This is a genomic window from Pseudomonas brassicacearum subsp. brassicacearum, assembly GCF_008801605.1.
Classification (GTDB): Bacteria; Pseudomonadota; Gammaproteobacteria; order Pseudomonadales; family Pseudomonadaceae; genus Aquipseudomonas; species Aquipseudomonas brassicacearum.
Map to the genome: position 1 here is coordinate 224610 of NZ_VZPJ01000008.1, position 55383 is coordinate 279992.

Annotated in this window: 59 protein-coding genes (2 of these 59 running past the window's edge); 40 read left to right on the top strand and 19 right to left on the bottom strand. The window is 61.3% G+C overall.

The genetic code is table 11. The features are described 5' to 3' along the window. Window positions 1-181 carry the 3' portion of a TetR/AcrR family transcriptional regulator gene (locus F7R20_RS19555; RefSeq protein WP_003204456.1) on the top strand. It extends 425 nt beyond the left edge of the window, so the window shows 181 of its 606 coding nt (coding positions 426-606); the start codon falls outside the window, past its left edge; its stop codon occupies window positions 179-181. Window positions 182-283: 102 nt separating this feature from the next. Here the strand turns inward: F7R20_RS19555 and F7R20_RS19560 are convergent, their stop codons facing one another. Both F7R20_RS19560 and F7R20_RS19565 read right to left on the bottom strand, forming a co-directional pair. Continuing rightward, window positions 284-742: an REP-associated tyrosine transposase gene (locus tag F7R20_RS19560; RefSeq protein WP_003204457.1), complete on the bottom strand. Its 459-nt coding sequence runs from the start codon at window positions 740-742 to the stop codon at window positions 284-286. A gap of 212 nt (window positions 743-954) precedes the next feature. Further along, entirely contained in the window at window positions 955-1395 is a 441-nt protein-coding gene (locus F7R20_RS19565; protein ID WP_003204460.1) for a GlcG/HbpS family heme-binding protein, read from the bottom strand. Window positions 1396-1663: 268 nt separating this feature from the next. Between F7R20_RS19565 and gcl the strand changes: the two genes are divergently transcribed. The 9 genes from gcl to F7R20_RS19620 all read left to right on the top strand — a co-directional run bounded on the left by gcl (window position 1664) and on the right by F7R20_RS19620 (window position 12654). Then, complete coding sequence (gene gcl, locus F7R20_RS19570) at window positions 1664-3439, top strand: glyoxylate carboligase (protein WP_003204462.1); 1776 nt, start codon at window positions 1664-1666, stop codon at window positions 3437-3439. A gap of 136 nt (window positions 3440-3575) precedes the next feature. Continuing rightward, window positions 3576-4358 (top strand): hydroxypyruvate isomerase, encoded by a 783-nt coding sequence (hyi, locus tag F7R20_RS19575; protein ID WP_003204464.1) that lies wholly within the window; start codon window positions 3576-3578, stop codon window positions 4356-4358. Between the two features lie 158 nt (window positions 4359-4516). Continuing rightward, window positions 4517-5407: a 2-hydroxy-3-oxopropionate reductase gene (locus F7R20_RS19580; RefSeq protein ID WP_003204466.1), complete on the top strand. Its 891-nt coding sequence runs from the start codon at window positions 4517-4519 to the stop codon at window positions 5405-5407. 85 nt (window positions 5408-5492) lie between these two features. Then, window positions 5493-6773: a glycerate kinase type-2 family protein gene (locus tag F7R20_RS19585; RefSeq protein ID WP_003204468.1), complete on the top strand. Its 1281-nt coding sequence runs from the start codon at window positions 5493-5495 to the stop codon at window positions 6771-6773. Further along, a complete protein-coding gene (gene pyk, locus F7R20_RS19590) occupies window positions 6763-8178 on the top strand; it encodes a pyruvate kinase (RefSeq protein WP_003204469.1) in 1416 nt (471 codons plus the stop codon). Before F7R20_RS19585 ends, pyk begins: the two co-directional genes overlap by 11 nt. A gap of 123 nt (window positions 8179-8301) precedes the next feature. Continuing rightward, on the top strand, window positions 8302-9204 hold the full coding sequence (locus tag F7R20_RS19600) for an urea transporter (protein WP_003204470.1): 903 nt from the start codon (window positions 8302-8304) through the stop codon (window positions 9202-9204). A gap of 20 nt (window positions 9205-9224) precedes the next feature. Beyond that, on the top strand, window positions 9225-10049 hold the full coding sequence (locus F7R20_RS19605) for an ion transporter (RefSeq protein ID WP_003204472.1): 825 nt from the start codon (window positions 9225-9227) through the stop codon (window positions 10047-10049). A gap of 95 nt (window positions 10050-10144) precedes the next feature. Further along, window positions 10145-11143, top strand: coding sequence for a sulfate ABC transporter substrate-binding protein (locus F7R20_RS19610; protein WP_003204473.1), 999 nt, complete (start codon window positions 10145-10147; stop codon window positions 11141-11143). A gap of 308 nt (window positions 11144-11451) precedes the next feature. Further along, the gene (locus F7R20_RS19620) at window positions 11452-12654 is read left to right on the top strand and encodes an MFS transporter (protein ID WP_003204475.1); all 1203 of its coding nucleotides are present in this window, start codon (window positions 11452-11454) and stop codon (window positions 12652-12654) included. A 59-nt stretch (window positions 12655-12713) separates the two neighbouring features. Here the strand turns inward: F7R20_RS19620 and F7R20_RS19625 are convergent, their stop codons facing one another. The 4 genes from F7R20_RS19625 to F7R20_RS19645 form a co-directional block, all read right to left on the bottom strand. Further along, window positions 12714-12905 carry a PLDc N-terminal domain-containing protein gene (locus F7R20_RS19625; RefSeq protein WP_003204476.1) on the bottom strand — a complete coding sequence of 64 codons (192 nt, stop codon included), beginning with the start codon at window positions 12903-12905 and terminating at the stop codon, window positions 12714-12716. A 71-nt stretch (window positions 12906-12976) separates the two neighbouring features. Next, window positions 12977-13507: a hypothetical protein gene (locus F7R20_RS19630; RefSeq protein ID WP_003204477.1), complete on the bottom strand. Its 531-nt coding sequence runs from the start codon at window positions 13505-13507 to the stop codon at window positions 12977-12979. A gap of 182 nt (window positions 13508-13689) precedes the next feature. Continuing rightward, window positions 13690-14208 carry an ankyrin repeat domain-containing protein gene (locus F7R20_RS19640; protein ID WP_003204479.1) on the bottom strand — a complete coding sequence of 173 codons (519 nt, stop codon included), beginning with the start codon at window positions 14206-14208 and terminating at the stop codon, window positions 13690-13692. Window positions 14209-14302: 94 nt separating this feature from the next. Next, window positions 14303-16141 (bottom strand): long-chain-acyl-CoA synthetase, encoded by a 1839-nt coding sequence (locus tag F7R20_RS19645; protein WP_013694036.1) that lies wholly within the window; start codon window positions 16139-16141, stop codon window positions 14303-14305. Between the two features lie 356 nt (window positions 16142-16497). Here F7R20_RS19645 and F7R20_RS19650 point away from each other — a divergent pair, with 356 nt between their 5' ends. Further along, a complete protein-coding gene (locus F7R20_RS19650) occupies window positions 16498-16776 on the top strand; it encodes a DUF3509 domain-containing protein (RefSeq protein ID WP_003204481.1) in 279 nt (92 codons plus the stop codon). An 887-nt stretch (window positions 16777-17663) separates the two neighbouring features. Here F7R20_RS19650 and F7R20_RS19665 read toward each other — a convergent pair. From F7R20_RS19665 to aroC, 3 genes are read right to left on the bottom strand one after another with little or no spacing between them, the layout of a single operon-like run. After that, window positions 17664-18197 (bottom strand): acireductone dioxygenase, encoded by a 534-nt coding sequence (locus F7R20_RS19665; RefSeq protein WP_003204483.1) that lies wholly within the window; start codon window positions 18195-18197, stop codon window positions 17664-17666. Between the two features lie 34 nt (window positions 18198-18231). Further along, window positions 18232-19377 carry an MFS transporter gene (locus F7R20_RS19670; protein ID WP_003204484.1) on the bottom strand — a complete coding sequence of 382 codons (1146 nt, stop codon included), beginning with the start codon at window positions 19375-19377 and terminating at the stop codon, window positions 18232-18234. A gap of 34 nt (window positions 19378-19411) precedes the next feature. Next, a complete protein-coding gene (gene aroC / locus F7R20_RS19675) occupies window positions 19412-20503 on the bottom strand; it encodes a chorismate synthase (RefSeq protein WP_003204486.1) in 1092 nt (363 codons plus the stop codon). Between the two features lie 142 nt (window positions 20504-20645). On the opposite strand from aroC, the gene F7R20_RS19680 reads away from it, so the two are divergent. After that, window positions 20646-21611 (top strand): alpha/beta hydrolase, encoded by a 966-nt coding sequence (locus F7R20_RS19680; RefSeq protein ID WP_003204487.1) that lies wholly within the window; start codon window positions 20646-20648, stop codon window positions 21609-21611. A 107-nt stretch (window positions 21612-21718) separates the two neighbouring features. After that, window positions 21719-22507, top strand: a complete 789-nt coding sequence (locus F7R20_RS19685; RefSeq protein ID WP_003204489.1) for an N-acetyltransferase — start codon at window positions 21719-21721, stop codon at window positions 22505-22507. A 140-nt stretch (window positions 22508-22647) separates the two neighbouring features. Here the strand turns inward: F7R20_RS19685 and prmB are convergent, their stop codons facing one another. Continuing rightward, entirely contained in the window at window positions 22648-23556 is a 909-nt protein-coding gene (gene prmB / locus F7R20_RS19690) for a 50S ribosomal protein L3 N(5)-glutamine methyltransferase (protein ID WP_003204491.1), read from the bottom strand. A 254-nt stretch (window positions 23557-23810) separates the two neighbouring features. On the opposite strand from prmB, the gene F7R20_RS19695 reads away from it, so the two are divergent. The 5 genes from F7R20_RS19695 (at window position 23811) to F7R20_RS19715 (ending at window position 26583) form a co-directional block, all read left to right on the top strand. Continuing rightward, window positions 23811-24401 carry a cysteine hydrolase family protein gene (locus F7R20_RS19695; protein WP_003204493.1) on the top strand — a complete coding sequence of 197 codons (591 nt, stop codon included), beginning with the start codon at window positions 23811-23813 and terminating at the stop codon, window positions 24399-24401. A gap of 130 nt (window positions 24402-24531) precedes the next feature. Next, complete coding sequence (locus F7R20_RS19700) at window positions 24532-24852, top strand: hypothetical protein (protein ID WP_003204495.1); 321 nt, start codon at window positions 24532-24534, stop codon at window positions 24850-24852. 74 nt (window positions 24853-24926) lie between these two features. Next, window positions 24927-25484 (top strand): Smr/MutS family protein, encoded by a 558-nt coding sequence (locus F7R20_RS19705; protein WP_003204497.1) that lies wholly within the window; start codon window positions 24927-24929, stop codon window positions 25482-25484. A gap of 77 nt (window positions 25485-25561) precedes the next feature. After that, window positions 25562-26107 (top strand): GTP cyclohydrolase I FolE, encoded by a 546-nt coding sequence (folE, locus tag F7R20_RS19710; protein ID WP_003204506.1) that lies wholly within the window; start codon window positions 25562-25564, stop codon window positions 26105-26107. A gap of 104 nt (window positions 26108-26211) precedes the next feature. Beyond that, a complete protein-coding gene (locus F7R20_RS19715; RefSeq protein ID WP_003204508.1) occupies window positions 26212-26583 on the top strand; it encodes a glutathione S-transferase N-terminal domain-containing protein in 372 nt (123 codons plus the stop codon). Between the two features lie 144 nt (window positions 26584-26727). Here F7R20_RS19715 and F7R20_RS19720 read toward each other — a convergent pair whose 3' ends face one another. After that, window positions 26728-27894, bottom strand: a complete 1167-nt coding sequence (locus tag F7R20_RS19720) for an aminotransferase-like domain-containing protein (protein ID WP_003204509.1) — start codon at window positions 27892-27894, stop codon at window positions 26728-26730. 82 nt (window positions 27895-27976) lie between these two features. Between F7R20_RS19720 and F7R20_RS19725 the strand changes: the two genes are divergently transcribed. From F7R20_RS19725 to F7R20_RS19735, 3 genes are all read left to right on the top strand, one after another. After that, the gene (locus tag F7R20_RS19725; protein ID WP_003204511.1) at window positions 27977-28423 is read left to right on the top strand and encodes a MarR family winged helix-turn-helix transcriptional regulator; all 447 of its coding nucleotides are present in this window, start codon (window positions 27977-27979) and stop codon (window positions 28421-28423) included. A gap of 374 nt (window positions 28424-28797) precedes the next feature. Beyond that, window positions 28798-30147, top strand: a complete 1350-nt coding sequence (locus tag F7R20_RS19730) for an NCS2 family permease (protein WP_003204513.1) — start codon at window positions 28798-28800, stop codon at window positions 30145-30147. 62 nt (window positions 30148-30209) lie between these two features. Beyond that, entirely contained in the window at window positions 30210-30836 is a 627-nt protein-coding gene (locus F7R20_RS19735; RefSeq protein ID WP_003204515.1) for a LysE family translocator, read from the top strand. Between the two features lie 217 nt (window positions 30837-31053). Here the strand turns inward: F7R20_RS19735 and uraH are convergent, their stop codons facing one another. After that, entirely contained in the window at window positions 31054-31407 is a 354-nt protein-coding gene (gene uraH, locus F7R20_RS19740) for a hydroxyisourate hydrolase (RefSeq protein ID WP_003204518.1), read from the bottom strand. A 413-nt stretch (window positions 31408-31820) separates the two neighbouring features. On the opposite strand from uraH, the gene puuE reads away from it, so the two are divergent. From puuE to F7R20_RS19780, 6 genes are all read left to right on the top strand, one after another. After that, entirely contained in the window at window positions 31821-32762 is a 942-nt protein-coding gene (gene puuE, locus F7R20_RS19750; protein ID WP_003204523.1) for an allantoinase PuuE, read from the top strand. Next, the gene (gene uraD / locus F7R20_RS19755) at window positions 32759-33274 is read left to right on the top strand and encodes a 2-oxo-4-hydroxy-4-carboxy-5-ureidoimidazoline decarboxylase (RefSeq protein WP_003204525.1); all 516 of its coding nucleotides are present in this window, start codon (window positions 32759-32761) and stop codon (window positions 33272-33274) included. Before puuE ends, uraD begins: the two co-directional genes overlap by 4 nt. A gap of 68 nt (window positions 33275-33342) precedes the next feature. Further along, entirely contained in the window at window positions 33343-34338 is a 996-nt protein-coding gene (gene alc / locus F7R20_RS19760; protein ID WP_003204527.1) for an allantoicase, read from the top strand. A 139-nt stretch (window positions 34339-34477) separates the two neighbouring features. Then, window positions 34478-34981 carry an ureidoglycolate lyase gene (locus tag F7R20_RS19770; RefSeq protein ID WP_003204529.1) on the top strand — a complete coding sequence of 168 codons (504 nt, stop codon included), beginning with the start codon at window positions 34478-34480 and terminating at the stop codon, window positions 34979-34981. A 51-nt stretch (window positions 34982-35032) separates the two neighbouring features. Then, entirely contained in the window at window positions 35033-36334 is a 1302-nt protein-coding gene (locus F7R20_RS19775; RefSeq protein WP_003204530.1) for a urate hydroxylase PuuD, read from the top strand. A gap of 357 nt (window positions 36335-36691) precedes the next feature. Then, window positions 36692-37477, top strand: coding sequence for an outer membrane protein OmpK (locus tag F7R20_RS19780; protein ID WP_003204533.1), 786 nt, complete (start codon window positions 36692-36694; stop codon window positions 37475-37477). A 225-nt stretch (window positions 37478-37702) separates the two neighbouring features. On the opposite strand, the gene F7R20_RS19785 is transcribed toward F7R20_RS19780, so the two are convergent. Together F7R20_RS19785 and F7R20_RS19790 are read right to left on the bottom strand one after the other, a co-directional pair. Next, window positions 37703-38857, bottom strand: coding sequence for a patatin-like phospholipase family protein (locus tag F7R20_RS19785; RefSeq protein WP_003204535.1), 1155 nt, complete (start codon window positions 38855-38857; stop codon window positions 37703-37705). Between the two features lie 49 nt (window positions 38858-38906). Continuing rightward, entirely contained in the window at window positions 38907-39839 is a 933-nt protein-coding gene (locus F7R20_RS19790) for a lipid A biosynthesis lauroyl acyltransferase (RefSeq protein WP_003204537.1), read from the bottom strand. 118 nt (window positions 39840-39957) lie between these two features. On the opposite strand from F7R20_RS19790, the gene minC reads away from it, so the two are divergent. The 6 genes from minC to F7R20_RS19820 all read left to right on the top strand — a co-directional run bounded on the left by minC (window position 39958) and on the right by F7R20_RS19820 (window position 44542). Further along, window positions 39958-40695: a septum site-determining protein MinC gene (gene minC / locus F7R20_RS19795; RefSeq protein ID WP_003204540.1), complete on the top strand. Its 738-nt coding sequence runs from the start codon at window positions 39958-39960 to the stop codon at window positions 40693-40695. Between the two features lie 200 nt (window positions 40696-40895). Continuing rightward, window positions 40896-41708 carry a septum site-determining protein MinD gene (gene minD, locus F7R20_RS19800; protein ID WP_003179114.1) on the top strand — a complete coding sequence of 271 codons (813 nt, stop codon included), beginning with the start codon at window positions 40896-40898 and terminating at the stop codon, window positions 41706-41708. Next, on the top strand, window positions 41708-41962 hold the full coding sequence (gene minE, locus F7R20_RS19805; RefSeq protein WP_003179111.1) for a cell division topological specificity factor MinE: 255 nt from the start codon (window positions 41708-41710) through the stop codon (window positions 41960-41962). Before minD ends, minE begins: the two co-directional genes overlap by 1 nt. A 105-nt stretch (window positions 41963-42067) precedes the next feature. Beyond that, window positions 42068-42703 (top strand): RluA family pseudouridine synthase, encoded by a 636-nt coding sequence (locus F7R20_RS19810; RefSeq protein WP_003204542.1) that lies wholly within the window; start codon window positions 42068-42070, stop codon window positions 42701-42703. A 184-nt stretch (window positions 42704-42887) separates the two neighbouring features. Beyond that, complete coding sequence (locus tag F7R20_RS19815; RefSeq protein ID WP_003204544.1) at window positions 42888-44177, top strand: M18 family aminopeptidase; 1290 nt, start codon at window positions 42888-42890, stop codon at window positions 44175-44177. Between the two features lie 182 nt (window positions 44178-44359). Beyond that, a complete protein-coding gene (locus tag F7R20_RS19820; RefSeq protein WP_003204546.1) occupies window positions 44360-44542 on the top strand; it encodes a hypothetical protein in 183 nt (60 codons plus the stop codon). Window positions 44543-44549: 7 nt separating this feature from the next. Here F7R20_RS19820 and F7R20_RS19825 read toward each other — a convergent pair whose 3' ends face one another. Continuing rightward, window positions 44550-45296 carry a UTRA domain-containing protein gene (locus F7R20_RS19825; protein ID WP_003204548.1) on the bottom strand — a complete coding sequence of 249 codons (747 nt, stop codon included), beginning with the start codon at window positions 45294-45296 and terminating at the stop codon, window positions 44550-44552. A gap of 349 nt (window positions 45297-45645) precedes the next feature. Here F7R20_RS19825 and F7R20_RS19830 point away from each other — a divergent pair, with 349 nt between their 5' ends. The 6 genes from F7R20_RS19830 (at window position 45646) to F7R20_RS19855 (ending at window position 51046) form a co-directional block, all read left to right on the top strand. After that, window positions 45646-46713 carry an ABC transporter substrate-binding protein gene (locus tag F7R20_RS19830; protein WP_003204550.1) on the top strand — a complete coding sequence of 356 codons (1068 nt, stop codon included), beginning with the start codon at window positions 45646-45648 and terminating at the stop codon, window positions 46711-46713. A 211-nt stretch (window positions 46714-46924) separates the two neighbouring features. Then, a complete protein-coding gene (locus F7R20_RS19835) occupies window positions 46925-47731 on the top strand; it encodes an alkaline phosphatase family protein (protein ID WP_003204551.1) in 807 nt (268 codons plus the stop codon). Window positions 47732-47736: 5 nt separating this feature from the next. Then, a complete protein-coding gene (locus tag F7R20_RS19840) occupies window positions 47737-48573 on the top strand; it encodes an ABC transporter permease (protein ID WP_162276486.1) in 837 nt (278 codons plus the stop codon). Beyond that, window positions 48560-49360: an ABC transporter permease gene (locus F7R20_RS19845; protein WP_003204555.1), complete on the top strand. Its 801-nt coding sequence runs from the start codon at window positions 48560-48562 to the stop codon at window positions 49358-49360. Before F7R20_RS19840 ends, F7R20_RS19845 begins: the two co-directional genes overlap by 14 nt. Beyond that, window positions 49357-50346, top strand: a complete 990-nt coding sequence (locus tag F7R20_RS19850; protein ID WP_003204557.1) for an ABC transporter ATP-binding protein — start codon at window positions 49357-49359, stop codon at window positions 50344-50346. The genes F7R20_RS19845 and F7R20_RS19850 overlap by 4 nt, the downstream gene beginning before the upstream one ends. A 46-nt stretch (window positions 50347-50392) precedes the next feature. Continuing rightward, complete coding sequence (locus tag F7R20_RS19855; RefSeq protein WP_003204558.1) at window positions 50393-51046, top strand: HAD family hydrolase; 654 nt, start codon at window positions 50393-50395, stop codon at window positions 51044-51046. 108 nt (window positions 51047-51154) lie between these two features. Here the strand turns inward: F7R20_RS19855 and F7R20_RS19860 are convergent, their stop codons facing one another. From F7R20_RS19860 to F7R20_RS19875, 4 genes are all read right to left on the bottom strand, one after another. Next, window positions 51155-51943: a DUF2182 domain-containing protein gene (locus F7R20_RS19860; protein ID WP_003204559.1), complete on the bottom strand. Its 789-nt coding sequence runs from the start codon at window positions 51941-51943 to the stop codon at window positions 51155-51157. Continuing rightward, entirely contained in the window at window positions 51943-52578 is a 636-nt protein-coding gene (locus F7R20_RS19865; RefSeq protein ID WP_003204561.1) for a DUF1326 domain-containing protein, read from the bottom strand. Before F7R20_RS19865 ends, F7R20_RS19860 begins: the two co-directional genes overlap by 1 nt. 189 nt (window positions 52579-52767) lie before the next feature. Next, entirely contained in the window at window positions 52768-53370 is a 603-nt protein-coding gene (locus F7R20_RS19870; RefSeq protein ID WP_013694046.1) for a hypothetical protein, read from the bottom strand. Window positions 53371-53575: 205 nt separating this feature from the next. Further along, the gene (locus F7R20_RS19875) at window positions 53576-54538 is read right to left on the bottom strand and encodes a zinc-binding dehydrogenase (protein ID WP_003204563.1); all 963 of its coding nucleotides are present in this window, start codon (window positions 54536-54538) and stop codon (window positions 53576-53578) included. Between the two features lie 139 nt (window positions 54539-54677). On the opposite strand from F7R20_RS19875, the gene F7R20_RS19880 reads away from it, so the two are divergent. Beyond that, window positions 54678-55383: the 5' end (the start) of a carboxy terminal-processing peptidase gene (locus F7R20_RS19880; RefSeq protein WP_013694047.1), read on the top strand. The gene runs 1373 nt beyond the window's last position; only the first 706 of its 2079 coding nucleotides appear in the window; the start codon lies at window positions 54678-54680; its stop codon lies off the right edge, out of view.

Here is a 55383-nt window from a genome sequence, read left to right on the forward strand (position 1 = left end):
GATCGCCCCCATCGACCCCAACCACCTGATGTTCAGCATCTGGGCCGCCACCCAGACCTATGCCGATTTCGACTGGCAGATCAGCGCCGTGACCGGCAAGGCCAAGCTCGATGAGGCGGATTACGAAGCGGCGGCGCAGACGATTATTCGGTTGGTGTTGAAGGGGTGTGAGCCAGACTGAAGACTGAGTAGCCCTCATCGCGAGCAAGCTCGCTCCCACAGGGTTTTGCGGCGCCCTTGTGGGAGCGAGCTTGCTCGCGATTGAAGACAACTCGATTTCAAGTCAAAGCCAAATGGCATCCCACAGCGGATAGTCGCCAAGTCGCTCTACCAGGCCTGCCCGCAGTGGATTTGCCACAACATAGCGAGCCAGCTTTACCAAATCCTCTTCCCGCCGCAGAGCTCGATCGTGGTATCCCGGTTGCCAAAGGCTACCTCTGTGCCCTGTGGACATGTTTACCGCCCGAGCACTCAAGGACTTGGTTTTTTGCATCAGCTCATTCAGCGAGCCTTGCTGCAATTCAATCAACCAATGGAAATGGTCAGGCATGATCACCCAAGCCAATGACTTCGCCCTTCTCTCAACCTGGGCACACCTAAATTGCTCAACGACCAATCGACCTAAAGCGAAATCCTGGAAAATCGGCTTTCGCTCAGCCGTGTTAGTGGTCAATAGATAGATTCGATTCAACTCACCGTAACGGCCGGTGCGCAAACGACGTGAAGCAGGTAGATCAGGCATTCCTTCGCCTCTCCAATGATCAGGTCATCAAAGGCTAGGCCTGTAGATTTTTGAATGCCGGACAGACTCTTGGCTGGATGTGTCTGGTAGATCGTCATCGCGAGCAAGCTCGCTCCCACACTAGGCTTGCGGTGTTCAGACATCATGTGTCGAACATCAAGCCCTGTGGGAGCGAGCTTGCTCGCGATGAGGCCCGTCAATTCACCGCAAAATCAAACAGTAATCCCCACATCGGCCCTCAACTGCACCGCCTCCACCGCCCTGACCGCCACCTGCTCATCCACATCCGAAACATCACCACTGACACCAATCGCCCCCAGCACCTTCCCATCCTGATCCCTGATCAATACCCCACCCGGGGCCGGTACGACGTTGCCCTGTCCCAGCCCGTTCAATGCCGCGAAAAACGCCGGGCGTTGCTGGGCGTCCTGGGCGAGCAGGCGTGAGCCTTTGCCCAGGGCGATGGCGCCCCAGGCCTTGCCGATGGCGATCTGCGGGCGAAGCAGGCTGGCGCCGTCTTCGCGCTGCAAGGCAACCAGGTGCCCGCCGCTGTCCAGGACCGCGACGGTCAGGGGCGCAGCGCTGATTTCACGACCGGCGGCAAGGGCTTGCCCGGCGAGGTTGACGGCGATTTTCAAGGTTAGAACGCTCATGGGTGCTGTCCTTCTTTTGTTATGGGAGAGCCTTGCGGGCTTCACTTTCAGAAAAACCGAACACAACAAATAGAACACAACAAAACATATTTTTGTATACAATAATTTTCACAAAGCACCTTGATCGATGAAAGGCCGCAGCAAAACCTGGCCTTCCGACGAATGAAACAGATGCTTGAGGAAATGGATTGACCTGCGCCGTTTGCCGTGAATACACTCTGCGCAAAGCCACTTGTATACAATTACAAAACGTAAGAGGCACAAAACAATGAGCAAAATGAGAGCAATCGAAGCCGCAGTCCTGGTAATGCGCCGTGAAGGCGTGGACACCGCCTTCGGTATTCCGGGTGCCGCGATCAACCCGCTGTACTCCGCCCTGCAGAAGGTGGGTGGCATCGATCACGTCCTTGCTCGCCACGTTGAAGGCGCCTCGCACATGGCCGAGGGCTACACCCGCACCAAGGCCGGCAATATCGGTGTGTGCATCGGCACCTCGGGCCCGGCCGGCACCGACATGGTGACCGGGCTCTACAGCGCCTCGGCCGATTCGATCCCGATCCTGTGCATCACCGGGCAAGCGCCCCGCGCCCGTATGCACAAGGAAGACTTCCAGGCAGTGGATATCACCAGCATCGTCAAACCCGTGACCAAGTGGGCAACCACCGTGCTGGAGCCGGGCCAGGTGCCGTATGCCTTCCAGAAGGCGTTCTTTGAGATGCGCTCCGGCCGTCCGGGCCCGGTGCTGATCGACCTGCCGTTCGACGTGCAGATGGCCGAGATCGAATTCGACATCGACGCCTACCAGCCACTGCCCCTGGCCAAACCCGCGGCCAACCGCGTGCAGATCGAGAAAGCCCTGGCGATGCTCAATCAGGCTGAACGTCCATTGCTGGTGGCTGGCGGCGGCATCATCAACGCCGACGCCAGCGAACTGCTGGTGGAGTTCGCCGAGCTGACCGGCATTCCCGTCATCCCGACCTTGATGGGCTGGGGCACCATCCCCGACGATCATCCGCTGATGGTCGGCATGGTCGGCCTGCAAACCTCCCATCGCTATGGCAACGCAACCTTGCTCAAGTCGGACGTGGTGCTGGGCGTCGGCAACCGCTGGGCCAACCGCCATACCGGTTCGGTGGATGTCTATACCGAAGGCCGCACGTTCATTCACGTGGACATCGAGCCGACCCAGATCGGCCGCGTGTTCACTCCCGACCTGGGCATCGTTTCCGACGCCGCCTCGGCCCTGACGGTGTTCATCGAAGTGGCTCGTGAATGGCAAGCCGCCGGCAAGCTGAAAAACCGCGACGCCTGGTTGCAAGACTGCCAGCAGCGCAAGGCCAGCCTGCAACGCAAGACGCACTTCGACAACGTGCCGGTCAAGCCACAGCGGGTGTACGAAGAAATGAACCAGGTGTTCGGCAAGGACACCTGCTACGTCAGCACCATTGGCCTGTCGCAGATCGCCGGGGCGCAATTCCTCCACGTCTACAAGCCACGCCACTGGATCAACTGCGGCCAGGCAGGTCCTTTGGGCTGGACCATTCCGGCCGCGCTGGGGGTGGTCAAGGCCGACCCGAGCCGCAAGGTCGTGGCGCTGTCGGGTGACTATGACTTCCAGTTCATGATCGAAGAGCTGGCGGTGGGTGCGCAGTTCAAGCTGCCCTACATCCACGTCGTGGTGAACAACTCCTACCTGGGTTTGATTCGCCAGGCCCAGCGCGGGTTCGACATGGACTACTGCGTGCAGCTGTCCTTCGACAACCTCAACGCACCGGAGCTCAACGGCTATGGCGTGGACCACATTGCAGTGGCCGAAGGCCTGGGGTGCAAGGCGTTGCGAGTGTTCGAGCCGTCCGGTATCCAGCCGGCCCTGCGCCAGGCCCAGGCGATGATCGAGGAGTTCAAGGTGCCGGTGATCGTCGAGATCATCCTGGAACGGGTGACCAACATTTCCATGGGCACCGAGATCAACGCCGTCAATGAGTTTGAAGATCTGGCGCTTGTGGGCAACGATGCCCCGACTGCCATTTCGCTACTCGACTGACCGAACGGCGTCCCTGTGGGAGCGAGCTTGCTCGCGATGACGGCGCTACATTCAACATGGATGCAAGCAGACACACCGCTATCGCGAGCAAGCTCGCTCCCACAGGGGGCCTGCCAACTATCTACAGGAGACCACCATGCCGCGTTTCGCCGCCAACCTGTCCATGCTGTTCACCGAGCAGGATTTCCTCGCCCGTTTCGAAGCCGCCGCCAAGGCTGGGTTCAGTGGCGTCGAATACCTGTTCCCCTATGACTACAGCTCCGCCGAACTCAAGGCCTTGCTCGACGCCAATGGCCTGACCCAGGTGCTGTTCAACCTGCCGGCCGGTGACTGGGCCAAGGGCGAGCGCGGCATTGCCTGCCTGCCGGACCGAGTCGAGGAATTCCGCGCCGGTGTCGACCTGGCCATCGCCTACGCCCAGGTGCTGGGCAACACCCAGGTCAACTGCCTCTCGGGGATTCGCCCGCAGAACTGCAGTGAAACCCTGGTGGAGAAAACCTTCGTCGCCAACCTGAAATACGCCGCCGAGAAGCTCCAGGCCAAAGGCATCAAGCTGGTAATGGAAGCCATCAACACCCGCGACATTCCAGGCTTCTACCTGAACAACACCGCCCAGGCCCTGTCGATCCGCGAGCAGGTGGGCAGCGCCAACCTGTTCCTGCAATACGACATCTACCACATGCAGATCATGGAAGGTGACCTGGCCCGGACCCTGTCAGCGCACCTGGGCGAGATCAACCACGTACAACTGGCGGACAACCCGGGCCGCAACGAGCCGGGCACGGGCGAGATCAACTATCGCTTCCTGTTCGAACACCTGGACCGCATCGGCTACACGGGTTGGGTCGGCTGCGAATACAAGCCGCTGACCACCACCGAAGCGGGCCTGGGCTGGCTGAAAACCCATAACGCGATCTGACCCAACTCCTCCCCTTGTGGGAGCGAGCTTGCTCGCGATGACGTCGGTACAGCCAACATCACCGGCACTGACCCACCGCTATCGCGAGCAAGCTCGCTCCCACAGGAAAGCATTCCCCCATTTGCCTGAAGCAGCGATAACAACAAGAGGATTTTCCCATGGCTAAAATCGGATTCATCGGCACCGGCATCATGGGCCACCCCATGGCATTGAACCTGCAAAAGGCCGGTCACAGCCTGCTCCTGTCCCAGCACCACGACCCGGCCCCGGCCGATCTGCTGGCCGGTGGCGCAGTGGCATTGGCCAACCCAAAGGAAGTGGCCCAGGAAGCCGAGTTCATCATCGTCATGGTCCCGGACACCCCGCAGGTCGAAGACGTGCTGTTCCGCGCCGACGGCGTGGCGGCGGGCGTGGGCGCGGGCAAGGTGGTGATCGACATGAGCTCGATCTCCCCCACCGCCACCAAGGCGTTCGCGGCGAAGATCAATGAAAAAGGCGCGCAGTACCTTGATGCCCCGGTGTCCGGCGGTGAAGTCGGTGCCAAGGCGGCGACCCTGAGCATCATGGTCGGTGGCGATAGCGCCGCCTTCGAGCGCGCCCTGCCGCTGTTCCAGGCCATGGGCAAGAACATCACCCTGGTGGGCGGCAATGGCGATGGCCAGACCGCCAAAGTCGCGAACCAGATCATCGTTGCCCTGAACATCCAGGCCGTGGCCGAGGCTTTGTTGTTCGCTTCGAAAAACGGTGCCGACCCGGCCAAGGTCCGTGAAGCGCTGATGGGCGGTTTCGCTTCGTCGAAGATCCTCGAAGTGCACGGCGAACGCATGATCAAGGGCACCTTCGATCCAGGCTTCCGCATCAGCCTGCACCAGAAGGACCTGAACCTGGCCCTGCAAGGCGCCAGGGAACTGAACATCAACCTGCCCAACACCGCCAACGCCCAACAAGTGTTCAGCACCTGCGCGGCCATTGGTGGCAGCAACTGGGATCACTCCGCGTTGATCAAGGGGTTGGAGCATATGGCCAATTTCTCCATCCGCGACAAATAAGCCCTGCACTCCCCCCTGTGGGAGCGAGCTTGCTCGCTCCCACAGGGTCCGCATCAACACTAATAATAAAAACCGGGAGCCCGCCATGTCGGTCGATCCGCAACAACTGCTGCGCGAGCTGTTTGCCACAGCCATCGACGCGGCCCATCCGCAACACGTCCTTGAACGCTACCTGCCCAGCGGCCGCAGCGGTCGGGTGATCGTCATCGGTGCCGGCAAGGCCGCGGCAGCCATGGCGCAAGTGGTCGAGCGCTGCTGGCAGGGCGAAGTGTCTGGCCTGGTGGTGACCCGCTACGGCCATGGCGCGCCCTGCCAGAAAATCGAAATAGTGGAAGCCGCCCACCCGGTGCCTGACGCCGCCGGCTTGGCCGTGGCCCGGCGGGTGCTGGAAATGGTCAGCAACCTCAGCGAAGACGACCGGGTGATCTTCCTGCTGTCCGGCGGCGGTTCTGCCCTGTTGGCCTTGCCCGCCGAAGGCATCACCCTGGCCGACAAGCAATCGATCAACAAAGCCTTGCTCAAGTCCGGCGCGACCATCGGCGAAATGAATTGCGTGCGCAAGCACCTCTCGGCGATCAAGGGCGGGCGCCTGGGCAAGGCCTGCTGGCCGGCGACGGTGTACACCTACGCGATTTCCGATGTGCCCGGGGATCTTGCCACGGTCATTGCCTCCGGCCCTACCGTGGCCGACCCCAGCACGTCGGCCGAAGCCCTGGCGATTCTGCAGCGCTACCGGATCGAGGTGCCGGCCTCGGTGCGCAACTGGTTGAACAGCCCGGCATCGGAAACCGTCAAGCCCGGCGACCCGAGCCTGGCCCGCAACCACTTCCAATTGATCGCCCGCCCCCAGCAGTCATTGGAGGCCGCGGCAGTGAAGGCGCGCCAGGCCGGTTTCAGCCCGTTGATCCTCGGTGACCTGGAAGGCGAATCCCGGGAGGTGGCGAAAGTCCACGCCGGCATCGCCCGGCAAATCGCCCTGCACGGCCAGCCACTGGCGGCGCCGTGCGTGATCCTCTCCGGCGGCGAAACCACCGTCACCGTGCGCGGCGACGGTCGTGGCGGGCGCAATGCCGAATTCCTGCTGAGCCTGACTGACAGCCTCAAGGGTCATCCCGGCATCTACGCGCTGGCCGGCGACACCGACGGCATCGACGGTTCCGAAGACAACGCCGGTGCCCTCATGACCCCGGACAGTTATCGCCGCGCCGCCGAGCTGGGCCTGTGCGCCAGCGACGAGTTGGACAACAACAATGGCTACGGCTACTTCGCCGCCCTGGATGCGCTGATCGTCACCGAACCGACCCGCACCAACGTCAACGACTTTCGCGCCATCCTGATCCTCGAGAACCCCAAACATGACGCCTGATAAAAAGGTCAAGATCCTCGCGACTCTCGGCCCCGCCACCCGCGGCATCGATGACATCCGCGCGCTGGTACAGGCCGGCGTGAACATCTTCCGCCTGAACTTCAGCCACGGCGAGCATGCCGATCACGCCCAGCGCTACCAGTGGATTCGCGAGGTCGAGCAGCAGCTCAATTACCCGCTGGGCATCCTGATGGACCTGCAAGGCCCGAAGCTGCGGGTCGGCCGGTTCGCCGACGGCAAGGTCCTGCTGCAACGCGGCCAGGCCCTGCGTCTGGATCTGGACCCGACGCCCGGCGATCAACGCCGGGTCAACCTGCCTCACCCGGAGATCATCGCGGCCCTGGAGCCCGGCATGGACCTGCTGCTGGACGACGGCAAATTGCGCCTGCGCGTGACCGCCAGGCACAGCGACGCCATCGACACCGAGGTGCTCAACGGCGGTGAGCTGTCGGACCGCAAAGGCGTGAACGTCCCCCAGGCCGTGCTCGACCTGAGTCCTTTGACCGCCAAGGACCGGCGCGACTTGAGTTTCGGCCTGGAGCTGGGCGTGGACTGGGTGGCATTGTCGTTCGTCCAGCGACCCGAGGACATCCGCGAGGCCCGGGCGCTGATCGGCGACAAGGCGTTCCTGATGGCGAAAATCGAGAAACCATCGGCGGTGACCCAACTACGGGAAATCGCCGAATTGAGCGACGCGATCATGGTTGCTCGCGGTGACCTGGGTGTCGAAGTCCCGGCCGAGAGCGTGCCGCAGATCCAGAAGAACATCATCGGCACCTGCCGCGCCCTCGGCAAACCGGTGGTGGTGGCGACCCAGATGCTCGAATCGATGCGTTTCTCCCCGGCACCCACCCGCGCCGAAGTCACCGACGTGGCCAACGCCGTGGCCGAAGGGGCCGACGCGGTGATGCTGTCGGCGGAAACCGCTTCAGGGGATTACCCCCTCGAAGCCGTGCAGATGATGAGCAAGATCATCCGCCAAGTGGAAAACGGCCCCGACTACCAGGCGCAATTGGATGTCAGCCGGCCGAAAGCCGAGGCCACAGTGTCGGATGCGATCAGTTGCGCGATCCGCCGTATCAGCAATGTGCTGCCGGTGGCGGTGCTGGTGAACTACAGCGAATCGGGCAGTTCCAGCCTGCGGGCGGCGCGGGAACGGCCTACGGTGCCGATCCTCAACCTCACGCCGAACCTGCAGGCCGCTCGCCGCCTGACGGTGGCCTGGGGCGTGCACTCGGTGGTCAACGATCGGTTGAAGCAAGTGGATGAAGTCTGTTCCACGGCCCTGGAAATCGCCCAGGCCCAAGGCATGGCCCAGCGCGGCGATACCTTGCTGATTACTGCGGGCGTGCCGTTCGGGCAGCCGGGGTCGACCAATTCGTTGCGCATTGAGACGTTGATCTAGCGCCTGTACTGGCCCCTTCGCGAGCAAGCTCGCTCCCACACTGGATTTGCGGCGACCACAAAACCCTTGTGGGAGCGAGCCTGCTCGCGATGAGGGCAACTCGGTCCATCAGATATATCAACCATGCCCAACACCCACTGCCCCGACTGGGCCACCGCCCTGCTCAACGGCTTCAGCCAGATCTTCCTACAGCGCCATCCGTTGTGCGGCCTGCTGTGCCTGCTGGCGATTCTGCTCACTGCGCCCGCCCTGTTCGGCGGCGCGTTGCTGGGTGGGGTGGCCGGGTTGCTCACGGCCCAGCGACGCGGTTACGCCAAGGCCGACCGGCAAGCCGGGCTGTTCAGCTACAACGGCATTCTGCTGGGCTTGCTGCTGAGCCTCGCGTTGCCCTGGTCCGTCCTGTTGCCACCGTTGATCATCGCGGCAGGCGGTCTCAGCGCGATGCTGACCCAGCAATGGCTCAAGCGCACCCGTGGCCCTCGATGCCTGCCCGCCTACACCGCGCCTTTTGTAGGGTTGGCTTGGCTGCTGGTGAGTCTCACCCTGCCGCCGTCCCCAACCACCTCGATTGAAATGACAGTACCCAACCTGTTGGCCGCGCATTTGAGCGGGCTGGGCCAGGTCATGTTTCTCGGCCATCCGGCGGCGGGTGCGCTGATCGCGGCGGGTCTGCTGCTGGCCGACCGTCGTGCCGCTGCTTGGGCGTTGTTCGGTTCCGCCGCCGGCCTGGCCTTCGCCTTGTCGCAACATGAAAACGCAACCGCTCTTTGCGGCCTTGGCGGTTACAACCCGGTGTTGGTGGCGCTGGCCCTCAGCCAACAGCGCCGCCAAGCCTGGCTGCCGCTGGCGGGCATTCTCCTGGCGGTCATGCTTACCCCAGGTTTTATCGCCCTCGGCCTGCCTCCCCTGACGGCACCGTTCATCCTCACCTGCTGGTTGATCCAGGCCACCGGCCGGGCGTGGCGCCAAGCCAGCCTCGACAGCGCGCCTTGCGCTCTGCAGGGCAATCGCCCTAGGCTTCGCTGATTCCGGTTCAGGCGAAGATTATGCAAAGCAGCAACAATTGGCGTGAACGCCTCTACGTGATCATTTTCCAGGCCGACACCGTGGCCGGCCGGCGCTTCGATAGCACCTTGCTGTTGATCATCCTCGCCAGCCTGGTGATCGTGATGCTCGACAGCATCGATAGCGTGCACAAAAATTACGCGGCCCTGCTGGCCGGTATCGAGTGGGGCTTCACCTTCGTCTTCATCGTCGAGTACGGCCTGCGCCTGTACTGCTCGCCCAAGCCGCTGCGCTATGCCTTCAGTTTCTATGGCCTGGTGGATCTGCTGGCGATCGTGCCGGGGATCCTGGCTCTGTACTACAGCGATGCCCAATACCTGTTGATCATTCGGATCATCCGGATGCTGCGGATTTTCCGGGTGCTCAAGCTCAGTCCCTACCTCAAGCAAGCCAACTACCTGATGGCGGCGCTGCGGGGAAGCAAGCAGAAAATCATCGTGTTCCTGCTCAGCGTCTCGACCCTGGTGACCGTCTTCGGCACGCTGATGTACGTCATCGAAGGCCCTGGGAATGGCTTCACCAGCATCCCCAAAGGCATCTATTGGGCTATCGTGACACTCACAACCGTGGGCTTCGGCGACATCGTGCCCAAGACGCCACTGGGCCAGGTGGTGTCGTCCCTGGTGATGATCACCGGTTATTCGATCATCGCCGTGCCGACGGGCATTTTCACCGCTGAACTGGCCACCGCCATGCGCGGCGACCAGCTCCAGCATGATTGCCCGGTGTGCAGCAAAAACAACCACGAACACGGTGCTGCTTTCTGCTCCCGTTGTGGCAATGCGCTGTTTAAGAAATTGGAATAAGCAAAGCACTTTTTGATGCTTGAAGGTCTATAGGCTTGCAGCTAGTGTGCTGGCTAATTGCCCGGAACCCCCGTTCGAATAAAAAGGAATTCGCTGTGAAGAACTTCTTTGGCGCCTCACTTCTCGCCGTCGGCCTGACCTTCGGCAGCCTGGCCCACGCCGCCCCGACCCTGCTCAACGTTTCCTACGACGTGATGCGCGATTTCTACAAGGACTACAACGCAGCCTTCCAGAAGCACTGGCAGGCCGAGCACAACGAAAACATCACCGTGCAGATGTCGTTCGGCGGCTCCAGCAAGCAGGCGCGCTCGGTGATCGACGGCCTGCCGGCGGATGTCATCACCATGAACATGGCCACCGACATCAACGCCTTGGCGGACAATGGCAAACTGGTGCCCGAGAACTGGGTCACCCGCCTGCCGAACAACAGCGCGCCGTTCACCTCGGCCACGGTGTTCATCGTACGCAAAGGCAACCCGAAAGCCTTGAAAGACTGGCCCGACCTGCTCAAGGACGGTGTGCAGGTGATCGTGCCCAACCCGAAAACCTCCGGCAACGGTCGCTACACCTACCTCTCGGCTTGGGGTTATGTGCTGAAGAATGGCGGTGACGAGAACAAGGCCAAGGACTTCGTCGGCAAGCTGTTCAAGCAAGCGCCGGTACTGGACACCGGCGGTCGCGCCGCGACGACCACCTTCATGACCAACCAGATCGGCGACGTGCTGGTGACCTTTGAGAACGAAGCGGAAATGATCGCCCGCGAATTCGGTCGCGACCAGTTCGAAGTGATCTACCCGAGCGTTTCCGCCGAGGCCGAGCCGCCGGTCAGCGTGGTCGACAAGGTTGTCGAGAAAAAAGGCTCCCGCGAAGCCGCCGAGGCCTACCTCAAGTACCTGTGGTCGCCCGAAGGCCAGGAAATCGCCGCCGCCAACTACCTGCGCCCACGGGATCCGGCGGTACTGGCCAAATACACCGACCGCTTCCCGAAAGTGGACTTCCTGTCGGTGGAAAAAACCTTCGGCGACTGGCGCACGGTGCAGAAGACTCACTTCAATGACGGTGGGGTTTTCGACCAGATCTACAGCGGGCAATAAGAGAGGACAAGCTGTACGCGATCCTGTGGCGAGGGGATCTGTGGGAGCAAAGCTTGCTCGCGATGAAAACAGCGCGGGGCCTCTGGAACCGAGGTGCCTGTATCGCGGGCAAGCCTTGCTCCCACACAAGCTTGCCCCGACCACACAAGCTTTGCTCCCTCAGATCCCCTTGCCACAAAATCTTCCCAGCGTCCTTGTGCGTCCCATCATCAACTGCAAGCATGTCTGATATCAACCACAAGCCCTGTTCCAGGGCCCCATAACGCTTTAGCCTCGCGCCATCTTTCCTGTTCACTGACGAGATTGCCATGAGTGCTCATTCACCTACCTCGCCCGGCAGCCCCCTGACCCGCGGCATGGTCCTGCTCTTCGCCTTCTGCTGCGGCGCCATCGTCGCCAACATCTACTACGCCCAACCCATCATCGAACTGATCGCACCCGACGTCGGCCTGAGCAGCACCATGGCCAGCCTGATCGTCTCGCTGACCCAGATCGGTTACGCCCTTGGCCTGTTTTTCCTGGTGCCACTGGGGGACTTGCTGGAAAACCGTCGGCTGATGATCATCACCACCGTGGTGGCGATCGCCAGTTTGTTAGGGGCAGCGTTCACCGATCAACCGAATGTATTCCTGCTGGTTTCGCTGTTGGTGGGGTTCAGCTCGGTGTCGGTGCAAGTCCTGATTCCGCTGGCCGCGCACCTGGCGCCGGAAGAAACCCGGGGACGGGTCGTGGGTGGGATCATGGGCGGTCTGCTGCTGGGGATCCTGCTGGCGCGGCCGGTCTCCAGCGTCGTGGCCGATCACTTCGGCTGGCGGGCCATGTTCATCATCGCCGCCGTGTTGATGGCCGCCATCAGCATCGTCCTGGCGCTGACCGTGCCCAAGCGCCAGCCCGACCATAGCGCTACCTACGGTCAACTGCTGGGCTCGCTCGGTACCCTGCTGCGCCAGCAACCGCTGCTGCGGCAACGGGCGTTCTACCAGGCTTGCATGTTCGCCACGTTCAGTCTGTTCTGGACCGCCGTGCCGCTGGAGCTGTCACGTAACCATGGCCTGTCCCAGACTGAAATCGCGCTGTTCGCCCTGGTCGGTGCCATTGGTGCCATCGCCGCGCCCATCGCCGGTCGCCTGGCGGATGCCGGCCATACCCGCAACGCCTCGTTGCTGGCGATGTTGTTCGCCAGCCTGAGTTTCCTGCCGGCATTCATCCATCCGCTCTACAGCGTGATCGGCCTGGCGGTGACTGGCGTGGTCCTGGATTTCTGTGTGCAGATGAACATGGTCCTGGGCCAGCGCACCATCTATGCCCTCGATGCCAAGAGTCGCGGCCGACTGAATGCGCTGTACATGACCAGTATCTTCGTCGGTGGCGCCTTCGGCTCATCGATTGCCAGTGCGGTGTACGAACACGGCGGTTGGTTGTGGGTGGTGATCGTCGGCAGTGCCTTCCCACTGTTGGCCTTGCTGCGCTTCTTGAGCACCTCGCGCAAGCCGTCCCTGGCTACGGCCTGAATACCCCACGCATAAAAAGCCCGGTCGCCTTCAGCGCCCGGGCTTTTTGGTGGAGCGTGTCAGATCCGCACGTTGCCACGCGGCCCGGCAATCGCCCAGATGATCAGGCCCAGTACCGGCAACAGCAGGATCAGCAGCACCCAGAGGATTTTCATCCCGGTTTCCGCGCCACTCTTGAGTACATTGATGATCGCCCAGATATCGAGCGCCAGGATGATCAGGCCGACCAGGCCGTTGAAGGTGGAACCCATGGTGTCGCTCCCAAATGGTGATGTGCACACTTAGGATAGCGGGCCCCAGGCAAGGGTTCCGTTTTATTGCTTCAGACGTGAACCGCGACCTTGAGGGCTTCCAGGGAGGGCGCGGCGGCAATGCCGACCTCGGCACACAGCTCCAGCACCCGCGGCACATCGTTGCCGTACACCAGCACCATCTGCAATTCATCGTCGAGCAACTGGCTGAAGTTCATCAGCACGTAGCCACCGTTTTCCTTGTTCAGGCTGCTCATCTGGATCTGTATGCGGTTGAGCGCGGTCAGGGCTTCGGTTTTCGCCAGTTGCTTGGGCTTGAGGTTGAACGCCACGCCGGGGCCGAACGAGGCGACGATCTGTTCGAACAGGTCCACGTAGGTGTCGGCCTGGAACAGCACGGTGTCCGGCAGGCTGCCCACCACTACCCACTCACCCAACGGGATCGGGAACGTGTCGTCGTAGTTGATATCGGGGTTGGCCGCCAGGAAAACCGCCGTATCGGCGTAGGCCTGGGCCGCTTCGTCAGCGATTTTCGCGATGTCCGCCTCGCCGAGGCAGCCGGAGCTGATTTTACCGATGAGTTCGATGAGGGCGGCTTTCATGGCGGTGAATCCTGTGGCGAAGGGTGTTTTGAGGGCGGGCAGGATAACGCATTCGCTTGCGGATTAGGATTGGAGAAGGACCTGTGGCGTTGTGGGAGCAAGGCTTGCCCGCGATGAAAACAACGCGGTCTCTCTGGAACCGAGGTGCCTGTATCGCGAGCAAGCTTTGCTCCCACAGTCTTTCAGGCCAACAACTTTTCCAACTGCGCCGTGGTGTCCACCGCGCCCATGGTCTTGGCGGCATCAAGGGCCGAGACGCCGTTGGCATCCTTGGCTTTCGGGTCGGCACCTTTGCCAATCAGGTAGTCGACGATTTCCACGCGGTTGAACATCGCTGCCATCATCAGCGCGGTACGACCATCGAAGGAGGCGCCTTCCACTTGCGCGCCGCCCTCCACCAACGCCGAAACCACTGCCAGGTCGCCCTTGAACGCCGCGCCGGCAATCGGGCTCTGGCCGTTGTCGTTGCGGATTTCCGGATCGGCCTTGTGCTCCAGCAACACTTTCACCGTTTCCACATGCCCGTGGTAAGCGGCCAGCATCAACAAGGTGTCGCCCTTGTGGTTACGCAGGTTGGGCGGCAGACCCTTGCTCAGCAACGCAGCCATCATGGCCGCATCACCCTGGCGTGCGACGTTGAACACCTGTTCGGCAAACTCCGCAGCCTCTTCCGGGGTCATCTGGCGGCTTGTATCGGACATGGGAAACTCCACTCGGCTCTTCGCAAAGCGGCTAGTTTCACGAGGGACCCGGGCGCTGTCATCCCTTTTTTCACTGTGCCCGTCATAGCCAGAATCAATAACGCAATTGTCCGCCCTGAATCCGAACTGCCAGCTGCCGATCCACCCGCACGTAAGTATCGGTGCCCGGCAACCAAGCGTAGACCGGCTCATCCCCGGTGACGCATGGGTCGAATGCTTCGGCCTTGAGGCGGGTCTTCTGGTACTTGAAGGTGCCGGTGGTGTCCATTTTCACCTTGATGCGCAGGAACAGCGGCACGGCATAGGCTGGCAGCTTGCATTGCAAAAACTGCAACAACTCGCTGAAGTCCAGGGTCGCCAGGGATTCGGACGGGGTGATTGCCGCCATGCCCGCACGGCCATTGGTGCCATTGATCTCCACACCATAAGCCACTGCCTCGGCCACCTGCGGATGTTGCAGCAGCACATTTTCGACTTCCGTGGTGGAGACGTTTTCGCCTTTCCAGCGATAGGTGTCGCCGAGGCGATCAACAAACTGCCCATGCCCGAAACCAATGTTGCGCAACAGGTCTCCGGTATTGAAGTAACGATCGCCCGGCGCAAAGACATCCCGGCAGATGGTTTTTTCGGTCAAGGCCTGATCGGTGTAGCCATCCAGCGGCGCCTTCTCATCGATCCGCGCCAGCAACAGACCCGGTTGGCCCCTGGGCACTTTTTGCATGCGACCTTGCAGGTTGCGCAACGGCAGGCCGCTGGCATGATCGTACTGCACCAGCTCCCAGCCCATCAGGGAAAACCCGATGGTGTTGTCGAAATTCAGGATGTTGGTGAAACCGATATTGCCGTCGCTGGCGGCATACAGCTCACAGATGTGGTCGATGCCAAACCGGCTCTTGAAGGTCGACCAGGCCCCGGGGCGCAGTCCGTTGCCGATCATTTTCTTCACACCGTGGTGACGGTCATCGGCAGCGGCAGGCTGATCGATCAGGTAGCGGCACAACTCACCGACATACCCCAGCGTGGTCGCCCGGTAACGGCGTACGTCGCTCCAGAACTGGCTGGCGCTGAACTTGCGCCGGATCGCGAACCCCGAGGCCCCACATATCGCCGCGCCCCAGCACACGCACAGGCCGGTGGCGTGGTACAGCGGCAAGGTGCAATACACGACATCGTCGGGCTGCATGTCCAAGGCGATCAGGCCGAAGCTGGTGGACGTGCGCATCCAGCGACCATGGCGAAACACCCCGGCCTTGGGCAGCCCGGTGGTGCCCGAGGTATAGAGATAAAAACAAGGGTCGTTGCAGAAAACCTGCCGGCTGCACGCCGGGTTATCGCTCGGGTAATCCTCGCTGCCAGCCATCAGGTCGATGAAACCGGATGGGGCATCGGACGGGATATCGGCACTGTCCTGATCCGCCAGCCACCAGGTCCTGCTGCTCGACAGTGTGGTTCGTTCTCGTATGTCGTTGAAGGCCGCGACCCGTTCATCCCCCACCACCACCGCGACCGGGCTGACCAGGGCCAGGCTGTGCACCAGCGCATCGCCGGTTTGCGAGGTGTTGAGCATGGCACTGACCGCGCCGACCTTGGCCATTGCCAACACGCTGATCAATAGCTGTGGCCGGTTCTCGATGAATATCGCCACGCAATCGCCCTTGCCGATGCCCTGGGCCAGCAGGTAATGGGCGATGCGATTGGCCTGCGCGTTGACCTGTGCATAACTCAACACCGTCTCGCCGCACAGCAGTGCCGGGCCCTGGGGATTGCGTTGCGTGGCCTGTTCGAAACACCAGCCCAGGCCGCAAGGCTGGGTCGGGTCCTGGACGTTGGCCAGCTTCATGCCTTTGACGATCCGGGGGACGGCTTTGGCAATGGCTGGCAGCTTGCGCAGCATCATGCCCCAGGTAATCGCGTCGCTGGGTGTACGACTCATGGTGATCTTCCCCGTTCGACCTCGTGGGTCTCGGTTCTTGTTATCGGGCAGCAGGTGATTTTGGCTCGAAAGTACGCTGGCAATTGCGGCGCTGTACACGCGGTTTTTGCAATGTTTTGTATCCGCTGCCCGAGACAGGCGAAGCGCGAGCACCGGGAAACGATTTGGTTCCAAAAATCATTGCCCGACCACGCAAAATGCAGGATGCACGATGGCTATTCATGCAAGATGCACGAAATCAAAAATACAGAAAAAATATAACTATATGTTTTTAAAGGATTTTATATAAAGCCGAATGCTGGCACAGACAGTGCAACTCCCCCTCCACGGTTTGCCATACCATGGAGCAGTCAACTATGAACATGATTCAAGAAAAGTTTGCGTCCCTGTTTTCCAACTACGAAGTGACCACCCAGCCCCGCCCGGATGGCGGCATTCTGCTGACCTTGCGTAATAGCGACGGCAAGCTGTTCAAACGCACGATTTCCTACGCTCAACTGCATGCGGGGGATCAGTTGTCCTGGGCGATCAGCGCGATTCGTCGTGACCTGGCTGAACAGGCTAGCGAGTTGCCACAGATCACCTTGTTGCAGAGCCAGCATCGGTTTGCTTTGCCGACTTACCATAGCGCTTGAGCCTGCTGGAAAAACGCGGAGCTGCTTGCTCTTGCTTGAAAAAACGGCGCTTCTTTCAGAAATGGGGAGCGCCGTTTTTTTGCGCCTTGGGAAAGCCCGCTTCGGTGTGTATATCCGTTTCTTCGGTAATGGCTGCTGACGGTTCCGCTCTTACAGCGGCTCACTTTTGAGAAGCCCGGAAGCCGGCCCAGTCAAAAGTAAGCAAAACGCTCCTGCCCCACCACTTGGCACCTCGCCTAGGCTCGGTGTGCCCTCACTCCGGCCAGCGTGGTTAACGGGGCGCCGAGATCAACGTCCACCGCGAGGCGGCCTAACAGCCGACCTGGCTCTCCTGGTCGTACACCCGTTAGATCTGTGGGAGCAAAGCTTGCTCGCGAAAGCGATGTGTCAGTTTGCGGTGATGTTGGATGTGCCGGCCTCATCGCGAGCAAGCTCGCTCCCACAGGGGATCCTGGGTGTTCATGAGTTCTGTGTTCACTGCAGCCCATTGTGGGAGCGAGCCTGCTCGCGAAGGCGATGTCACAGTCGATGAAGATGTTGGATGTGCCGGCCTCTTCGCGAGCAAGCCCGCTCCCACAGGTTTTGCGGTGCACATGGATTTTGTATCTGATGAAGATCCAATGTGGGAGCGAGCTTGCTCGCGATACAGTGGGCAACCCGGCATGGATGCCGGGTTAGCCGCGCTGGGCCATGAATGGCCCTTCGCGGCGGCCCACGGAGCAATGCTGGAGCGAGGCACCGAGTGGTGGGGCAAAGCGCTTTTGGTTACTTTTGGCTGGTCCGGCTCCCGGCTCTTCCAAAAGTGACCCGCCGTAAGGGCGGAACCCTAAGTAGCCGTTACCGCAGCAACGGATATACACACAAGCTCAGGGCACCACCAACGCAGGTCAGTCTTCCAGACGAGGAAACCGCCGAGCAATATCATCCCCCGTAACCTCAGCAACCAACCCCTGCAAATCACCAGACAAACGAATCGTAACGAAATGCGGCCGCTCCCCCCTGTCAAACCAATGCGGCATACCAGCAGGCACCGTTATCAAGTCATTCCTTTCACACAGCACCGCGTAGACATAATCCCCAACGTGCAGGTTAAACAAGCCACGACCGGCAACGAAAAACCGCACTTCATCCTGGCTATGGCGACACTCATCGAGCTCCCCAGCCTGTTCCGGCTGATCGCTGCTGACACTGACAACATCGACCGCAACATAACCCCGCTCAGTCATCAACCCATCGATCTGAGCCTGGTAAGCCGCAATGATGTCCTCCTCACTGGCACCCGGCTGGATTTTCACCGCCGCCTCCCAACGGGCAAAGTGAATACCTTGTTCAGCCAGGGTCGCGGCAATGTCCTCGACGTGGGTCAACACTTTGTTCGGAATGTCTGGGCTCGAAACGTGATAGACCGACAGGCTGCTCATGACAAAGGCTCCAGCAAATTAATGGTTCGAAGGCTCATGGCCGGTCCTCTTGCATACGTGTGGCAATGATAACGGCTGCCGCGAAAGCCGCGAGGCTGGCGAGGCTGAATGTCCAACTGGCACCCAAGGCGTTCCAGCTATAGCCGGAATACAACGCGCCCAAGGCCCCGCCCGTACCGGCCAGCGCCGCATACAGCGCCTGCCCCTGGCCTTGCTGGCGAGGACCGAAGCTGCGTTGCACGAAATGGATGGCGGCGGCGTGAAAACTGCCGAAGGTCGCCGCGTGCAGCACCTGGGCGAGCAACAATACCCAGAGAAACTCGGCCAGCGAGCCCAACAACAACCAGCGCAACGCCGCCAGCAGGAAACTCGCCAGCAGTACCCGGCGCACGGAAAACCGCGCCAGGATCCGGCTCATCAGCAGGAACACCAAAACTTCCGCCACCACTCCGAGGGCCCAGAGCAGGCCGATCAGCCCGCGACTGTAACCCAGGTGTTCGAGGTGCAAGGTCAGGAAGGTGTAATACGGCCCGTGGCTCACCTGCATCAGGCCCACACACGTGTAGAACGCCAGCACGCCAGGGTTGCGCAGTTGCCGCAGGAACCCTTCCCCTGCGACGCGCGGCCCCTGCAGTGGCTGGGCGTTGGGCACCCAGAAGCTGGCGAGAACGATGCCGGCCATGATCAACACCAGCGCCACCGGGTAGATGTCCAGGCTCAGCCATTCGAACAAACGGCCGAGCGCCACCACGGTGATGATGAAGCCGATGGAGCCCCACAGGCGGATCTGGCTGTAGCGCGAGGCCTGCCCGCCGAGATGGGCCAGGGTGATGACTTCGAACTGCGGCAACACCGCGTGCCAGAAGAACGCATGCAGCGCCATGACCATCGCCAGCCAGGCGTAGCTTTTATCGATGAAGATCAGCGAGAAGGCCAGCAGCGTGCAGATCGCGCCAAACCGCACGATCGCCAGGCGTCGGCCGGTGTAGTCCCCCAGCCAGCCCCAGATGTTCGGCGCCACGCAGCGCATCAACATGGGAATCGCCACCAGCTCGCCGATGCGCGCCGCGTTGAACCCCAGGTGATCGAAATACAGCGCCAGGAACGGCGCCGTCGAACCGAGCAGCGCGAAATAGAACAGATAGAAACTGGAGAGCCGCCAGTACGGCAGTGCCGCCATGGTCGTCAGGCCACGGCGGTCGGCAGGCCAACCATCAAAGCTGCCCCAGCACCGGAGTGCTGACGCGAACGTCGGCGTTCTGGCCGCGATGACGCAGAAGGTGATCCATCAGCACGATCGCCATCATCGCCTCGGCGATGGGCGTGGCGCGGATGCCGACGCACGGATCGTGACGGCCCTTGGTGATGACGTCCACCGGGTTGCCATGGATGTCGATGGAGCGGCCCGGCGTGGTGATGCTGGACGTTGGCTTCAAGGCCAGGTGCGCCACGATCGGCTGGCCCGAGGAAATGCCACCGAGGATGCCGCCGGCATTGTTGCTCAGGAAACCTTGCGGGGTCAGTTCGTCACGGTGCTCGGTGCCGCGCTGGGCAACGCAGGCGAAACCGGCGCCGATCTCCACGCCTTTCACCGCATTGATGCTCATCAGCGCGTGGGCCAGCTCGGCGTCGAGGCGGTCGAAGATCGGCTCGCCAAGGCCAGGCATCACCCCTTCGGCGACCACGGTGATCTTCGCGCCGACCGAATCCTGGTCCCGACGCAGTTGATCCATGTAGGCCTCAAGTTCTGGCACCTTGTCCGGGTCGGGGCAGAAGAACGCGTTCTGTTCCACCGAGTCCCAGGTCTTGAACGGGATTTCGATGGGGCCCAACTGGCTCATGTAGCCACGAATGACGATGCCCTGGCTGGCCAGGTACTTCTTGGCGATCGCCCCGGCCGCCACGCGCATGGCGGTTTCCCGCGCCGAGCTGCGACCGCCGCCACGGTAATCGCGCTCACCGTATTTGTGGTGGTAGGTGTAGTCGGCGTGGGCTGGGCGGAACAGATCCTTGATGGCCGAGTAGTCCTTGGACTTCTGGTCGGTGTTGCGGATTAACAGGCCGATGGCGCAGCCGGTGGTGCGCCCTTCGAACACGCCAGACAGGATTTCGACTTCATCGGCTTCCTGGCGCTGGGTGGTGTGGCGGCTGGTGCCGGGCTTGCGGCGGTCCAGGTCACGCTGCAGGTCGTCCAGGGAAATCTCCAGGCCCGGCGGGCAGCCGTCGACAATGGCGACCAACGCCGGGCCATGGCTTTCGCCCGCGGTGGTGACAGTGAACAGCTTGCCGTAGGTATTGCCGGACATGCAGGGTGCTCCGTGAAATCGCTGAGAGACTCAACCTTGGATTCGTAATGCGCGCCAGTATACGCAGGCTCCCCGCGTAGTTCATCCTCGAACCTTATCGGCGGCCACCAGTCCAACCGGCACCTTCGCAACTAATGGCGTGATGATGTTAAAGCTGCTTGCCTTAAGCCTTACCTTGTTCACCGGCCTGTTTTGCGGCCTGGCCCAGGCCACGGTGCTGCAACGCCCAATCAGCCTCGATACGGGCAATGGTGAGCTTTTCGGCTCGTTGTTGCTGCCCAAGTCCGACACGCCGGTGCCGGTTGTCCTGATCATTTCCGGGTCAGGTCCTACAGATCGCGACGGCAACAACCCCGACGGTGGGCGCAACGACAGCCTCAAGCGCCTGGCCTGGGTCTTGGCCAAACACAACATTGCCAGCGTGCGCTATGACAAACGCGGTGTAGCGGCCAGCCTCGCGGCGACACCGGACGAACGCAACCTGAGCGTCGAGGCCTATGTGGCCGATGCCGTGGCCTGGAGCCACAAGCTCGCCGCCGATCCGCGACTGGGCCCGTTGATCCTGCTGGGCCACAGCGAAGGCGCATTGATCGCCAGCCTCGCCGCGCCCCAGGCCAACGCGGCGGCGGTGATTTCGCTGTCTGGCAGCGCCCGACCGATCGACCAGGTGCTGCGCCAACAACTGAGCAACCGCCTGCCACCGCCGCTGATGTTGCGCAGCAACGAGCTGCTCGACAGCCTCAAGGCCGGTCGACTCGATGACAACGTACCGGCACAGCTGCAGGTCATTTTCCGCCCCAGCGTGCAGCCCTACCTGATCTCGCTGTTCCGCCAGGACCCGGCCCAGGCCTTCGCGGCGTTGAAAATGCCGGCCTTGATCATCCAGGGCAGCAGCGATATCCAGGTCAGCGTCGATGACGCCAGGCAGCTGAAAGCCGCCAAGCCCGACGCCGAACTGGCGCTGATCGAGGGCATGAACCACGTGATGCGCATCGTGCCCAACGACGTGAAACGGCAACTGGCCTCCTACAAGGATCCCAACCTGCCCCTGGCGGCCGAGCTTGGTTCGCGAATTCTGCGTTTTATTGACTCGTTAGCCGCGCGTTAGGCGGTTTTAGTCGATTTAGCTTCAGGACTGGCAAAAACGGCCGATAGCCCGGTGTCGGGCAGCGCTATGGCTGCCGACCCGCCGGCCTGGACAGGATTTTTGCCGTTATGACTGAAACTGAAACTTCCCCCAACACCGCTGCCGAAGCTCCCGCCTCGCCTGCGGTAGAGCTGCCGTGGGCCGACGTGCATACCGAGCATCACAAAATGCTCCGGCTGGCGCCGCTCAAGACCGACCGCGCCACCGGTGTGCGGCCGCTGCGGTTTGTCGAGTTCAGCTATGTCGAGCGCCACAGCAAGGAACGCAGCCTGCTGCGCATGAGCATCCAGCTGCCGAACCAGCGCGTGCGCAAGGAACAGAATCACCTGGACGTCTGGGCCGACCACGTCGAAAAACGCCTGTTTTTTTCCCCGGACAACCTGCAAGTCGAGCCGTCCAACCGTGGCATCGGCCGTTTCCTGGCGGCCCAGGGCATCACCTGGGCCAAGAAACGCTGGTCGGCCTACCGGGTAGACGGCACCGACCTGGATAACAAGGACGCCCTGAACGAAGACACTCGCCTGCGCCGCGACCGCTTTCTCAAGGCCCAGGGCTTCGAGGTGGTCTATGCCGATGCCCAGCACCTCAAGGGCAGCGTCAAGCCAACCCACGTTGGCGATCTGCTCGGGGACTGGAACACCGAAAAGCTGCAATTCGTGGAAATCCTTGAAGCGGCGCAGATGCTGCAACAGGCCGAGCAGAACCTGGCGGAACAGGAAGTCAAACTCAAGCAGCAGGAAGAAAAGGTCACCAAGTTCAAGCGCGAAGACGCCGGCCTGCGCTTCACCATCACCTGCCTGGTGGCCTTCGCCATGTTCCAGGCGGGGTTGCTGATCTGGATTGCGACGCGGCATTAAGCCCGACAGCGCCTGAACAACCCTGTGGGAGCGAGCTTGCTCGCGATAGCGGTGAATCAGCCAACTTCAATGCTGCTGATCCGACGCCATCGCGAGCAAGCTCGCTCCCACAGTGGGTGCACCCAGATGGATAAGGGGGATCAAACCCGCGAAGCAAACAACCCCTGGTGCTGGCGGCACTGTTCGGCGCTGAGCATGAACACACCATGGCCGCCGCGTTCGAAGTCGAGCCAGGCGAAATCGACTTCCGGGTACAACGCCTCGACGTGCACCTGGCTGTTGCCCACCTCGACAATCAACAACCCCTTCTCGGTCAGATGATCGGCCGCCTCGGCCAGCATCCGGCGCACCAGGTTCAAGCCGTCATCGCCACAAGCCAGGCCCAGCTCCGGCTCGTGCTGGTATTCCTGCGGCATGTCGGCGAAATCTTCTGCATCGACGTAGGGCGGGTTCGACACGATCAAGTCGAAACGTTGCCCCGGCAGACCGTCGAAACCATCGCCCTGGACCGTGAACACGCGCTCATCGACGCCATGGCGCTCGATGTTCTGGTTGGCCACTTCCAGCGCTTCGAACGACAGGTCGGCCAGCACCACCTCGGCCTCCGGGAACTCATAGGCACAGGCAATGCCAATGCAGCCGGAACCGGTGCACAGATCAAGAATTCGTGCCGGCTCCTGGCCCAGCCACGGCTCGAAATGCTTTTCGATCAGTTCGCCGATGGGTGAGCGCGGAATGAGCACGCGCTCGTCGACGATGAACGACATCCCGCAGAACCAGGCCTCACCCAACAAATAGGCGGTTGGCACACGCTCGGTGATACGCCGGCGCAGCAGGCGCTGCACATGGACCAGTTCTTCGTCTTCAAGACGGCAGTCCAGATAGCTGTCGGCAATTTCCCATGGCAGGTGCAATGCGCCCAACACCAGTTGCCGGGCTTCGTCCCACGCATTGTCGGTGCCATGACCGAAAAACAGATCCTCCCCATGGAAACGGCTGACGGCCCAACGGATATGGTCGCGCAGGGTACGGAGACGGGAAGTGATCACGGCGGCAAACTCCAGAAAAATCGACGGGCGAGTCTACCAGCCAAACGCGGCCCCACCCAAACACGCCCCGATGACGAACGAAAAACCCCGGACCAATCGTAGGAATTATCCGTTTTTTGATCCGCCTATTGAACAAGATGAGCATCTTGACAAGGCTGTAGGCCAGCAACGGCGGCCCTTGCGATGGAAGCGATTCACAGAACCGCTCAGCCAGAGGACAATGTCGCAAAAGCCCCACTCGAAGGAGCCCCAGAATGTCCGTTCCAAAAACGATGTTTCAACTCAGCGGCCGTGGTTATGCAGCGGCCAACCTGAGTCAAGCGACCCTGATCATCATCGATGCCCAGAAAGAATACCTCGCCGGCCCCCTGGCCCTGAGCGGCATGGATGCAGCCGTCGCGAACATCAAGCAATTGCTCGGTGCGGCCCGTGCAGCCGGTCGGCCGATCGTGCATGTGCGCCACCTGGGCACCCATGGCGGGCTGTTCGATCCGCAAGGCGAGCGCGGGGAGTTCATTCCCGGCCTCGAACCCCAAGCCGACGAAACCGTGATCGAAAAGCTGCTGCCCAGCGCCTTCCACGGCACCGAGTTGAAAAAGCGCCTGGAAGACTTCGGCCCCCTGGACCTGATCGTGTGCGGGTTCATGAGCCACTCCAGCGTCAGCACCACCGTGCGCGCCGCCAAGAACCTGGGCTTTCGCTGTACCCTGGTGGAAGATGCCTGCGCCACCCGCGACCTGCCATACAAGGGCGGCGTCCTCAGCGCCGAACACGTTCAGCAGACCGAAATGGCGATCATGGCGGACAACTTCGCCACCCTGGCATTGACTCGTGACTTCATCTGATTCGCCTTGATGAGCGGCCACTCCCGCCGCTCATCCGCAAAAGCCTCTCATTTGCCGCAATTGCCATACTGTCAGGAACAACCCGAACATCTTCCGGTCGAAGGGCCGATACCCATTGAGGAAGGTCGGAATGAAGTTATCCGATGGTTTTGACGCACGTCGCTTGCGGCCCAAGGGCCCGAGCAACTGGCGGTTTCGTTTTGGCGCGGCAATCGCTGCGCTACTGGCAACATTCGGTGTGCTGCTGGCCATGGCCGGTGCCGCCAGCCTGCTGGGCCGCCCGCCCGCACTGGGTGAGTTGAACGCCACTCCGCTGGGTTCGGCGATCATCCTGGCAGTCGGTCTTTTCGTGTTGTTACTGGGCGTCTGGCTCTGGCGCCGCTGCCGCCGTCGCGCCCGCCAATCCCTGGAGCTGGCCATGGCTCCGCACCTGATGAAAAAGCACGACTGACCCGCCATCCGACGTTTTGTCGCGCCTGATCCCGCCAGAGTTGGGTAAACTGGCCGGCCTTCGCGGAGGCTGACATGCAAGACGACGACTTTTCCCTGTTCAAAAGTGCGATCCAGGGCGTAAAACCGATCAAGCACGACCGCGCCGAAACCGGCAAGCCCAAGGCCGATCGCGCGCAAATCGCCAAGCTGCGCCAGGCCGCCACCGTGCGCACCGACGCTACGACCGTGGATGGCCTGTCCGATCAGTTCGTGATCGACGTCGGACCGGAAGACGAGTTGATGTGGGCACGCGACGGTGTCCAGGAAAGCCAGATGCGCAAGCTGAAGGTCGGCCAGATCCCCTTCGAGGGCAGCCTCGACCTGCACGGCATGAGCGTTGAAAAAGCCCGGGAAACCCTTTGGGCATTCCTGGCCGAAGCCACCAAGTTCGAAATCCGCTGCGTGCGCGTCACCCATGGCAAAGCCGTGCGCCTGGACGGCAAGCGGCCGATGATCAAGAGCCACGTCAACACCTGGCTGCGCCAGCACCCACAAGTGTTGGGCTTCACCTCCTGCCAGGCAAAACACGGCGGCGCCGGGGCGGTCTACGTGATGCTCAAGCGCACCATGATGGAAGGCCGCGACGAATAGCCCTCGCTTGCCGAGCTTGCAGCGCCGTGTCCGCCACCGTACCCTTGCCCTTTGCGTAAAATCCCACAGGTAGTTTCATGTCTCTGGAACAGAATTACACCGCGATTCTCGGCCAACTGGGCGAGGACGTTTCCCGCGAGGGCCTGCTCGACACGCCCAAGCGTGCTGCCAAGGCCATGCAGTACCTCTGCCGCGGTTATGAACAGACCCTGGAAGAAGTCACCAACGGTGCCTTGTTCAGCTCCGACAACAGCGAGATGGTGCTGGTCAAGGACATCGAGTTGTACTCGTTGTGCGAACATCACCTGCTGCCTTTCATCGGCAAGGCTCACGTGGCCTACATCCCGAGCGGCAAGGTGCTGGGGCTGTCGAAAGTCGCGCGCATCGTCGACATGTATGCGCGTCGCCTGCAGATCCAGGAAAACCTCAGCCGCCAGATCGCCGATGCGGTCCAGCAAGTGACTGGCGCCCTGGGCGTGGCGGTGGTGATCGAGGCCAAGCACATGTGCATGATGATGCGCGGTGTGGAAAAGCAGAATTCCTCGATGATCACCTCGGTGATGCTCGGCGAGTTCCGGGAAAACGCCGCCACTCGCAGCGAATTCCTCAGCCTCATCAAGTAATCCGTCGCACGAAGAAAACCGGCATTGATCGCCGGTTTTTTTTCGCCTGTGAAAAATCAGGTAAGCTGCGCGCCCTCTTCTTCCCTGCCGCGAGGCTTAATACCGTGATCGTCAAAGCGCTTCGGGTTGGCTTGGGCCAGCTCATCATCTTCATCGACTTCATCACCCGCCCGGGCAAGAAACAGCGCCCGACCGAGGCCCAGGCGCAGGTCGAGCAGGCCGCTCGCAGCCTGACGCTGTATCAGTTCCACGCCTGCCCGTTCTGCGTGAAAACCCGCCGCACCCTGCGACGCCTCAACGTACCCGTGGCCCTGCGCGATGCGAAAAACAACGAGCAGGATCGCCAGGCCCTGTTGGAGCAAGGCGGCCGGATCAAGGTGCCGTGCCTGCGGATTGAAGAAAATGGCGAGACCACCTGGATGTATGAGTCCAAGGTGATCATTGATTATCTGGATAAGCGGTTCTCGGCAGCCTGATAGTTTTCTAGTGCGACGACTGGCCTCATCGCGAGCAAGCTTTGCTCCCACAGGGGGGCTTGGTGAACACTGGATTTGTATTCACCACTGTCCCTGTGGGAGCAAAGCTTGCTCGCGATGAGGCCAGTCCAGTCACCACATAAGTCAGGCTGCTTTTACCGCCAACGCCTCCCGCACCACCCCCGCCAACCGCTTGAGCCCTTCATCCAACCGCGCCGGATCGATGTGGCTGAAGTTCAAGCGCAAGTGCCCCGGATGCTGGTCCGGTTCAGGGAAGAACGGTTCCCCCGGCATGAACGCAACGTCGGCCGCCAGCGCGGCGGGGAGCAAGGTGCGGGTGTCCAGCGGTTGCCTGAGAGTCAGCCAGAAAAACAACCCACCCTGGGGCACGCTCCAGTCCGCGATGTCGGCAAAATGCTTGTGCAGCGCCGCCTGAAAGCGGTCGCGACGATCCCGATAGAAATCCCTCAACTCACTCAAATGGCTGCGGTACTGCTCGGTGCCGATCCATTGCAGCGCCTGCCATTGGCCGATGCGATTGGTGTGCAGGTCCGCCGACTGCTTGAGCCGCAGCAGGTGCGGGAACAGATCCGGGCTGGCGATCAGGTAGCCCACCCGTAGCCCCGGCAACAGGGTTTTCGACACGGTGCCGGTGTAGATCCAGCTGGCCTTCTTCAAGCGACTGACAATTGGCGTGGCACTGCCGCCATCGAACGTCAGCTCGCGGTAGGGTTCGTCCTCGATCAGGGTCACGTCGAACTCGTCCAACAGCGCCGCCACCGCATCGCGCTTGGCTTCGCTGTAGCGCACCGCCGAGGGGTTCTGGAACGTCGGGATCAGGTAGATGAACGCTGGCCGATGCTGCTCCAGGCGGGCCCGCAACTGTTTCAGGTCCGGGCCGTCGGCCTCCAGGGGCACGGTGATGCAGTCGGCGCCGAACAGCTGGAAAATCTGCAACGCCGCCAGATACGTCGGCGCTTCGAGCATCACTTGCGTACCGACGTCGATGTGCAGCTTGGCCGCCAGGTCGAGGGTTTGCTGGGAACCGCTGACCACCAGCACCTGACTCGCCTCACAGGCCACACCCAGCGCCCGCGCCTGGGCCGCCAGGGCTTCGCGCAGGGCGGGTTCGCCTTCGCTCATGCCGTACTGGCCCATGGACAACGGCATGGCCGCCCATTCCACTTTCGGCAACATGGCTTCGGCCGGCAGGCCGCCGGCGAACGACATCACTTCAGGGCGCTGCGCCGCCGCGAGGATTTCTCGAATCAAAGAACTTTTGAGGCGCGAGACACGTTCGGAAAAAGCCATGGAGGTCACCTGTAGCGGGGCACGGGAAGAATAAGTCAAACTGGTTGACCGAAATTACGCCGACCTCTACGGATACGTCAATATGCTTGACCTTAAAAACCCGACTTCCCAACAAATGGCCATGGAAGCGTTTTTCTTCGGTTACCAGGCGTTCACCGCCAAGGCCGATGAAATGCTCGAGCGCCGCGGGTTGAGCCGGGTGCACCAGCGCATCGTTTTTTTCATCGCCCGCTACCCGTCATTGAGCGTGAAGGAATTGCTGGCGGTACTCGGGGTGAGCAAGCAGGCGCTGAACATGCCGTTACGACAACTGATGGAAATGCATCTGGTGAACAGCGTCGCGTCCGAGACCGACAAGCGCAAGCGGCTGCTGGAACTGACAACCGAGGGCGAACGCTTCGAACAGGCATTGCGGCGTGAGCAGGTGAAATTGCTGGAGCGGGTGTTTGCCGAGGCCGGGGAAGCGGCGGTGGATGGGTGGTTGGCGGTGAATCTGGGGCTGGGAAAGGGTCAGGTGGCTGTCGACTGAGTTTCCTCTGCAAGCTGTGTATTGCCCGGTCTATCGCCATCGCGGGCAAGCCTTGCTCCCACAGAGGGTCTCAGCGGACACCTGCTGGAAGCAAAACTGTTCCCACAGAGGGTCAGTGGACGCCCGCCGTGGGAGCAAAGCTTGCTCGCGATAGCGTCCGCCAGGGCGATATATCCCTATCGCCCGAAATTTCGTCGACAACACAGAAAACATTATTTGCTTTATTTGTATACAAAAGCATAATTCGCTTCGTGCGAGTTCCTGACCAACAGGTCAACATACTTCGCCAGCCTTACCTGCCTCAGCGCATCGCAGCCACCCCAGGGCGTGTGCGGTGCTGGAAATAACAATAAGACTCTTGAGGAGTACTCGCTGTGGAAAGCCGCAAACCCGAAGCCCGGACGCTGGACCTCTCGCCGCCACTACGCAGTGGCTGGCTGGAGCGCATCTTCAAACTCAGCTTGCATGGCACCACGGTGAAGACCGAGCTGATCGCCGGCCTGACGACCTTCATCACCATGGCCTACATCATCTTCGTCAACCCCAACATCATGGCCGACGCCGGCATCGATCACGGTGCCGCGTTCGTCGCCACCTGCATCGCCGCGGCCCTGGGCTGCCTGTTGATGGGCCTGTACGCCAACTGGCCGGTGGGCCTGGCGCCAGGTATGGGCTTGAACGCATTCTTCACCTACACCGTGGTCGGCACCATGGGCTACAACTGGGAAACTGCGTTGGGCGCGGTGTTCGTTTCCGGTGTGTTGTTCATGGTCCTGACCCTGTCACGGGTGCGGGAGTGGCTGCTCAACAGCATTCCGGTGAGCCTGCGGTTCGCCATGGGCGCGGGGGTCGGGTTGTTCCTCGGGCTGATCGGCCTGAAAACCGCCGGGATCATCGTCGACAGCCCCGCCACCCTGATCAAGCTCGGCTCGTTGCGTGAGCCCGGTCCATTGTTGGCCGCAGTGTGCTTCCTGATGATCGCCGTGCTCAGTTATCACCGCGTGTTCGGCGCAATCCTGATCAGCATCATCGCCGTGACCCTGGCCGGTTGGGGCCTGGGATTGGTGCAGTACAACGGCGTCATGTCGACACCGCCGAGCCTGGCCCCCACCTGGATGGCGATGGACGTGGCCGGTGTGTTCAACGTCAGCATGATCAGCGTGGTGCTGGCCTTCCTGTTCGTGCACATGTTCGACACCGCCGGCACCCTGATGGGCGTTGCCCAGCGCGCCGGCCTGGTGAAAGCCGATGGCAAGATCGAGAACCTGTCCCGCGCCTTGAAAGCCGACAGCGCCTCCAGCGTATTTGGCGCCATGGTCGGCGTGCCGCCGGTGACCAGCTACGTGGAAAGCGCCGCTGGTGTGGCCGCCGGTGGCCGCACGGGGCTTACCGCGGTGACCGTCGGTGTGCTATTTATTGCCGCCATGTTCTTCGCACCGCTGGCTGGGATGATCCCAGCCTACGCCACGGCCGGGGCCTTGATCTACGTTGCCATGCTGATGATGGGCGGCATGGCCCACATCGAATGGGACGAGGCGACTGACAGCATCCCGGCCATTGTCACGGCCATCATGATGCCCCTGACGTTCTCGGTCGCCGACGGTATCGCACTGGGTTTCATCACCTATGTGGTGCTCAAGGCAGGCACCGGTAAACACAAGGAAATCTCCGTCAGCCTGTGGGTGCTCTGCGCGATCTTCATCGCCAAGTTCATCTTCTTGTAAGCGGCACCGTATTCACCCGCCTCACCCAATGGGTGAGGCTTTTGTACATCAGGAGCAAAGCAATGAATCTGGAAACCTGGCTGTTGTTCAGCGGTGCCGCCTTGGTGGTGATCCTCATCCCCGGCCCGTTGTCGTTGTTGATGATCGGCAATAGCCTGAACTACGGCCTGCGCCGCTCGTATCCGGCATTCCTGGGTGGCGTGATCGCTTCGATCTGCCTGCTGAGTGCCTCGGCGCTGGGGCTCGGTGCGTTGTTGATGGCATCGGAACAGCTGTTCAGTGCCCTGAAGATTGTCGGTGCCCTGTACCTGTTTTACCTGGCCTGGCAGAGCTGGCAGCAATCACGCCAACCGTCCCAAGGCGCCGACGTGCCCCAGGCCGCAGCCGTCCCGCGCTTTCGCGCCCTCTTCGGCCGGGCGTTCGTATTGGGCGCCAGCAACCCGAAAGACATCCTGTTCTTCGCCGCTTTCCTGCCGCAATTCTTGAGCGCCGAACAAGCATTCCTGCCACAACTGCTGATCATGATCGCCACCTGGACCGTACTCGACCTGCTGTGCAAATTGGCCTACGGCCTTGGTGCCCATGGCGCGGCGCGGTATCTGCGTACGGGGAAAGGCCAGGGCTGGTTCAACCGCATCAGCGCAGGATTATTTGGCGGTGCGGGCGCAGCCTCCTTGTTGAGCCGCTAAAAAAGCAAAAGCATCGCGAGCAAGCTCGCTCCCACAGGTTTTTTGTGAGCGGCAAAATCCAGTGTGGGAGCGAGCTTGCTCCGGGCGGCGATCCGACGATGAGTCCCTCCCAGACAGCCCATTTCCACGGACGAAAAAAAGCCCGCAGTGTGAGCGGGCGAAAAACCAAAGAAGCGCCATGCGCAGTCGCTTCCAGGACAAGGCAGCTGCTTGGGGGTCAGCTGCCCCGATAGGTGGAATAGGCGTAAGGCGAAATCAGCAGGGGCACGTGGTAATGATCCTGTTCGGCCGAAATGCCGAAGCGCAGCACCACCACATCCAGGAACGCCGGCTCGGACAGCTCGACACCACGGGCGCGGTAGTAATCACCGGCATGGAATTGAATCTGATAGACACCCGAACGGTAGTCATCCCCTTGCAGCAGCGGTGCGTCGCAGCGACCATCGCTGTTGGTCTGCGCACTGGCGACCAGTTGCAGTTGCGAACCTTCCACGCGGTACAACTCGACCTTGATCGAGCTGCCCGGGCAGCCGTGTGCAGCATCCAAAACGTGAGTAGTCAAACGTCCCATTGATTGTGCGCGCCTCGCTGCTGTGCAGTCCGGCCCGACGCCTCCTGAATCAGTTGAAAGACAGGCCGCACCGTTTCGGAGCACGAAACGCCACGGCGATGAGCGAATTAAGACACTTTAAAAGAAAATTGTACACAATAAAAAACAGATATTTAGTCCATGCATGTTCCGACAAAGGTTCCTGCCCAATCTCAAGCCAAACCAACGGATACGCCATTCTTCCAGCCATTAATTGACCAGATGGGCAGGTTTCTTGCAGTGTAGACAAACCGGGGACTGCGGTGAAAAATGCAAAAAATCAGGCTTACAAATCGCACATAAAGTTGTATACAATCACTCCATCGTCGTGACGCCAGCCCATGATCCATCATCAGGGCGCCACCCACATGGTTCGAACAAGAAGGAAAACTGCAGTGAGCGCTGACTACCCACGCGACCTGATCGGTTACGGCAGTAACCCTCCCCATCCCCAGTGGCCGGGCAATGCCCGCATCGCCCTGTCCTTCGTGCTCAATTACGAAGAAGGCGGCGAGCGCAACATCCTGCATGGCGACAAGGAATCCGAGGCGTTCCTCTCGGAGATGGTCGCGGCGCAACCGCTGCAGGGCGAGCGCAACATGAGCATGGAATCGCTTTACGAGTATGGCAGCCGTGCCGGGGTCTGGCGGGTCCTCAAGCTGTTCAAGGAATTCGATATCCCGCTGACCATTTTCGCCGTGGCCATGGCCGCCCAGCGCCATCCGGACGTGATCCGCGCCATGGTTGCCGCCGGTCACGAAATCTGCAGCCACGGTTATCGCTGGATCGACTACCAATACATGGATGAGGCCCAGGAACGCGAGCACATGCTCGAAGCGATCCGCATCCTCACCGAAATCACTGGCGAGCGTCCGCTGGGTTGGTACACCGGTCGCACCGGCCCCAATACCCGCCGGCTGGTCATGGAGGAAGGCGGTTTTCTCTATGACAGCGACACCTACGACGACGACCTGCCCTACTGGGAACCGAACACACCCCACGGCAAGCCGCACCTGGTGATCCCGTACACGCTGGACACCAACGACATGCGCTTCACCCAGGTGCAGGGTTTCAACAAGGGCGATGATTTCTTCCAATACCTCAAGGACGCCTTCGACGTGCTGTATGCCGAAGGCGCCGAAGCCCCCAAGATGCTCTCCATCGGCCTGCACTGCCGCCTGATCGGCCGCCCTGCCCGCCTCGCGTCCCTCAAGCGCTTCCTTGAATATGCCAAGGGTCATGAACAGGTCTGGTTCAGCCGTCGTGTCGACATCGCCCGCCACTGGCAACAGACTCACCCGTGCCCGCAAGCTTCGAAACCAGGAGCTTCGAAATGACTGCCTTCCAGACCCTCAAGCCATCCACCTTGAGCCGTGAAGCCTTCGTCCGGGCTTTTGCCGATATCTACGAACATTCGCCATGGGTCGCCGAAAAGGCTTTCGACCTGGGCCAGGACCCGTCGATCGACCAGATCGAAACCCTGCACCAGCGCATGAGCGACATCCTGTTGAGTGCCGATCACGCCAGCCAACTGGCCCTGATCAACGCTCACCCGGACCTGGCCGGCAAAGCCGCCGTCCAGGGCCAACTGACCGAAGCCAGCACGAACGAACAGGCCGGCGCCGGTATTCACCAATGCTCGAGCGATGAGTTTCAGCGCTTCACCGAGCTGAACGACGCCTACAAGGCCAAGTTCAAGTTTCCCTTCATCATGGCGGTAAAAGGCAGCAACCGGCATCAGATCCTCGCGGCGTTCGAAACGCGCATCCATCATTCGGTAGACACCGAATTCAAATGCGCGCTGGCAGAGATCAACAAGATAGCGTTGTTCCGACTACTGACCCTTTAGCGAGCAGTCCTGAGCCCCAGGATCCTGCAAGCATCCCCAGCCAACTTATTTAAAGGCAGACAAGAAGAATGAAAGCTTACGCCGTACCTTTCGAGAAGTTCGTCAACCTGGCCGACGCCCGCCTCGGCACCAAGATCATTTCGGTCACCGATGACTGGTTCGCCGACGCCAACCGTTTGTTCCAACCGACCCCGGCCGTATGGAAGGAGGGCGTGTTCGATGACAACGGCAAGTGGATGGACGGCTGGGAATCGCGGCGCAAGCGCTTCGAAGGCTATGACAGCGCGGTGATCCGCCTGGGTGTGGCCGGCTCGATCAAAGGCGTGGACATCGACACCTCATTCTTCACCGGTAACTACCCACCGTCGGCCTCCCTGGAAGCCTGCTTCCTGACCGAAGGCGAGCCAGACGAAAACACCCAGTGGACTGAAGTGCTGTCGGCCGTCGAGTTGCAAGGCAACAGCCACCACTATCACGAAATCAGTAACGACCAGGCCTTCAGCCACCTGCGCTTCAACATCTACCCCGATGGCGGCGTGGCCCGGTTGCGGGTCTATGGCATTCCGTACCGCGACTGGTCGGCCGTCGGCGACAATGAACAGATCGACCTGGCTGCCGCCCTCAATGGTGGCCGTGCCCTGGCCTGCTCCGACGAACACTTCGGCCGCATGAGCAACATCCTCAACCCGGGTCGTGGCGTGAACATGGGCGACGGCTGGGAAACCGCCCGTCGTCGTACCCCGGGCAATGACTGGGTGATCGTCGCCCTGGGCCATGCCGGCGAGGTCGAGAAAGTCATCGTCGACACCCTGCACTTCAAGGGCAACTATCCCGACAGCTGCTCGATCCAGGGCGCGTTCGTCAAGGGTGGCACCGACAGCCAGATCGAAACCCAATCGCTGTTCTGGCGTGAGCTGTTGCCGAGCCAGAAGCTGGAAATGCACGCCGAACATACCTTCGCCGAGCAGATCAAGGCGCTGGGGCCGATCACCCACATCCGCCTGAATGTGTTCCCGGATGGTGGCGTGAGTCGCCTGCGGGTGCTGGGCAAGGTGTCGAAGTAAGATTGCGATGATCGTTCCCACGCTCTGCGTGGGAATGCATACCGTGACGCTCCGCGTCACAGTGGACGCGGAGCGTCCATGGCGGCGTTCCCACGCAGAGCGTGGGAACGATCAAACTCAAAAGATTAAGAAGACCAGCATGCGCACACTCAAGATCGAACCGTTGACCAAAGAAGCCTTCGCCCCGTTCGGTGACGTGATCGAAACCGACGGCAGTGATCACTTCATGATCAACAACGGTTCGACCATGCGCTTCCATCGCCTGGCGACGGTGGAAACCGCCACGCCGGACGACAAGGCGATCATCAGCATCTTCCGCGCCGACGCGCTGGACATGCCGCTGACCGTGCGCATGCTGGAGCGCCATCCGCTGGGCAGCCAGGCGTTCATTCCGCTGCTCGGCAACCCCTTTCTGATCGTGGTCGCGCCACTTGGCGATGCACCTGTATCAGGCTTGGTCCGCGCCTTCGTCACCAACGGCAGGCAGGGCATTAATTACCATCGCGGCGTCTGGCACCACCCGGTGCTGACGATCGAAAAGCGGGATGACTTCCTGGTGGTTGATCGCAGTGGCACAGGCAATAACTGCGATGAGCATTTTTTCCAAGAGGATGAGTACTTGATCCTCGCCCCCCACCAATAAGAGAAGGTCCGATCACGCGAAGACAAGCGTGACGGGCGAGAGGTAAAGACTGTGGAAGCACATATGCTGGAATGGCTGAACCTGAGCGTGCGCTGGGTTCACATGATCACTGGCGTGGCCTGGATAGGCGCGTCGTTCTACTTCGTCTGGCTGGAAAACAACCTCAATCGCGTCAACCCCAGGAGCGGCCTGGCCGGTGACCTGTGGGCCATCCACGGTGGCGGCATCTACCACCTGGAAAAATACAAACTCGCGCCTCCCTCCATGCCGGACAACCTGCACTGGTTCAAGTGGGAAGCCTACTTCACCTGGATGTCCGGCATCGCGCTGTTGTGCGTGGTGTTCTATTGGAACCCGACCGTCTACCTGCTGGCCCCCGGCAGCAGCCTGAGCGGGCCCGAAGGCGTCGCCCTGGGCCTCGGTTCGTTGCTCGTCGGCTGGTTCGTCTATTCCTTTCTTTGCGACTCGGCCCTGGGCAAGCGCCCAGCCCTGCTCGGCGTGATCCTGTTCGTGCTGTTGATCGCCGCGGCCTACGGGTTCAGCAAGGTGTTCAGCGGTCGCGGCGCCTACCTGCACGTCGGGGCGGTCATCGGGACGATCATGGTCGGCAACGTGTTCCGCATCATCATGCCGGCCCAGCGTGCACTGGTGGCGGCCATCGCCGAGAACCGCACGCCCGATCCTGCACTGCCGGCCAAGGGTTTGTTGCGTTCGCGCCACAACAACTACTTCACCTTGCCGGTGCTGTTCATCATGATCAGCAACCATTTCCCGAGCACCTACGGCAGCCAGTACAACTGGCTGATCCTGGCCGGGATCGCCGTAGCGGCGGTGTTGGTGCGCCACTACTTCAACACGCGCCATGACAGCAACCGCTTTGCCTGGACGCTGCCGGTCGGAGCCCTGGCGATGATCTGCCTGGCTTATGTCACAGGTCCCAAGCCCATGCCCACCGCACCGGAGGTGGCCAAGGCTCCTGGCGTGATCGAGTACCAACCGTTGCCGGAAACGGCAGTGGGTGGTGGCGCAAAACCGGCGACGGCCCCCGCCGCACCGACAGCGGCGCCCACCCAGGCCGCCAACGCCCAGGGCCCTTCATTCGAGAAGGTCCACAGCGTGATCCAGGAACGCTGCTCGGTCTGCCATTCGGCCAAGCCCACCAGCCCGCTGTTCAGCGCCGCACCAGGTGGGGTGATGTTCGATACGCCAGAGCAGATCCAGCAACAGGCCGCGCGCATCCAGGCCCAGGCCGTGACCAACCAGATCATGCCCCTGGGCAACATCACCCAGATGACCCAGCAGGAACGCGACCTGATCGGCGCGTGGATCAACCAGGGCGCGCGGACCAACTGAGCCGCGCCCCAAATTCGCCGCGAATGCGCCGTTGCAGGGCACTTGAGCCCGTCAGGGCAAGCCCGTACCCTGCGCGGCCGTTCGCATCCGAGCACTGTAAAAATCATCGAATCCTGACCGAGACGCCAGCTTATCCCAGCATCACGGGGGATATCGGGTGTCTCTGGAAAACACCTTTTTCGACTGTTCCAAATAGCTGGACGAGCCTTTTTTGACCTTGGCTCAGCTCTTGCTATCAGCACTGGCCACAAGCGAAAAGCTGACCGAACGGATGTTTTTAATCCGAGGAAAAAGGCGCCACACCAGAGCGCTGACCTGAAAAAAAAGCGGTACCACTTACCTTTGGGAGCAAACCGAATGAAACGTACGTGCACCAGCCTGATACTCGCAGGAGCCTTGTCGGCCGGGGGCCAAGCGATGGCCGACGACCTGTTCCAGTGGCAGAACAACAGCCTGACCTACCTGTATGGCAAGGATTTCCAGGTCAACCCGCGCATCCAGCAGACCGTGACCTTCGAACACGCCGACGCCTGGAAATACGGGGACAACTTCTTCTTCCTCGATCGGATCTTCTACAACGGCCAGGACGACAGCCAGTCCGGCCCGAACACCTACTACGGTGAGTTCAGCCCACGCCTGTCGTTCGGCAAGATCTTCGACCAGAAGCTGGAACTGGGCCCGATCAAGGATGTGCTGCTGGCCATGACGTATGAATTCGGCGAAGGCGACAACGAGTCCTACCTGATCGGCCCGGGTTTCGACCTGGCGATTCCCGGCTTCGACTACTTCCAGCTGAACTTCTACAACCGCCAGACCGAAGGCCCACGCGCCGGCGACAACGTCTGGCAGATCACCCCGACCTGGGCATACACCCTCCCGGTGGGTTCATCCGACATCCTGATCGACGGTTTCATCGACTGGGTGGTGGACAACGACACCAACTCCAAGGGCACCTACCACGCCAACCTGCACATCAACCCGCAGATCAAATATGACCTGGGCAAGGCGTTGAAGCTCGGTGCCAAGCAGTTGTATGTGGGCGTGGAGTATGACTACTGGAAGAACAAGTACGGGATCGAAGACAGCGACGGGTTCAAGACCAACCAGAGCAATACCAGCTTCTTGCTGAAGTACCATTTCTGACCTGACTGAGCCTCAGGTTCAGGGCTCACCACAAATCCCTTGTGGGAGCGGAGCTTGCTCGCGAAAGCGGACCATCAGCCAACATCAATGTTGAATGTTCAGTCGCCTTCGCGAGCAAGCTCGCTCCCACATGGGTTTGTGTGTTGGACCCAGTTTCAGCGTCCACCGCAAAATCTCCTGTGGGAGCGAGCTTGCTCGCGATGGCGGTGGACCTGCTTACATCCCTTATGCCAACCCCAAAAACCGACTCAACGCCTCACGCTGCGCCAACGCATCCTGGCGTCCCAGCTCGATCAGTTCGCTGCAATACCCCGACTCGAACAACAGGTAACTCAGCACCCCTGCGCCACTGGTCTTGGTCGCGCCCGGCCCGCGCAGGAATAACCGCAACGCACGGGGCAGTTCCTGGCGATGGCGGGCAGCGATTTCGTCGATCGGCTGGCTCGGGGAAATCACCAGCACGTCCACCGGCGCCGCGCCGAGGGCGTGGGCCGGTACGTCATCGGGCAGCAGGTGACTGAACCCGTTCAGGCGCTCAAGCAACTCGATGTCGCTTTCCAGGCTGTCAATGAACGTGCTGTTGAGCATATGGCCGCCGATCTGCGCCAGGGTCGGTTGCAGGCCGGTATAGCTGCGCTCGGTGGGATCCTGCCCGCCAGCACCACGGGGGTTGCCGCTGACGCCGATCACCAGCACCCGATTGGCCCCCAGGTGCAAGGCCGGGCTGATGGGCGCCGATTGCCGCACCGCGCCGTCACCGAAGTATTGCGGGCCGATCCTGACCGGCGCGAACAACAAGGGAATCGCCGAGCTGGCCAGCAGGTGCTCCACCGATAACTGCGTCGGCACCCCGATACGTCGATGGCGCAGCCAGGCATCGATGGTCCCGCGCCCCTGGTAGAAGGTGACGGCCTGGCCGGATTCATAACCGAACGCCGTCACCGCCACCGCGCGCAGTTGCTGCTCGACGATGGCCTGTTCGATGCCCGAGGCGTGGAATTGGGCCTGGAGCAGTTCGCGCAATGGCGAACTGTCGATCAGCGCCACCGGTAACTTGGCCCCCAGGCCCAACAGGCTGTGGGTAATGAACCGCGTCGCCTGGGCGATCACGCCCCACCAGTCACTGCGCATGACCTGATGGCTGCGCACCGCTTGCCAGAACGCCGTCAGCCGCTCGATGGCGGTCTTGAAGTCCATCGCCCCGCTCGCAAGGCTGACCGCGTTGATCGCCCCGGCCGACGTGCCGACGATCACCGGGAACGGATTGTCCGCACCGTCCGGCAACAATTCGGCGATGGCCGCCAGTACGCCCACCTGATACGCCGCTCGAGCCCCGCCGCCGGAAAGAATCAAACCTGTAACCGGTTCAGCTGGGGTCATCGCAATGCTCCGTGCTCAAGGTGCTGCTGAAAAATGGCGGACTACCGACTCAACCGCGTTTGTCGTACAGCTTCGGCTCGCCCGGTGGACGGCTCTTGAAACGCCGGTGGGCCCAAAGGTATTGCTCGGGACAATCACTCACCGACTGCTCGACCCACTGGTTGATGCGGATGCAATCGGCCTCCTCGGTCTCACCCGGGAAATCCGTCAGCGGGGCCTGGATCACCAGGCGATAACCGCTGCCGTCGGCCAGGCGTTCCTGGATGAAGGGCACCACCAGCGCCTTGCCCAGGCGGGCGAATTTGCTGGTGGCGGTGACCGTCGCGGCCTGGATGCCGAACAGCGGCACGAACACGCTCTGCTTGGCGCCGTAATCCTGGTCCGGCGCATACCAGATCGCCCGCCCGGCCCGCAGCAGCTTGAGCATGCCACGCACGTCGTCACGCTCCACGGCCAGGGAGTCGAGGTTGTGCCGCTCGCGGCCGCGGCGTTGGATGTAGTCGAACAGCGGGTTCTTGTGCTCGCGGTACATGCCATCGATGGTGTGCTGCTGGCCGAGCAAGGCCGCGCCGATTTCCAGGGTGGTGAAATGCAGTGCCATCAGGATCACGCCCTTGCCCTCGCGCTGGGCCTGCTTGAGATGCTCCAGCCCTTCGACATGGGCCAGTTTCGCCAGGCGCGAACGCGACCACCACCAACTCATGGCCATTTCGAAAAAGGCGATGCCGGTGGAGGCAAAGTTTTCCTTGAGCAGACGCTTGCGTTCGGCGGCGGACTTTTGCGGGAAACACAGTTCCAGGTTGCGACGGGCGATGCGCCGTCGGTCGCCGGCTACTCGATACATCAGCGCGCCCAGTGCGCGACCGACCCGCAGCAACAACGGATAAGGCAATTGAACGATCAGCCACAACAGGCCCAGGCCGCACCACAGCGGCCAGAAACGCGGATGAAAAAATGCAGCTCGAAAACGCGGGCGATCCATTACAGCTTCCATTAGGACATGGGCCGCGCATTCTACATTGTTCGACCCGGGTTGCGGCTGGCGGACGATCTCGTTATAAGTCTCGGCACTTTTAGTGACAAGCCGTTGTACGCCGACCATGAGCCAAACCGAACCGCTAGACCAAGATCCCGTGTTCCAGCTGAAGGGCAGCATGCTCGCCATTACGGTGCTGGAGCTGGCCCGCAACGACCTGGAAGGCCTTGACCGGCAGTTGGCGGCCAAAGTCGCCCAGGCACCGAACTTCTTCAGCAATGCACCGCTGGTGCTGGCCCTGGACAAGCTGCCGGCCGGCGAAGGCGCGGTGGACCTGCCAGGCCTGATGCGCGTTTGCCGCCAGCACGGCCTGCGCACCCTGGCGATCCGCGCCAGCCGCATCGAAGACATCGCCGCCGCCATCGCCGTGGACATTCCGGTGCTGCCGCCGTCCGGCGCCCGGGAGCGCGTGCTGGAGCTGAGCCCGGTCGAAGCCAAGAAAGCCCCGGAAAAACCACCAGAGCCCACCATCAAGCCGACGCGTGTCATCACCTCGCCAGTGCGCGGCGGGCAGCAGATTTATGCCCAGGGTGGCGATCTGGTCATCGTGTCCTCGGTCAGCCCGGGGGCGGAACTTCTCGCCGATGGCAACATCCATGTATACGGCCCGATGCGCGGTCGTGCGCTGGCCGGCGTCAAGGGCGATACGAAAGCCAGGATCTTCTGTCAGCAATTGAGCGCTGAACTGGTCTCCATCGCCGGGCAGTACAAGGTCTCCGAGGATTTGCGCCGCGATCCGTTGTGGGGGGCCGGCGTTCAGATCAGCCTGTCGGGCGACGTGTTGAACATCATTCGGCTTTAACGGATACTGCCGCATTTTCCAAGCATCTCTAAAACGAGCGAAAACGGCTTAAACGACGTAGGAAAAAGGATCAGGCAGTGTTTACCGGAGGTAGACCCCGCCCGACATCCGATTCCAGCCAAGCCTGTCCAATTGCAGCAGTTTTCCAGAGATGTTTTTCAGGGGCTGAAAAAGTCCTTTTTCCTTAGGGGTGAAACACCTTGGCCAAGATTCTCGTGGTTACATCCGGCAAGGGTGGTGTGGGTAAGACCACCACCAGCGCCGCTATCGGTACCGGCCTCGCTCTGCGCGGCCACAAGACAGTCATCGTCGACTTCGACGTCGGCCTGCGTAACCTGGACCTGATCATGGGTTGCGAGCGTCGCGTGGTCTACGACTTCGTCAACGTGGTCAACGGCGAAGCGAACCTGCAGCAAGCCCTGATCAAGGACAAGCGCCTTGAGAACCTCTACGTGCTGGCCGCCAGTCAGACCCGCGACAAAGACGCGCTGACCCAGGAAGGCGTGGAAAAAGTCCTGATGCAACTCAAGGAAGACTTCGAGTTCGTGGTGTGCGACTCCCCGGCCGGTATCGAGAAAGGTGCCCACCTGGCCATGTACTTCGCTGACGAAGCGATCGTCGTGACCAACCCGGAAGTGTCGTCGGTGCGTGACTCCGACCGCATGCTGGGCCTGCTGGCGAGCAAATCCCGTCGCGCCGAGAAGGGCGAAGAGCCGATCAAGGAACACCTGCTGCTGACCCGCTACAACCCGCAACGGGTCAGCGATGGCGAAATGCTGGGCGTCGAAGACGTCAAGGAAATCCTCGCCGTCACCCTGCTGGGTGTCATTCCGGAATCCCAAGCGGTACTCAAGGCCTCCAACTCCGGCGTACCGGTGATTCTCGACGACCAGAGCGACGCCGGCCAGGCATACAGCGATGCCGTCGATCGCCTGCTGGGCAAAACCGTGGAGCATCGTTTCCTCGATGTAACGAAGAAAGGTTTCTTCGAGCGCCTGTTTGGAGGTAGGTAATGAACCTTTTTGACTTCTTTCGTGCCAACAAAAAGCCCAGTACCGCCTCGGTCGCGAAAGAGCGTCTACAGATCATCGTGGCGCACGAACGCGGCCAACGCAGCACCCCTGACTACCTGCCGGCCTTGCAGAAGGAACTGGTGGAAGTGATCCGCAAATACGTCAACATCGGTAGCGATGACGTGCACGTGGCACTGGAAAGCCAGGGCAGCTGCTCGATCCTGGAACTCAACATCACCCTGCCGGATCGCTGATAGATCCTGCGGGAGCCACGGCGGCTCGGGTCCTGGAGTCCTTCCCACAGGGTTAGGAAAAAAGGGCCCGAGCCGCCGTTGGCGTTTGTAACGAGACTGTTTTCAATGCCCCTGTCCAACATCCGCATCATTCATCAGGACGCCGCCGTCCTGGTGGTCGACAAGCCGACCCTGTTGCTCTCCGTGCCCGGCCGGGCCGACGACAACAAGGACTGCCTGATTACCCGCCTGCAGGAAAACGGCTATCCGGAAGCCCGAATCGTGCACCGACTGGACTGGGAAACCTCCGGCATCATCCTGTTGGCCCGCGACCCGGACACCCATCGCGAACTGTCCCGGCAATTTCATGATCGCGAAACCGAAAAAGCCTACACGGCACTGTGCTGGGGCCAACCGGAACTGGACAGCGGCAGCATCGACCTGCCCTTGCGCTATGACCCGCCGACCAAACCTCGGCATGTGGTGGACCATGAGCACGGCAAACACGCCCTGACCTTCTGGCGCGTGCTGGAACGTTGCGGCGATTGGTGCCGCGTCGAACTCACGCCGATTACCGGGCGCTCGCACCAATTGCGCGTGCACATGCTGTCCATAGGTCATCCGTTGCTGGGCGACGGACTCTACGCCCACCCGCAGGCCCTCGCTGCCTGGCCGCGCCTGTGCCTGCACGCCAGCATGCTCAGCTTCACCCATCCGCAAAGCGGCGAGCGCTTGCGCTTCGAGTGCCCGGCACCGTTCTGAAGTTTCGCATGACCGCCTGTGGGAGCGAGCTTGCTCGCGATGCGGTGTGTCAGTCGATCACCCTGCTGGCTGATCTGACGCTATCGCGAGCAAGCTCGCTCCCACAGGTTGAACAACCAACGGGATGCCCCCCCATCCATCAGCAATACGGTAAACTGCCGCCCATTGCTGTCTGGAGTTTCTTATGCGCGCAGAGTTGAACCAGGGCCTGATCGACTTTCTCAAGGCCTCCCCTACCCCGTTCCATGCCACCGCCAGCCTTGCCAAGCGCCTGGAGGCGGCAGGCTATCAGCGTCTTGACGAACGCGAGACCTGGGCCACCGAGGCCAACGGTCGCTATTACGTCACGCGCAACGACTCCTCGATCATCGCCTTCAAGCTCGGCCGCAACTCACCGTTGCACGATGGCATCCGCCTGGTCGGCGCCCACACCGACAGCCCCTGCCTGCGGGTCAAGCCGCAGCCGGAACTGCAACGCCACGGGTTCTGGCAACTGGGCGTGGAAGTCTACGGCGGTGCATTGCTGGCGCCGTGGTTCGACCGGGACCTGTCCCTGGCCGGACGCGTGACCTTCCGTCGCGATGGCAAGGTCGAAAGCCAGTTGATCGATTTCAAGGCACCGATCGCCACGATTCCGAACCTGGCCATCCACCTCAATCGCGAAGCCAACCAGGGCTGGGCCATCAACCCGCAGAATGAACTGCCGCCGATCCTTGCCCAGTTCGCCGGGGACGAGCGCGTCGACTTCCGTGCCGTGCTCACCGATCAACTGGCTCGCGAACACGGCCTGAATGCCGACGTGGTACTCGATTACGAGTTGAGTTTCTACGATACGCAAAGCGCTGCGGTCATTGGCCTGCACGGCGATTTCATCGCCGGTGCGCGCCTGGACAACCTGCTGTCGTGCTACGCCGGCTTGCAAGCGTTGCTGAACACTGACACCGAAGAAACCTGCGTGCTGGTTTGCAACGATCACGAAGAAGTCGGCTCGTGCTCGGCCTGTGGCGCCGACGGCCCGATGCTGGAGCAAACCCTGCGTCGCCTGCTGCCTGAAGGTGAAGAGTTCGTCCGCACCATTCAGAAATCCCTGCTGGTGTCGGCGGACAACGCCCACGGCGTGCACCCCAACTATGCCGACAAGCACGACGCCAACCACGGCCCCAAGCTCAATGCCGGCCCGGTGATCAAGGTCAACAGCAACCAGCGCTACGCCACCAACAGCGAAACCGCCGGGTTCTTCCGCCACCTGTGCATGGCCGAAGAAGTGCCGGTGCAGAGCTTCGTGGTGCGCAGCGACATGGGCTGTGGCTCGACCATCGGCCCGATCACCGCCAGCCAGCTGGGCGTGCGCACCGTGGACATCGGTTTGCCGACCTTCGCCATGCATTCGATCCGTGAACTGTGCGGCAGCCATGACCTGGCGCATCTGGTGAAGGTGCTGAGCGCGTTCTACGCCTCTCGCGAGTTGCCATAACCGCCCCGAAGGCATGATGAACCCTGTGGGAGCAAGGCTTGCTCCCACACAGCTTTGCTCCCATACAGTTTTCTTCCCACACAGTGTTTGCCTCGGGAATGAGGGCGATGTGACATACATCAGCACACCCCGGCAAAACCCCAACTAGACTGGCCTTATCCTTCCCTGACAAGGCTGTCGCCATGATCTCGATGTCTTCGTTCAACGCCATGCTGGTGCCCATCGTTGCAGGCATGATCCTGCTGGCCATCGGCTTCAACTTCCGTGACAAGAGCGTCGGGGTCTTTGCCATGTGGATCGGCATGTTGTTGATCCTCGCCACGGTGGTGATCAAGATCCTGAGCAAGCTCAACGAGTCGCTCTGACCCTGCCTCAGGCTGCGGGCGATTGTTCCGGCACAGCTTGCTCCGGCACATCCACGCCGACATGGATCGCATCGTGTCGCCAGAACTCCAGGTCGCAATCGATCAGCCGCTGATGCTGGTCATAGTTGACCCGTGCGATGCGAAGCCCGGGGCTGCCCACCGAGACCTTCAACGCCGCTGCCGCTTCCAGCTGTAAAGAGGTGGGCACGATTTCAAACTTCACCCGGCCGTAGTGCAGGTCGTAATGGCGGGCGTACAGCTCGGTGATGGACTGGTTGAGGTCAAACCCCAAAATGTCCGGAAAATACTGCGGGTTCAGGTAGTGCTCGACGTATAGCACCAGCCGCTCGTCGATACGCCGCACGCGGCAGATCTGGATCACGCTGGACAACGCCGGCAGTTGCAACCAGGCACACACCGCCGCCGAGGCAGGTTGCAGGCGCGCCGAGATCACTTGGGTAGAAGGCACACGCCCCTGGGCTGCGACCATGGCGTGGAAATGGCTGCGCTGCATCAGGTTGTAGGCCAGGCGCGGCGGCGAGACGAACCAGCCCCGGCGCTCCTCCCGATAAATCTGCCCCTGGGCTTCGAGCTGCAACAACGCCTCACGCACGGTAATCCGCGTGGTCCCGAACAATTCACTGAGCTTGCGCTCGGCCGGCAGCTTGCTACCGGGCGCCAGCAACCCGTGGTCGAGCTGCTCTTGCAGGACCTGTCCGATGGCTGTCACCGCTTTGGTTGCATCGATGCGCATCAACGTTACCTATCTGGACTAGACCAGCACTGTTTCGGGGCAAGATCGACTGTCCATCGATCCGCTTCTTGGTCCAGCAAGCCTAGGCACTGCACATGACTGGCAGATGACAGAGCCGCCGAACGGTCGTTTTGCAAGCGTGCAAATTAACGGCCAAGTCCTTTCAGATCAGCTGTTTAACCATGGTCTACGCTTAATTCGCAGGCAACCTCCACGAGCCGGGCATTTCCTGGACCCTCCACCACCGACATCAAAATGTCACAGGGCTCGCCTACATTGGCTCAGGTATTGCTGACCTAGACCAACACAACCGCAATCGCAGCGTTGAAAACGCCCATAGGAGCTTCGGATGAAACAGCTTTTCCTGGCATCACTGTTAGGCTCGACCATTGCCATGTGCACCGCCGCCATGGCCGCTGACACCGATCTGAAAACGTTGGAAGCCGCTGCGAAAGCGGAAGGCGCCGTGAACAGCGTCGGGATGCCCGATGACTGGGCAAACTGGAAAGGCACCTGGGACGACCTGGCCAAGGTCTACGGCCTGAAACACATCGACACCGACATGAGCTCGGCCCAGGAAATCGCCAAGTTCGCCGCCGAGAAAGACAACGCCAGCGCCGACATCGGCGACGTCGGTGCAGCTTTCGGCCCGATCGCGGTCAAGCAGGGCGTGGTTCAACCCTACAAGCCAAGCACCTGGGAACAAGTCCCTGCCTGGGCCAAGGACAAGGACGGCAACTGGGCATTGGCCTACACCGGCACCATCGCGTTCATCGTCAACAAGAAGCTGCTGCACGGTTCCGAAGTACCAACCAAATGGGCGGACCTGAAGACCGGCAAATACAAAGTCTCCATCGGTGACGTGAGCACCGCCGCCCAGGCCGCCAACGGCGTGCTGGCCGCGGCCCTGGCCAACGGCGGTAACGAGAAGAACGTCCAGCCGGCGCTGTTGATGTTCGCCGAAATCGCCAAGCAAGGGCGCCTGTCCATGGCCAACCCAACTATCGCCACGATGGAAAAGGGTGAAGTCGAAGTCGGCGTGGTCTGGGATTTCAACGGCCTGAGCTACAAGGCCAAGATGGCCAACCCGGATGACTACATCGTGCTGATTCCGTCCGACGGCTCGGTCATCTCCGGCTACACCACCATCATCAACAAATACGCCAAGCACCCGAACGCCGCCAAGCTGGCTCGTGAGTACATCTTCAGCGACGCCGGCCAGATCAACCTGGCCAAGGGCAACGCCCGTCCGATCCGCGCCGAGCACCTGACCCTGCCGGCAGAGGTCAAGGCCAAGCTGCTGCCGAACGAGCAGTACAAAGGCGTGACCCCGATCAAGGACGCGGATGCTTGGGAGAAGACTTCCAAGGCACTGCCGCAGGCGTGGAATGAACAAGTCATCGTCGAGATGAAGTGAGGCGCTAGCTCCCGCTCGGATATCCACTGGGCACCCAACTGTAGAAGCGGTCCCTGTGGGAGCAAAGCTTGCTCGCGATAAACGATGACACGGTCTTGAAATTGCACCGTGTCGCCAGCATCGCGAGCAAGCTTTGCTCCCACAGGCCTGCTCTTACAGTGGAGCTTGGAGGATTCGAGTTTTCTGGTATCTGCCCGGAGTCCCGGTACCCATGAAGCACAACGTCATCCTGGTGGTGCTCGACGGTCTCAACCATGAGGTCGCCCGGCATGCCATGGGGCATTTGCAGGCTTACGTCGGCGCAGGACGCGCGGCCCTCTACAAACTGGAATGTGAGTTGCCCGCCCTGTCCCGCCCGCTCTACGAATGCATCCTCACCGGCGTCGTGCCCATTGACAGCGGGATCGTGCACAACAACGTCACGCGCCTGTCGAACCAGCGCAGCATTTTCCACTACGCCACCCAGGCCGGCTTGAGTACGGCGGCCGCGGCGTATCACTGGGTCAGCGAGCTCTACAACGTTTCGCCCTTCGTGGCCGGTCGCGATCGTCACACCGACAACCCCGACCTGCCGATCCAGTACGGGCATTTCTATTGGAATGACCACTACCCCGATTCCCATCTGTTCGCCGACGCCGAACACCTGCGTCAGCGCTACCTGCCGAACTTCCTGCTGGTGCACCCGATGAACATCGACGACGCCGGCCACAAGCACGGCCTCGACACCCCGCAATACCGCAACAGCGCCCGCTCGGCCGACATCAACCTAGCGGTCTACCTGCAAGGCTGGCTCGACGCCGGTTACCAGGTGCTGGTGACGTCCGACCACGGCATGAACAACGATCGCTCCCATAACGGTCTGCTGGCCGAGGAACGGGAAGTGCCGCTGTTCGTCCTGGGTGACAGCTTCAGTCTCGATCCCGCTGCGGCACCCAGGCAGACCGAACTGTGCGGCACCATTTGCCAACTGCTCGGCGTCGATCACGACAAACCCTATTGCCAGGAGTTACTCAAGTGAACGCCATGACGCGCGGCAAATGGCTGGCAGCGTTGTGCCTGGTGCCCTTCGCGATTTTCTTCATCGTGTTCCAGATCGCCCCGCTGCTTTGGGTGCTGCTCAACAGCCTGGAATCGGAAGAGTTCGGCTGGGGCCTGGCCAACTTCAGCAAGATCTTCAGTTCCAAGTTCTACCTGCAAGCGATCCAGCACAGCCTGGAGATCAGCTTCTGGTCCAGTGTGTTCGGCATCGTCATCGCCGTGCTGGGCAGCTACTCCCTGCGCCGGGTGGATTCGCGGCTGCGCAACTTCGTCAACGCCTTCGCCAACATGACCAGCAACTTCGCCGGCGTGCCCCTGGCCTTCGCCTTCATCATTTTGCTCGGGTTCAACGGCAGCATCACGATCATGCTCAAACAGGCGGGGATCATCGAGGATTTCAACCTGTACTCGAAAACCGGGCTGATCATCCTCTACACCTACTTCCAGATCCCCCTGGGCGTGCTGCTGCTCTATCCTGCCTTCGATGCCCTGCACGAAGACTGGCGCGAATCCGCCGAGCTGCTGGGCGCCAATGGCTGGCAGTTCTGGCGCCACATCGGCTTGCCGGTGCTGACCCCGGCGCTGCTGGGCACCTTCGTGATCCTGCTGGCCAACGCCCTCGGCGCCTACGCCACGGTCTACGCGTTGACCACCGGTAACTTCAACGTGTTGCCGATCCGCATCGCCGCCATGGTCTCCGGCGACATTTCCCTCGACCCGAACCTGGCCAGTGCCCTGGCCGTGGTGCTGGTGGCGCTGATGACCGTGGTCACCATCGTCCATCAGTTGCTGCTCAAGAGGAGCTACCATGTCTCGCGCTGAACCGGGCTCCGTCGGGCTCTATCATCGGGCGGTGGTGTACCTGCTGTTCGCCATCCTGCTGCTGCCCCTGGCCGGCACGCTCGTCTACTCCATCGCCAGCAGTTGGTCGGCCACCGTGCTGCCCAGCGGCTTCACGTTCAAATGGTATGTGCAGTTGTGGAGCGACCCGCGTTTTCTCCACGCCTTCGGCCAATCGCTGCTGGTCTGCGTCGGTGCGCTGGTGCTCTCGGTGGTGTTGATCCTGCCGTTGCTGTTCGTGGTGCATTACCACTTCCCCAGACTCGACGCGCTGATGAACATCCTCATCCTGCTGCCCTTCGCGGTGCCGCCGGTGGTGTCGTCGGTGGGGCTGTTGCAACTCTACGGCTCCGGGCCGCTGGCGATGGTCGGCACGCCGTGGATCCTGATCGGCTGTTACTTCACTGTCGCCTTGCCGTTCATGTACCGGGCGATCACCAACAACCTGCAAGCCATCAACCTGCGCGACCTGATGGACGCCGCCCAACTGCTCGGCGCCAGCACTTTCCAGGCCGCGTTCCTGGTGGCGCTGCCAAACCTGCGCAAGGGCTTGATGGTGGCGTTGCTGCTGTCCTTCTCGTTCCTGTTCGGCGAATTCGTGTTTGCCAACATCCTCGTCGGCACTCGCTATGAAACCCTGCAGGTGTACCTGAACAACATGCGCAACAGCAGCGGTCACTTCACCAGTGCGCTGGTGATTTCCTACTTCTTCTTCGTACTGGTCCTGACCTGGGCGGCCAACATCTTGAACAAGGACAAAAGCCAATGAGCTACGTCAGCGTCCAACACCTGCAAAAAAGCTACGCCGGCACGCCGGTGTTCAGCGACATCAATTGCGAGATCCGCAAGGGCGAATTCGTCACCCTCCTCGGCCCTTCCGGTTGTGGCAAGTCCACGCTGTTGCGCTGCATTGCCGGCCTGACCGCGGTGGATGCCGGCCAGATCATCCTCGACGGGCAAGACATCGTCCCGTTGAGCCCGCAGAAACGCGGCATCGGCATGGTCTTCCAGAGCTACGCCTTGTTCCCCAACATGACCGTGGAACAGAACGTCGCCTTCGGCCTGCGCATGCAAAAAGTCGAGGCATCGGACAGCCACAAGCGTGTGCTGGAGATCCTGCGCCTGGTGGAGCTGCATGATTTTGCCGGCCGCTATCCCCATCAACTGTCCGGCGGCCAATGCCAGCGCGTCGCCCTCGCCCGCTCCCTGGTGACCCGGCCGCGCCTGTTGCTGCTGGACGAGCCACTGTCGGCCCTGGATGCACGGATTCGCAAGCACTTGCGCGAACAGATCCGACAGATCCAGCGTGAGTTGGGCCTGACCACGATCTTCGTCACACACGACCAGGAAGAAGCCCTGACCATGTCTGACCGGATTTTCCTGATGAACCAGGGAAAGATCGTACAAAGCGGCGATGCAGAAACCCTTTACACAGCGCCAGTCGACGTCTTTGCCGCCGGCTTCATCGGCAACTACAACCTGCTGGACGCCGACAGCGCGACCAAACTGCTGCAACGGCCGATGAGCGGCCGTATCGCCATCCGTCCGGAAGCCATCGAGCTGAGCCGCGACGGCGAGGCCGATGCGCTGATCCGCAGCCACAGCCTGTTGGGCAACGTGATTCGCTACCGGGTCGAGGCCCGTGGCGTGGAACTGGTGGTGGATGTACTCAATCGCTCGGCCGCCGACCTGCACCCCGATGGCGCACGCTTGTCACTTTCCATCGATCCGTCGGCGCTGTGTGAGGTAGCCTGATGGCTTTATCGATTTTGAAGCTGATCTTGAAGAGGAAAACGCGCTGATGGCCCTGGCAATTTTTGATCTGGACGAAACCCTGATCCACGGCGACTGCGCCACCCTCTGGAGCGAACAGATGGGACGCCTGGGCTGGGTCGATCCCGAGTCGTTCATGCAGCGCAACAACGCGCTGATGGACGCCTACAGCCACGGCAAGCTGAGCATGGAAGAGTACATGGACTTCAGCCTGGAACCGATGATCGGCCGCACACCGGAAGAAATCGAACACCTGGTGGCACCGTGGGTGGAAGACTTCATCGAACCGATCATCTTCAGCGACGCCACCAAGACCATCGCCGAACACCGCAAGGCCGGTGACCGGATCCTGGTGATCTCGGCCTCGGGCACGCACCTGGTCAAGCCGATTGCCGAACGCCTGGGCATCGACGAGATCCTGGCGATCGAACTTGAAGTGACCCATGGGGTGTACAGCGGCCAGACCGTGGGCACCCTGACCTACCGCGAAGGCAAGATCGCGCGGCTGCTGGACTGGCTGGATGCCGAGGAGGAGAACCTGGAAGGCGCGAGTTTCTATTCCGACTCGCGCAATGACCTGCCGTTGTTGCAGCGGGTGGATTTCCCCCACGTGGTGAACCCGGACCCGGTATTGAAGGCCCACGCTGAACTGACCGGGTGGCCAATCCATACCTGGAAATAAGCAGCCTCGTGTGGGAGCGAGCTTGCTCGCGATAGTGGTGGATCAGCCGGCATTGATTTATCTGATACACCGCCATCGCGAGCAAGCTCAGCTCCCACAGGTTCAGGTTCAGCCCAGCAGCAGCCACAGGCTCCAGCCGAGCAACAACACACCGCAGAGACGACTGAGCCAGAGTCCCTGCGGCAGGTTTTTCTCCAGCAAGATGAAGGCACCGATCACTGCCACCCAGAGCAGGTTCATCACGCCGACCACAAACAGCAGGCCCATCAGGGCCCAGCAGCAGCCCAGACAATAAGCGCCATGGGCCAGGCCCATGCGCCAGCCGCCGAGCACGTTGGGGCGCCAGTAGCTGAGCAGAAAATGCAGCGGCCCGCGACAATGCTCAAGGCAGACCGCCTTGCTTGGCAGCCACTGATAGATACCTGCAACCAGCAGCAGGCCGGCGCCCAGCGCGGTACTGGTGCTGCGCATCCCCGGACTGAGCAGGGCGAGTTGCTCGAGCGCCCATTGCAGCGCCGTGGCGCCCAGGGCGAAACCGGCCCAGACCAGGACATAGGCACTGCAGAACAGCAGCAGGGCCAAGTGTCGCTGCGGTGCCGGCATGCGCTTGCGCAGCATCTGCTGGTAGATCAACAGCATGGGCAAAGTGCTGGGCAGCATCATGCCGACCATCATCACCACCCACATGGCGAACATCAGCAGCGCATCGGCCAGGCTCCAGGGCATGAGCATGCCGCCCATTGCCGTATCAGCCATGCCGCCCGGCGCACTCATGTCGTGGGCCATGCGCAACAGCAGCAGCCAGGCCAGGGCGGTCAGCGCGAGCAGGCAGAGCAGGAGCAGCCACTGCTCGCCCGTCAGTCGCTTGCTCGGCGTCGCCGCCTGAGGTTCGGCCATTACGGCTCTATGCCATGGCCGGTGAAGTGCACGTGGGCGAGGTGGCTATGACTGCCCTGGGATTGTAGTTTCAGGGCAGAATGCGTCTGGTAGCTACCGCTGGCCACTTCGGCCTCGAGGAACTCGAAGCCGTTGGGCAGGGACAGGCGGACTCGATGAGGGGAGCCGTCGATCGGGCTGCGGATCGGCTCGCCGCTGGCCTGCAGCACGCCTGGAATGTCCAGGTGCGCCAAGCGCTGATCGACATCGATGGAGAGGGTGATGGGCACGAACAGCGGTTCGAACGCTTCACTCATGGTGCTACTGAACACCTGGAACACATTGGCCCCAGGGTCGCTCTCCAAGCCAGAGAGGATGGTCAACAAGGACTGGCGCTGCGCCTCGTCGGCGCGCTCATCAATGAACACCTGGCAACTGCCGTTGCCCTCATGGATGGCACCCGGCCAAGCGAAGGTGGCGGCCCAGCACAAGCCGTCCAGCGCCACCTGATTGAAATACCCGTGCTCCACTCGCATCGACGCCACCGCCTGGCAGTGACCATGGGTCGGTGGCGCATCGAATTGGCAGGGGCAGCCCCAATTGCAGTTGCAGGCAACGAACTCGACGCCCTGCATGCGCCATTCGGCGATGGCCATGATCAACCTCTTCACCTGGCGGGTGAAATGAAAGCTGCGGTTACCCCATCCCCCATTAGTTAACGCTAGCAGCGCGCGCGCATCGGATACGGGCTGCCGACCGAAGGTCAGCTTGCCCGTAGGCGCCGGTCAGAGGTTCAAACCACTGTCGAGAGGGATGGGGGTAGCTGTCAGCGACAAACCCTGGCGCTAGAGCCCGCAATACACCTGCATCGCATTCATGGCCGTGTCATCCCCGCTGCCCTGGTCAGGCTCCACCTTGGTTCGGAACCCCCTGATCTTTTTGTAACCGGTGCCATCGAGGCAACTGTAGAACCCGGTCCAATCTCCCCATGCGACTGGCGGGTCGCCTACGAGGATTTCCGACCCACAATTCATCTTGATATTGCCGGCGGCGGTATCGTCCTTCGAGCCCTTTTCCTTGTCCCGGCCCTGAAAGCGTTCCACCTGAATGGCAAATGCGATGGCTGGTGTCTCGCGACACACATGGTCCCGGCCCCAGCTTCCCCACTTTCCTTCAAGGCTTTGGATATAAGTGGCCGCCCCGTTGACTCCGCTCTTGCAGATAAGCTGGACCGCATTCAAAGCACTGTCGTCGCCGTTGCCCTGATAGGGTTCACTTTTGAGTCGGAACCCCCAGACATATTGCCCCTGGGGGCAATATGCAGCGGCGCCCCAATTGCCCCAGGCGCCTTGTTCCGATGTGTCTGACGGCACTTGCCCTCGGGCAGCCCCGCAGGCCATCAGTGAGAGCGTGAAAAACAGCATGTATCTGGCAGCGTAAGCGGACATGGCAGCACCCTACCTGAGTCTGGAAAAGACTGATCGGAGAGACAGCCGACACTCTCGCACCCCACTCTAGAATGGGGTCCGAAAGGCGTCTACTGTCAGACTTGACAGGGTGTCTTGCTATCCGGCACGTCAGTGTTTCTGGAAATAATGACGTCTGTGGGAGCGAGCAAGCTCGCTCCCACAGGTCTGCGCACGGTTTCCGAAATCAGCTCAGGCTCTCATCGATCACCAACACCAGCTTCCCGGACACCTGGTTGGTCGCCAGTTCCGCGAATGCTGCTTCGGCGTCCTTGATGGCGAAGGTCTTGGCCAGTTGCGGGCTCAGGCGCTTGTCGGCAAACAGCGGCCACACCTGTTGACCCAGTTCGCTGATCAGATCGGCCTTGAACTGCTCGTCCCGGCTGCGCAAGGTCGAGCCAAGCAATTGGATGCGCTTGCCCAGCACCTGCGCCAGATCGAGCTCGGTCGAGCGCCCGCCCATCAGCCCGATCAATACCCAGCGGCCGTCAACTGACAAAAGTTTCACGTTGAGTTTGGCGTAGCTGCCGCCCACCGGATCGAGGATCACGTCGAACGGACCGAGATCGTTCAAACTCTCCAGGCCATCGGTGCGTACCACGCCGCCCTGGGCGCCCAGTGCCTCGCAATAGGCCAGCCGCTCGGTCGAGCCGACACTGACCCAACATGGGTTGCCGAACGCCTTACACAGCTGGATCGCGGCCGAGCCGACGCCACTGGCCCCGGCGTGCAACAGTACTTTTTCACCCGGCTTGAGCGCCGCCAGCTGGAACAGATTCAGCCACGCGGTGCTGTAAACCTCCGGCAGCGCGGCCGCTTCAGCCAATGACAAACCCTCCGGCACCGGCAATACATGCCGGCCATCGACCACCACCTCCTCGGCCATCCCGCCGCCGGCCAGCAACGCGCAAACCCGATCACCCACCTGCCAGGACGAGCCCGGCCCGACCTCGCTGATGACTCCGGCACATTCCAGCCCCAACACCTGGCTGGCGCCGGGTGGCGGCGGGTAAAGTCCGGCTTTTTGCAGCAAATCGGCCCGATTCAGGCCCGCGGCTGCCACACGAATACGAACTTGCCCGACATCACACGCCGGGCTCGGCTCATCTGCCCATACCACTTGGCCTTCAACGCCTTGCAATGCTTTCACAGTGCCTCCATAGTGAGTCTCGACTGGGCCCGCTGCTTCAACGCCGGGCTTTCTTGCATTATGCGCCCGGGCCACATGGAACCGGCGACTTCAAAGACGGCCTAATATGCGTTATCAATTGTCCCTGCGTCGAATCAGCATGAAGCATCTGTTCCCCAGTACCGCCCTCGCGCTAGTCATTGGCCTCGGCCTGTTACCGTTGTCGAACGATACGTTCGCAGCCAACAGCTGGGACAAGCTTCAGCCCGATCGTGACGAGGTGATTGCCAGCCTTAACGTCGTCGAGTTGCTCAAGCGCCATCACTACAGCAAGCCGCCACTCGATGATGCGCGCTCAGTCATCATCTACGACAGCTACCTGAAGCTGCTCGATCCGTCGCGCAGTTACTTCCTGGCCAGCGACATCGCTGAATTCGACAAGTGGAAAACCCAGTTCGACGACTTCCTCAAGAGCGGCGACCTGAACGCCGGGTTCACCATCTACAAGCGCTACCTGGACCGCGTGAAGGCGCGTCTGGACTACGCCATTGCCGAGCTGAACAAAGGCGTCGACAAAATCGATTTCAATACCAAGGAAACCTTGCTGGTCGACCGCAAGGACGCCCCTTGGCTCAAAAGCACAGCCGAACTCGACGACCTGTGGCGCAAGCGCGTCAAGGACGAAGTGCTGCGCATGAAGATCGCCGGCAAGGATCCCAAGCAGATCCAGGAAACCCTGACCAAGCGCTACAAGAACCAATTGGTTCGCCTGGACCAGACCCGCGCCGAGGACATTTTCCAGGCGTACATCAACACCTTCGCCATGTCCTACGACCCGCACACCAATTATCTGTCGCCGGATAACG

What these genes read in the sequence shown, in the direction of transcription:
- F7R20_RS19735 (WP_003204515.1), top strand. Translation starts at nt 30,210, where the DNA reads ATGAATCTGGAAACCTGGCTGTTGTTCAGCGGTGCCGCCTTGGTGGTG.
- F7R20_RS19840 (WP_162276486.1), top strand. Translation starts at nt 47,737, where the DNA reads ATGACGCGCGGCAAATGGCTGGCAGCGTTGTGCCTGGTGCCCTTCGCG.
- F7R20_RS19785 (WP_003204535.1), bottom strand. Translation starts at nt 38,857, where the DNA reads ATGACCCCAGCTGAACCGGTTACAGGTTTGATTCTTTCCGGCGGCGGG.
- F7R20_RS19695 (WP_003204493.1), top strand. Translation starts at nt 23,811, where the DNA reads ATGTCCGTTCCAAAAACGATGTTTCAACTCAGCGGCCGTGGTTATGCA.
- F7R20_RS19860 (WP_003204559.1), bottom strand. Translation starts at nt 51,943, where the DNA reads ATGGCCGAACCTCAGGCGGCGACGCCGAGCAAGCGACTGACGGGCGAG.
- F7R20_RS19685 (WP_003204489.1), top strand. Translation starts at nt 21,719, where the DNA reads ATGACTGAAACTGAAACTTCCCCCAACACCGCTGCCGAAGCTCCCGCC.
- F7R20_RS19670 (WP_003204484.1), bottom strand. Translation starts at nt 19,377, where the DNA reads ATGGCGGCACTGCCGTACTGGCGGCTCTCCAGTTTCTATCTGTTCTAT.
- F7R20_RS19645 (WP_013694036.1), bottom strand. Translation starts at nt 16,141, where the DNA reads ATGAGTCGTACACCCAGCGACGCGATTACCTGGGGCATGATGCTGCGC.
- F7R20_RS19845 (WP_003204555.1), top strand. Translation starts at nt 48,560, where the DNA reads ATGTCTCGCGCTGAACCGGGCTCCGTCGGGCTCTATCATCGGGCGGTG.
- F7R20_RS19725 (WP_003204511.1), top strand. Translation starts at nt 27,977, where the DNA reads ATGCTTGACCTTAAAAACCCGACTTCCCAACAAATGGCCATGGAAGCG.
- uraD (WP_003204525.1), top strand. Translation starts at nt 32,759, where the DNA reads ATGACTGCCTTCCAGACCCTCAAGCCATCCACCTTGAGCCGTGAAGCC.
- F7R20_RS19665 (WP_003204483.1), bottom strand. Translation starts at nt 18,197, where the DNA reads ATGAGCAGCCTGTCGGTCTATCACGTTTCGAGCCCAGACATTCCGAAC.
- F7R20_RS19810 (WP_003204542.1), top strand. Translation starts at nt 42,068, where the DNA reads ATGCCCCTGTCCAACATCCGCATCATTCATCAGGACGCCGCCGTCCTG.
- pyk (WP_003204469.1), top strand. Translation starts at nt 6,763, where the DNA reads ATGACGCCTGATAAAAAGGTCAAGATCCTCGCGACTCTCGGCCCCGCC.
- alc (WP_003204527.1), top strand. Translation starts at nt 33,343, where the DNA reads ATGAAAGCTTACGCCGTACCTTTCGAGAAGTTCGTCAACCTGGCCGAC.
- folE (WP_003204506.1), top strand. Translation starts at nt 25,562, where the DNA reads ATGTCTCTGGAACAGAATTACACCGCGATTCTCGGCCAACTGGGCGAG.
- F7R20_RS19855 (WP_003204558.1), top strand. Translation starts at nt 50,393, where the DNA reads ATGGCCCTGGCAATTTTTGATCTGGACGAAACCCTGATCCACGGCGAC.
- F7R20_RS19825 (WP_003204548.1), bottom strand. Translation starts at nt 45,296, where the DNA reads ATGCGCATCGATGCAACCAAAGCGGTGACAGCCATCGGACAGGTCCTG.
- F7R20_RS19580 (WP_003204466.1), top strand. Translation starts at nt 4,517, where the DNA reads ATGGCTAAAATCGGATTCATCGGCACCGGCATCATGGGCCACCCCATG.
- F7R20_RS19830 (WP_003204550.1), top strand. Translation starts at nt 45,646, where the DNA reads ATGAAACAGCTTTTCCTGGCATCACTGTTAGGCTCGACCATTGCCATG.
- F7R20_RS19720 (WP_003204509.1), bottom strand. Translation starts at nt 27,894, where the DNA reads ATGGCTTTTTCCGAACGTGTCTCGCGCCTCAAAAGTTCTTTGATTCGA.
- F7R20_RS19625 (WP_003204476.1), bottom strand. Translation starts at nt 12,905, where the DNA reads ATGGGTTCCACCTTCAACGGCCTGGTCGGCCTGATCATCCTGGCGCTC.
- F7R20_RS19650 (WP_003204481.1), top strand. Translation starts at nt 16,498, where the DNA reads ATGAACATGATTCAAGAAAAGTTTGCGTCCCTGTTTTCCAACTACGAA.
- F7R20_RS19790 (WP_003204537.1), bottom strand. Translation starts at nt 39,839, where the DNA reads ATGGATCGCCCGCGTTTTCGAGCTGCATTTTTTCATCCGCGTTTCTGG.
- uraH (WP_003204518.1), bottom strand. Translation starts at nt 31,407, where the DNA reads ATGGGACGTTTGACTACTCACGTTTTGGATGCTGCACACGGCTGCCCG.
- F7R20_RS19630 (WP_003204477.1), bottom strand. Translation starts at nt 13,507, where the DNA reads ATGAAAGCCGCCCTCATCGAACTCATCGGTAAAATCAGCTCCGGCTGC.
- F7R20_RS19870 (WP_013694046.1), bottom strand. Translation starts at nt 53,370, where the DNA reads ATGTCCGCTTACGCTGCCAGATACATGCTGTTTTTCACGCTCTCACTG.
- F7R20_RS19680 (WP_003204487.1), top strand. Translation starts at nt 20,646, where the DNA reads ATGATGTTAAAGCTGCTTGCCTTAAGCCTTACCTTGTTCACCGGCCTG.
- F7R20_RS19770 (WP_003204529.1), top strand. Translation starts at nt 34,478, where the DNA reads ATGCGCACACTCAAGATCGAACCGTTGACCAAAGAAGCCTTCGCCCCG.
- hyi (WP_003204464.1), top strand. Translation starts at nt 3,576, where the DNA reads ATGCCGCGTTTCGCCGCCAACCTGTCCATGCTGTTCACCGAGCAGGAT.
- F7R20_RS19780 (WP_003204533.1), top strand. Translation starts at nt 36,692, where the DNA reads ATGAAACGTACGTGCACCAGCCTGATACTCGCAGGAGCCTTGTCGGCC.
- F7R20_RS19850 (WP_003204557.1), top strand. Translation starts at nt 49,357, where the DNA reads ATGAGCTACGTCAGCGTCCAACACCTGCAAAAAAGCTACGCCGGCACG.
- F7R20_RS19700 (WP_003204495.1), top strand. Translation starts at nt 24,532, where the DNA reads ATGAAGTTATCCGATGGTTTTGACGCACGTCGCTTGCGGCCCAAGGGC.
- F7R20_RS19640 (WP_003204479.1), bottom strand. Translation starts at nt 14,208, where the DNA reads ATGTCCGATACAAGCCGCCAGATGACCCCGGAAGAGGCTGCGGAGTTT.
- F7R20_RS19605 (WP_003204472.1), top strand. Translation starts at nt 9,225, where the DNA reads ATGCAAAGCAGCAACAATTGGCGTGAACGCCTCTACGTGATCATTTTC.
- F7R20_RS19705 (WP_003204497.1), top strand. Translation starts at nt 24,927, where the DNA reads ATGCAAGACGACGACTTTTCCCTGTTCAAAAGTGCGATCCAGGGCGTA.
- F7R20_RS19815 (WP_003204544.1), top strand. Translation starts at nt 42,888, where the DNA reads ATGCGCGCAGAGTTGAACCAGGGCCTGATCGACTTTCTCAAGGCCTCC.
- F7R20_RS19560 (WP_003204457.1), bottom strand. Translation starts at nt 742, where the DNA reads ATGCCTGATCTACCTGCTTCACGTCGTTTGCGCACCGGCCGTTACGGT.
- F7R20_RS19585 (WP_003204468.1), top strand. Translation starts at nt 5,493, where the DNA reads ATGTCGGTCGATCCGCAACAACTGCTGCGCGAGCTGTTTGCCACAGCC.
- F7R20_RS19820 (WP_003204546.1), top strand. Translation starts at nt 44,360, where the DNA reads ATGATCTCGATGTCTTCGTTCAACGCCATGCTGGTGCCCATCGTTGCA.
- F7R20_RS19835 (WP_003204551.1), top strand. Translation starts at nt 46,925, where the DNA reads ATGAAGCACAACGTCATCCTGGTGGTGCTCGACGGTCTCAACCATGAG.
- F7R20_RS19565 (WP_003204460.1), bottom strand. Translation starts at nt 1,395, where the DNA reads ATGAGCGTTCTAACCTTGAAAATCGCCGTCAACCTCGCCGGGCAAGCC.
- aroC (WP_003204486.1), bottom strand. Translation starts at nt 20,503, where the DNA reads ATGTCCGGCAATACCTACGGCAAGCTGTTCACTGTCACCACCGCGGGC.
- minE (WP_003179111.1), top strand. Translation starts at nt 41,708, where the DNA reads ATGAACCTTTTTGACTTCTTTCGTGCCAACAAAAAGCCCAGTACCGCC.
- minC (WP_003204540.1), top strand. Translation starts at nt 39,958, where the DNA reads ATGAGCCAAACCGAACCGCTAGACCAAGATCCCGTGTTCCAGCTGAAG.
- gcl (WP_003204462.1), top strand. Translation starts at nt 1,664, where the DNA reads ATGAGCAAAATGAGAGCAATCGAAGCCGCAGTCCTGGTAATGCGCCGT.
- F7R20_RS19865 (WP_003204561.1), bottom strand. Translation starts at nt 52,578, where the DNA reads ATGGCCATCGCCGAATGGCGCATGCAGGGCGTCGAGTTCGTTGCCTGC.
- F7R20_RS19600 (WP_003204470.1), top strand. Translation starts at nt 8,302, where the DNA reads ATGCCCAACACCCACTGCCCCGACTGGGCCACCGCCCTGCTCAACGGC.
- F7R20_RS19620 (WP_003204475.1), top strand. Translation starts at nt 11,452, where the DNA reads ATGAGTGCTCATTCACCTACCTCGCCCGGCAGCCCCCTGACCCGCGGC.